This is a genomic window from uncultured Fibrobacter sp. (assembly GCF_946062555.1).
In the GTDB taxonomy this organism is placed as follows: Bacteria; Fibrobacterota; Fibrobacteria; order Fibrobacterales; family Fibrobacteraceae; genus Fibrobacter.
Window position 1 is genome coordinate 1 of record NZ_CAMGVQ010000010.1, and the last position, 56,836, is coordinate 56,836.

Annotated in this window: 51 protein-coding genes, 2 tRNA genes and 3 pseudogenes; 32 read left to right on the plus strand and 24 right to left on the minus strand. The window is 51.1% G+C overall.

What is annotated here, in order from left to right; all coding sequences use genetic code 11:
• From Q0P86_RS04315 to Q0P86_RS04345, 7 genes and pseudogenes are all read left to right on the plus strand, one after another.
• A pseudogene (locus Q0P86_RS04315) lies at positions 1–875 on the plus strand (hypothetical protein); the annotation flags it as partial.
• Entirely contained in the window at positions 868–1,995 is a 1,128-nt protein-coding gene (locus tag Q0P86_RS04320) for an FISUMP domain-containing protein (RefSeq protein WP_295037688.1), read from the plus strand. The pseudogene Q0P86_RS04315 and the gene Q0P86_RS04320, both read left to right, overlap by 8 nt.
• 17 nt (positions 1,996–2,012) lie before the next feature.
• Positions 2,013–3,512 carry a glycosyltransferase gene (locus Q0P86_RS04325; protein ID WP_295037690.1) on the plus strand — a complete coding sequence of 500 codons (1,500 nt, stop codon included), beginning with the start codon at positions 2,013–2,015 and terminating at the stop codon, positions 3,510–3,512.
• A 104-nt stretch (positions 3,513–3,616) separates the two neighbouring features.
• The gene (locus tag Q0P86_RS04330; RefSeq protein WP_295037692.1) at positions 3,617–3,865 is read left to right on the plus strand and encodes a hypothetical protein; all 249 of its coding nucleotides are present in this window, start codon (positions 3,617–3,619) and stop codon (positions 3,863–3,865) included.
• 118 nt (positions 3,866–3,983) lie between these two features.
• Positions 3,984–9,293, plus strand: a complete 5,310-nt coding sequence (gene uvrA, locus Q0P86_RS04335; RefSeq protein ID WP_295037694.1) for an excinuclease ABC subunit UvrA — start codon at positions 3,984–3,986, stop codon at positions 9,291–9,293.
• An 83-nt stretch (positions 9,294–9,376) separates the two neighbouring features.
• Positions 9,377–11,812: a formylglycine-generating enzyme family protein gene (locus tag Q0P86_RS04340; protein WP_295037696.1), complete on the plus strand. Its 2,436-nt coding sequence runs from the start codon at positions 9,377–9,379 to the stop codon at positions 11,810–11,812.
• Entirely contained in the window at positions 11,812–12,405 is a 594-nt protein-coding gene (locus Q0P86_RS04345; RefSeq protein WP_295037698.1) for a hypothetical protein, read from the plus strand. Before Q0P86_RS04340 ends, Q0P86_RS04345 begins: the two co-directional genes overlap by 1 nt.
• A 249-nt stretch (positions 12,406–12,654) precedes the next feature.
• Here Q0P86_RS04345 and ychF read toward each other — a convergent pair whose 3' ends face one another.
• The gene (gene ychF, locus Q0P86_RS04350; protein WP_072976638.1) at positions 12,655–13,752 is read right to left on the minus strand and encodes a redox-regulated ATPase YchF; all 1,098 of its coding nucleotides are present in this window, start codon (positions 13,750–13,752) and stop codon (positions 12,655–12,657) included.
• Between the two features lie 130 nt (positions 13,753–13,882).
• On the opposite strand from ychF, the gene Q0P86_RS04355 reads away from it, so the two are divergent.
• Genes Q0P86_RS04355 through Q0P86_RS04365 form a run of 3 tightly spaced genes read left to right on the plus strand, consistent with a single transcriptional unit; the run spans position 13,883 to position 17,569 of the window.
• Complete coding sequence (locus Q0P86_RS04355; protein WP_295037701.1) at positions 13,883–15,220, plus strand: MATE family efflux transporter; 1,338 nt, start codon at positions 13,883–13,885, stop codon at positions 15,218–15,220.
• A gap of 13 nt (positions 15,221–15,233) precedes the next feature.
• The gene (locus Q0P86_RS04360; RefSeq protein ID WP_295037703.1) at positions 15,234–16,430 is read left to right on the plus strand and encodes a hypothetical protein; all 1,197 of its coding nucleotides are present in this window, start codon (positions 15,234–15,236) and stop codon (positions 16,428–16,430) included.
• An 8-nt stretch (positions 16,431–16,438) separates the two neighbouring features.
• The gene (locus Q0P86_RS04365) at positions 16,439–17,569 is read left to right on the plus strand and encodes a hypothetical protein (RefSeq protein ID WP_139257639.1); all 1,131 of its coding nucleotides are present in this window, start codon (positions 16,439–16,441) and stop codon (positions 17,567–17,569) included.
• Positions 17,570–17,645: 76 nt separating this feature from the next.
• Here the strand turns inward: Q0P86_RS04365 and Q0P86_RS04370 are convergent, their stop codons facing one another.
• A complete protein-coding gene (locus Q0P86_RS04370; RefSeq protein WP_295037704.1) occupies positions 17,646–18,590 on the minus strand; it encodes a tyrosine-type recombinase/integrase in 945 nt (314 codons plus the stop codon).
• A gap of 59 nt (positions 18,591–18,649) precedes the next feature.
• On the opposite strand from Q0P86_RS04370, the gene Q0P86_RS04375 reads away from it, so the two are divergent.
• From Q0P86_RS04375 to Q0P86_RS04395, 5 genes are all read left to right on the plus strand, one after another.
• Positions 18,650–19,933 (plus strand): hypothetical protein, encoded by a 1,284-nt coding sequence (locus Q0P86_RS04375; RefSeq protein ID WP_291025387.1) that lies wholly within the window; start codon positions 18,650–18,652, stop codon positions 19,931–19,933.
• A 68-nt stretch (positions 19,934–20,001) separates the two neighbouring features.
• Positions 20,002–20,655: an STAS domain-containing protein gene (locus tag Q0P86_RS04380; RefSeq protein WP_295037707.1), complete on the plus strand. Its 654-nt coding sequence runs from the start codon at positions 20,002–20,004 to the stop codon at positions 20,653–20,655.
• 4 nt (positions 20,656–20,659) lie between these two features.
• Positions 20,660–21,580: a M23 family metallopeptidase gene (locus Q0P86_RS04385; RefSeq protein WP_290995103.1), complete on the plus strand. Its 921-nt coding sequence runs from the start codon at positions 20,660–20,662 to the stop codon at positions 21,578–21,580.
• Positions 21,581–21,593: 13 nt separating this feature from the next.
• Positions 21,594–22,715 carry a hypothetical protein gene (locus Q0P86_RS04390; protein ID WP_291025391.1) on the plus strand — a complete coding sequence of 374 codons (1,122 nt, stop codon included), beginning with the start codon at positions 21,594–21,596 and terminating at the stop codon, positions 22,713–22,715.
• Positions 22,712–23,431, plus strand: a complete 720-nt coding sequence (locus Q0P86_RS04395; protein ID WP_290995108.1) for an NUDIX domain-containing protein — start codon at positions 22,712–22,714, stop codon at positions 23,429–23,431. The genes Q0P86_RS04390 and Q0P86_RS04395 overlap by 4 nt, the downstream gene beginning before the upstream one ends.
• An 84-nt stretch (positions 23,432–23,515) precedes the next feature.
• Here Q0P86_RS04395 and Q0P86_RS04400 read toward each other — a convergent pair whose 3' ends face one another.
• Genes Q0P86_RS04400 through Q0P86_RS04410 form a run of 3 tightly spaced genes read right to left on the minus strand, consistent with a single transcriptional unit; the run spans position 23,516 to position 24,942 of the window.
• On the minus strand, positions 23,516–23,728 hold the full coding sequence (locus tag Q0P86_RS04400; RefSeq protein ID WP_072976664.1) for a hypothetical protein: 213 nt from the start codon (positions 23,726–23,728) through the stop codon (positions 23,516–23,518).
• Positions 23,729–23,744: 16 nt separating this feature from the next.
• The gene (locus tag Q0P86_RS04405; RefSeq protein ID WP_291025393.1) at positions 23,745–24,026 is read right to left on the minus strand and encodes a septum formation initiator family protein; all 282 of its coding nucleotides are present in this window, start codon (positions 24,024–24,026) and stop codon (positions 23,745–23,747) included.
• A 1-nt stretch (position 24,027) separates the two neighbouring features.
• Complete coding sequence (locus tag Q0P86_RS04410; protein ID WP_295037710.1) at positions 24,028–24,942, minus strand: DNA-processing protein DprA; 915 nt, start codon at positions 24,940–24,942, stop codon at positions 24,028–24,030.
• Between Q0P86_RS04410 and mazG the strand changes: the two genes are divergently transcribed.
• Complete coding sequence (gene mazG, locus Q0P86_RS04415) at positions 24,941–25,729, plus strand: nucleoside triphosphate pyrophosphohydrolase (RefSeq protein WP_295037712.1); 789 nt, start codon at positions 24,941–24,943, stop codon at positions 25,727–25,729. The two genes, Q0P86_RS04410 and mazG, sit on opposite strands and share 2 nt — an antisense overlap.
• A gap of 881 nt (positions 25,730–26,610) precedes the next feature.
• Here the strand turns inward: mazG and fusA are convergent.
• From fusA to Q0P86_RS04440, 5 genes are all read right to left on the minus strand, one after another.
• Positions 26,611–28,740 carry an elongation factor G gene (gene fusA, locus Q0P86_RS04420; protein WP_294113118.1) on the minus strand — a complete coding sequence of 710 codons (2,130 nt, stop codon included), beginning with the start codon at positions 28,738–28,740 and terminating at the stop codon, positions 26,611–26,613.
• 100 nt (positions 28,741–28,840) lie between these two features.
• Entirely contained in the window at positions 28,841–29,470 is a 630-nt protein-coding gene (locus Q0P86_RS04425) for an EcsC family protein (protein ID WP_290995118.1), read from the minus strand.
• 105 nt (positions 29,471–29,575) lie between these two features.
• Entirely contained in the window at positions 29,576–29,911 is a 336-nt protein-coding gene (locus Q0P86_RS04430; RefSeq protein WP_290995120.1) for a hypothetical protein, read from the minus strand.
• Positions 29,912–30,000: 89 nt separating this feature from the next.
• Entirely contained in the window at positions 30,001–30,762 is a 762-nt protein-coding gene (gene map, locus Q0P86_RS04435; protein ID WP_295037714.1) for a type I methionyl aminopeptidase, read from the minus strand.
• Between the two features lie 195 nt (positions 30,763–30,957).
• On the minus strand, positions 30,958–32,352 hold the full coding sequence (locus tag Q0P86_RS04440) for a DEAD/DEAH box helicase (protein ID WP_295037715.1): 1,395 nt from the start codon (positions 32,350–32,352) through the stop codon (positions 30,958–30,960).
• 196 nt (positions 32,353–32,548) lie between these two features.
• Here Q0P86_RS04440 and Q0P86_RS16870 point away from each other — a divergent pair, with 196 nt between their 5' ends.
• Together Q0P86_RS16870 and Q0P86_RS04445 are read left to right on the plus strand one after the other, a co-directional pair.
• Positions 32,549–32,719, plus strand: a complete 171-nt coding sequence (locus Q0P86_RS16870; RefSeq protein ID WP_366513347.1) for an integrase core domain-containing protein — start codon at positions 32,549–32,551, stop codon at positions 32,717–32,719.
• A gap of 110 nt (positions 32,720–32,829) precedes the next feature.
• Positions 32,830–33,399, plus strand: coding sequence for a 6-carboxytetrahydropterin synthase (locus Q0P86_RS04445; protein ID WP_100424788.1), 570 nt, complete (start codon positions 32,830–32,832; stop codon positions 33,397–33,399).
• Between the two features lie 385 nt (positions 33,400–33,784).
• Here Q0P86_RS04445 and Q0P86_RS16875 read toward each other — a convergent pair.
• The 6 genes and pseudogenes from Q0P86_RS16875 to purU all read right to left on the minus strand — a co-directional run.
• A pseudogene (locus tag Q0P86_RS16875) lies at positions 33,785–33,934 on the minus strand (tRNA-dihydrouridine synthase family protein); the annotation flags it as partial.
• Between the two features lie 15 nt (positions 33,935–33,949).
• Complete coding sequence (locus Q0P86_RS04455) at positions 33,950–35,245, minus strand: hypothetical protein (protein ID WP_294113134.1); 1,296 nt, start codon at positions 35,243–35,245, stop codon at positions 33,950–33,952.
• Complete coding sequence (locus Q0P86_RS04460) at positions 35,242–35,901, minus strand: hypothetical protein (RefSeq protein WP_294113135.1); 660 nt, start codon at positions 35,899–35,901, stop codon at positions 35,242–35,244. Before Q0P86_RS04460 ends, Q0P86_RS04455 begins: the two co-directional genes overlap by 4 nt.
• 39 nt (positions 35,902–35,940) lie before the next feature.
• On the minus strand, positions 35,941–36,615 hold the full coding sequence (gene pyrE / locus Q0P86_RS04465) for an orotate phosphoribosyltransferase (RefSeq protein ID WP_295037719.1): 675 nt from the start codon (positions 36,613–36,615) through the stop codon (positions 35,941–35,943).
• 2 nt (positions 36,616–36,617) lie between these two features.
• Complete coding sequence (locus Q0P86_RS04470) at positions 36,618–37,145, minus strand: hypothetical protein (RefSeq protein WP_295037721.1); 528 nt, start codon at positions 37,143–37,145, stop codon at positions 36,618–36,620.
• Positions 37,146–37,205: 60 nt separating this feature from the next.
• Positions 37,206–38,051, minus strand: a complete 846-nt coding sequence (purU, locus tag Q0P86_RS04475; protein WP_072976697.1) for a formyltetrahydrofolate deformylase — start codon at positions 38,049–38,051, stop codon at positions 37,206–37,208.
• A 101-nt stretch (positions 38,052–38,152) separates the two neighbouring features.
• On the opposite strand from purU, the gene Q0P86_RS04480 reads away from it, so the two are divergent.
• Positions 38,153–39,268, plus strand: a complete 1,116-nt coding sequence (locus Q0P86_RS04480) for a fibrobacter succinogenes major paralogous domain-containing protein (RefSeq protein WP_290995157.1) — start codon at positions 38,153–38,155, stop codon at positions 39,266–39,268.
• A gap of 117 nt (positions 39,269–39,385) precedes the next feature.
• Here the strand turns inward: Q0P86_RS04480 and Q0P86_RS04485 are convergent, their stop codons facing one another.
• The 3 genes from Q0P86_RS04485 to Q0P86_RS04495 are packed head-to-tail and all read right to left on the minus strand — an operon-like array spanning position 39,386 to position 44,066.
• Complete coding sequence (locus Q0P86_RS04485; protein WP_295037724.1) at positions 39,386–40,660, minus strand: pitrilysin family protein; 1,275 nt, start codon at positions 40,658–40,660, stop codon at positions 39,386–39,388.
• A gap of 15 nt (positions 40,661–40,675) precedes the next feature.
• The gene (locus tag Q0P86_RS04490) at positions 40,676–41,569 is read right to left on the minus strand and encodes a nuclease-related domain-containing protein (RefSeq protein ID WP_295037726.1); all 894 of its coding nucleotides are present in this window, start codon (positions 41,567–41,569) and stop codon (positions 40,676–40,678) included.
• A gap of 52 nt (positions 41,570–41,621) precedes the next feature.
• Entirely contained in the window at positions 41,622–44,066 is a 2,445-nt protein-coding gene (locus Q0P86_RS04495) for a DEAD/DEAH box helicase (protein ID WP_294113147.1), read from the minus strand.
• 267 nt (positions 44,067–44,333) lie between these two features.
• Here Q0P86_RS04495 and Q0P86_RS04500 point away from each other — a divergent pair.
• From Q0P86_RS04500 to tsaA, 4 genes are all read left to right on the plus strand, one after another.
• Positions 44,334–44,418 (plus strand) — tRNA-Ser (locus Q0P86_RS04500).
• A 292-nt stretch (positions 44,419–44,710) separates the two neighbouring features.
• Positions 44,711–45,079 carry a helix-turn-helix transcriptional regulator gene (locus Q0P86_RS04505; RefSeq protein WP_294113149.1) on the plus strand — a complete coding sequence of 123 codons (369 nt, stop codon included), beginning with the start codon at positions 44,711–44,713 and terminating at the stop codon, positions 45,077–45,079.
• Between the two features lies 1 nt (position 45,080).
• The gene (locus tag Q0P86_RS04510; protein ID WP_295037729.1) at positions 45,081–46,565 is read left to right on the plus strand and encodes an SO_0444 family Cu/Zn efflux transporter; all 1,485 of its coding nucleotides are present in this window, start codon (positions 45,081–45,083) and stop codon (positions 46,563–46,565) included.
• Between the two features lie 24 nt (positions 46,566–46,589).
• Positions 46,590–47,390 carry a tRNA (N6-threonylcarbamoyladenosine(37)-N6)-methyltransferase TrmO gene (tsaA, locus tag Q0P86_RS04515; RefSeq protein WP_290996724.1) on the plus strand — a complete coding sequence of 267 codons (801 nt, stop codon included), beginning with the start codon at positions 46,590–46,592 and terminating at the stop codon, positions 47,388–47,390.
• Here the strand turns inward: tsaA and Q0P86_RS04520 are convergent.
• Positions 47,360–47,986 (minus strand): NUDIX hydrolase, encoded by a 627-nt coding sequence (locus Q0P86_RS04520; protein WP_290996723.1) that lies wholly within the window; start codon positions 47,984–47,986, stop codon positions 47,360–47,362. The two genes, tsaA and Q0P86_RS04520, sit on opposite strands and share 31 nt — an antisense overlap.
• A 352-nt stretch (positions 47,987–48,338) precedes the next feature.
• On the opposite strand from Q0P86_RS04520, the gene Q0P86_RS04525 reads away from it, so the two are divergent.
• The gene (locus Q0P86_RS04525; RefSeq protein WP_295037731.1) at positions 48,339–49,175 is read left to right on the plus strand and encodes a GGDEF domain-containing protein; all 837 of its coding nucleotides are present in this window, start codon (positions 48,339–48,341) and stop codon (positions 49,173–49,175) included.
• Between the two features lie 58 nt (positions 49,176–49,233).
• Here the strand turns inward: Q0P86_RS04525 and Q0P86_RS04530 are convergent, their stop codons facing one another.
• The 3 genes from Q0P86_RS04530 to Q0P86_RS04540 all read right to left on the minus strand — a co-directional run bounded on the left by Q0P86_RS04530 (position 49,234) and on the right by Q0P86_RS04540 (position 52,047).
• A complete protein-coding gene (locus tag Q0P86_RS04530; RefSeq protein WP_295037733.1) occupies positions 49,234–50,430 on the minus strand; it encodes an MFS transporter in 1,197 nt (398 codons plus the stop codon).
• 49 nt (positions 50,431–50,479) lie between these two features.
• Positions 50,480–51,640 (minus strand): class I SAM-dependent RNA methyltransferase, encoded by a 1,161-nt coding sequence (locus tag Q0P86_RS04535; protein WP_295037735.1) that lies wholly within the window; start codon positions 51,638–51,640, stop codon positions 50,480–50,482.
• A gap of 77 nt (positions 51,641–51,717) precedes the next feature.
• Positions 51,718–52,047 (minus strand): hypothetical protein, encoded by a 330-nt coding sequence (locus tag Q0P86_RS04540; protein ID WP_295037737.1) that lies wholly within the window; start codon positions 52,045–52,047, stop codon positions 51,718–51,720.
• Positions 52,048–52,259: 212 nt separating this feature from the next.
• Between Q0P86_RS04540 and Q0P86_RS04545 the strand changes: the two genes are divergently transcribed.
• The 5 genes and pseudogenes from Q0P86_RS04545 to Q0P86_RS04565 all read left to right on the plus strand — a co-directional run.
• Entirely contained in the window at positions 52,260–52,703 is a 444-nt protein-coding gene (locus Q0P86_RS04545) for a hypothetical protein (protein WP_291025679.1), read from the plus strand.
• Positions 52,704–52,798: 95 nt separating this feature from the next.
• On the plus strand, positions 52,799–53,596 hold the full coding sequence (locus Q0P86_RS04550) for a hypothetical protein (RefSeq protein WP_295037739.1): 798 nt from the start codon (positions 52,799–52,801) through the stop codon (positions 53,594–53,596).
• Complete coding sequence (locus Q0P86_RS04555) at positions 53,568–53,921, plus strand: hypothetical protein (protein ID WP_291025676.1); 354 nt, start codon at positions 53,568–53,570, stop codon at positions 53,919–53,921. The genes Q0P86_RS04550 and Q0P86_RS04555 overlap by 29 nt, the downstream gene beginning before the upstream one ends.
• Positions 53,911–54,675, plus strand: a complete 765-nt coding sequence (locus tag Q0P86_RS04560) for an FISUMP domain-containing protein (protein ID WP_295037741.1) — start codon at positions 53,911–53,913, stop codon at positions 54,673–54,675. The genes Q0P86_RS04555 and Q0P86_RS04560 overlap by 11 nt, the downstream gene beginning before the upstream one ends.
• A gap of 189 nt (positions 54,676–54,864) precedes the next feature.
• A pseudogene (locus Q0P86_RS04565) lies at positions 54,865–55,011 on the plus strand (transposase); the annotation flags it as partial.
• A gap of 183 nt (positions 55,012–55,194) precedes the next feature.
• On the opposite strand, the gene Q0P86_RS04570 reads toward Q0P86_RS04565, so the two are convergent.
• Positions 55,195–55,266: transfer RNA gene (locus Q0P86_RS04570), tRNA-Gly, on the minus strand.
• 124 nt (positions 55,267–55,390) lie between these two features.
• Between Q0P86_RS04570 and infC the strand changes: the two genes are divergently transcribed.
• Genes infC through rplT form a run of 3 tightly spaced genes read left to right on the plus strand, consistent with a single transcriptional unit; the run spans position 55,391 to position 56,595 of the window.
• On the plus strand, positions 55,391–56,017 hold the full coding sequence (gene infC / locus Q0P86_RS04575; protein WP_249268781.1) for a translation initiation factor IF-3: 627 nt from the start codon (positions 55,391–55,393) through the stop codon (positions 56,015–56,017).
• A gap of 18 nt (positions 56,018–56,035) precedes the next feature.
• Positions 56,036–56,233, plus strand: a complete 198-nt coding sequence (gene rpmI, locus Q0P86_RS04580) for a 50S ribosomal protein L35 (protein ID WP_072800243.1) — start codon at positions 56,036–56,038, stop codon at positions 56,231–56,233.
• An 11-nt stretch (positions 56,234–56,244) separates the two neighbouring features.
• Positions 56,245–56,595 carry a 50S ribosomal protein L20 gene (gene rplT / locus Q0P86_RS04585; protein WP_295037743.1) on the plus strand — a complete coding sequence of 117 codons (351 nt, stop codon included), beginning with the start codon at positions 56,245–56,247 and terminating at the stop codon, positions 56,593–56,595.
• Positions 56,596–56,836: the final 241 nt, after the last annotated feature.

Below are 56,836 nucleotides of genomic sequence, written 5' to 3' on the forward strand. Positions count from 1 at the left end.
AAATCAAGACACAACAGGTCGAGAAAAAACACAAGAGTATTGAAAACGAAATTCTTCGCTCTGAACAGGCTTATGAAGTTTTGAGCGAAAAGTTTACGAATAACGAACTGTATGTTTGGCTTGAAAAGGAACTCGGAAAAGTATTCAAGCAATACGTAAAACTGTTGCTTGATGTAGCCAAAATGGCAGAAAGAGTATATCATTTTGAGATAGATGGCAAAATAACTCCTGTTTGCGACTTTATACAAAATGATTACTGGGATAATTTCCGTAAGGGCCTGCTCGCACCAGAACGAATATTGCTTGATTTAAGGCGGATGGAAAAGGCCTATCTTGAAAATGATGTGCATGAAATGGAAATAACTAGACCGATAAGTTTAAAAGAACTGCAGGAAAAGGCTGACGATTATGAAATTGATGACACACTCTATGTTAATCCTTTGAATAAAATCCGAGAGGATGGAGCTTGTAATTTCCAATTAACCGAAAAATTTTTTGAGAATGAATTCTCGAATTTGTCGTTCTTGCGTATAAAAGATGTTCAAATACATGTAAAATTAACCGAAAACGCGTCTTTGAATTATCTTAATGCGAAACTTACACTTACTGCTGCATCCATATATGGATATTCTGTTTTATCGTCAGGCTCTTTAAGCGCCTCAATGGTAGCTAGTTTAGTACATCAGGAGCCAAATAACTTCACAACGCCATTTAGTTCGGAAAAGTTAGGCGTCTTTGAGGGTTATGGCACGGTTTCAAAATGGACGCTAGTGCTAAATGGTCTAAAACAAGAAAAAGAAGCAGATGATTATCCTATAGATGATGTAATTGTTTATTTGACATATACGGCAAGAGAAGGGGGCGAAAATGCATAAAAGAATTAAGCCATTATTGCTTCTTCTTGGAATTCTTGTTGGCTGTTCTGAAAACGTCTCGTCACCGCAAGATTCTCAAGAATATAGCTCAGTTAACGACTCAACTCAAATATTTTTTTCTTCGAGTTCTATAAGGATCGAGGAATCATCTAGTTCCGAAAAAGCAATAGAATCCAGTAGTAGTGAAAAAAAAGATAATAAATCTTCAAGTTCTGCAAAGAGTGAGGAATCTTCAAGTTCGGAAAAACATGTAGAATCCAGCAGCAGCGAAAAGAATGAAAATAAATCTTCGAGTTCTGCAAAGAGTGAGGAATCTTCAAGTTCGGAAAAACATGTAGAATCCAGCAGCAGCGAAAAGAATGAAAATAAATCTTCGAGTTCTGCAAAGAGTGAGGTGTCATCAAGTTCGGAAAAACATGTAGAATCCAGCAGCAGCGAAAAGGTTGTAGAAAGTTCTTCAAGCGACAGCATCGCCGAATCGAGTGCTAGCGAGTATTATAAATTAAGTTGGGATTACCTGAATCCATCTATTCCCTATGACACGATTATTGATTCAAGAGATGGCCAGGTGTATAAAGTTGTAACTGTAGGTAGTTTAATTTGGATGGCAGAAAATTTGAATTATTATGATACAATTCAAATACCGGAATTAACTGCTCATTCGTGGTGTTTTAACAATGATGTGAATTATTGCGAACGGCGAGGAAGGCTTTATGATAATCCGGTTGCTTTGGATTATGACTCAACCCAAACAACAGTGTATAAACGATATCAAAACGAAGAAGGTGGTTATGACTCTTTAAGTGTTGTGGGAATTTGCCCGGGCGGATGGCGAATTCCTACGCGAACGGAGTGGCTGCAATTAAATTCATCTTGTTCTGTAAGGTCAGAACAATGGGGCGGGGATAATTCATGTGGTGTGTCTATAAATTCAACTGGATACAGGTATGCGTATAGAGATTCTACTGATTTCATTGCGGGTGCTGCTTTATATTGGACTTCATCATACAACTCGGCGAGTAGACCTTTTATGATTAGGTTTGAAAGAAATAAATTGGGCGAGTATGACATAATTTGGCGATCTAGCGGTTTGTCAATTCGTTGTGTCAAGGATAAATAACTTTTTAGAGGTGCTATATGGCAGACAAGAAAAAAATCCTCTTCTGGCCCGATGTCTATAAAGAACAGGGTCACTGGCTTCCGACTCTTGCATGGGCGGATTTTTTGAATTCGATGAGTAATTCAAAAAATGAAAAATTGTATGACATAAGTTATATGGGAATAGCCGATTGTGAAGAGATTGTTCGTAAATTTCAAGCGACATTCGCTGTTAGTGAAGATAATAGGACCTTTTTTTATAAAACTATTTTTGCGAAGACCTATCCGTATGGCTATACCAATGAAATTCAGACTACTCCGAGTAATAGGTGGAAACCAGACCATATCTGGAATCTCGCTTTTGCGGGTTTCAATAATGATGAACTGAAAAAATTCGATCTCTCAGACAAAACATTAATTGATTCTAAAGATATAAGAGATTTTTTCAATTCGAAAAAGCCGGATATGGTTGTGTCGGGGTATTTTACAGCACTGGAAACTTTGATTCTTTATTATCACGGGAAAAAATCAAATTATTTTAAATCTTTAAAGAATTTCGTTTTTTCAACAACCTATCTAAGGCATCCGAAAGAAGATCTTGCCACGCATGCTTTGCAAAACTTAATGGCTTTTACCGAAGAAGAACAAAATAAGCTAATCAATATTGTTCTGAACCACGAGAAAAATCCTGATTTGTGGAATACTTTTTGTAAATGTTCTCTCGATGATTTTGTAGCTCCATTAAAGACGATGTTTGAATTTATTCCCTGTGCAAAAAAGTTTGATTATACAAATTATTCTAAATATCATGGAAACTTAGTTCAATATGGAGAACCTTGTATTACGAGGGAGCTGGATACTATAGATGATGGCTCTAAAATACCATGGTCATATATACTTGAAAAACCGAAATTGATCTATGTTACTGCAGGCTCGCAGGTCCTTGATTATGGTGATAGTGCTTTATCTTTGTTCTTGTCTATGATAAGTGCTATGCAATCTTCTGATATGAAAGATTATCATTTGATACTGTGCGTTGGTTCCACTCTTATTCAAAAACATTGGGATGAATATGACAATGTAACTGTATGCGGGTGGGCTCCACAAAGACGTATTCTTAAAGCCATTGCCGCAAAGGAGGATCGGTCTAGTTGCGCTGTTATTCACGGTGGTCTAGCAACGATTAAAGAATGTATTTACTATGAGGTGCCCTTTCTCGTGTTGCCTTTAGGCAAAGATCAGATGGATAATGCCTTAAGACTTGAAGATTGCGGAATAAAAAATAGGTTTCATATAGAATATATTAAACCCAAATGTCTCCGTTATTTTATTAATCAGGTTTTGCAGGATTATCAGTCCTTGCAGAATTTGAAGAAGATGAGCAGTGAATTCCGGCTGGCGGAAAAGGCGCATTTAAGTGCGAGAAAAATAGCTCATTTGGTTGAAAATGATAATCTCAATAATTTCAATGAACATGACTCTGCTGCTAAAAATTGGTGCTCTACATATAATGCAGAGTATAATGCTTTAGATGTTTAAAAAATCCGCTTGCAGCGGTATTTTTAAACAAATTAATTATTGCCGGTCGCATTTTTCATACTTAGTTAAATCAATAGAGCTAAAACTTGACAGAAAGCGCAAAAGTGTCTAAGTTTTCAAAGAAAGAGTTCGAGGCTTATCGGAATATGTACCACAAGATCTGGGATCACAATGCCCTGAGAAAGGGTTTCTTCAAGGAATTCGCGGAAGACATCAATGCGAAGATTGAAGATCGTACTCGTGAAATTGCGAAAAATCTGATAAAGCTCGGTGATTCTGACGAGAAAGTTGTCGCGGCCACGGGACTTTCTTTGGAAGACGTCGTTGTTCTTCGTAGCCAACTCGAAATGTAAAGATGATGCCCGCAGTTATGACTGCTGATGAAATCCTGCAGTTCAAGATTTAACATTTTCTACACAAATGTTCACTAAAAATTAGACGGCAGGGCCGTCTTTTTCTATATTGCGCGGCATGACAAAGTCTATCGAAATCCGCGATGCGCACGAGCACAATTTACGCCATGTGAACCTTTCCATTCCCCGCGATTCCATCGTGGTGGTGACCGGCGTTTCCGGTTCGGGCAAGTCGAGTCTTGCCTTCGATACGGTGTTCCAGGAGGGCCAGAGGCGCTTCGTGGAGTCGCTTTCGGCGTATGCGCGCCAGTTTATCGGCCGCATGAAACATCCTGAGGTGGAGAGCGTGCGCGGCATTTCGCCGACGATTTCGATTGACCAGAAGACGGTGAACCGTAACCCGCGTTCCACAGTGGGTACGGTGGTGGAAATCTTGGACCATTACCGCTTGCTTTTTGCGCGCTTGGGCGTGCCGCACTGCCCCGATTGCGGGCGCGTGATCCAGGCGCAGACGGTGGACCAGATTGTCGATAATTTGTATGTGAGTGACGAAGGCAAGCAGATTACGGTGATGGCGCCGATTGTGCAGGAGCGCAAGGGCGAATACCGCAAGGAACTGGCCGAACTCAAGGAAAACGGATTTGTGCGTGCCCGCGTGGACGGCACGATTTATCGCCTGGAAGATGTCCCAGCGCTCGTGCGTTACGAGAAGCACACGATTGAAGCGGTGATTGACCGCCTGACGCTGGAACGCAAGAACATGAGCCGCCTGCGCGAGGCGCTGGAAGGCGCGCTGAAACTGACCGACGGAAAACTGGTGAGTTTCTTGCTGGCTGCGGGCGGTTCTGCAGGTGCGGGGGATGCGTCGCAGTCTGGAAATGCGGCGGCCAAGGAAGAATATCGCTTGCAGGGAACGCTGCTCGCTTGTCCCAAGTGCGGCATCTCTATTCCGGAACTGGAACCGCGGTTCTTCAGCTTTAACGACCCGAAGGGACGCTGCCCCGCCTGTAAGGGCATGGGCGAAAGCTACAAGTTCGACCTGGACTTGATTATCCCGGACAAGACGAAGTCTATTAAAGAAGGCTGCATCGCGACCATCAAGAAAGATGACGGTACGCTGATTTTCAGCGACTTCGGCCGCCGCAACTTGAGGAACATCGCGAACGAGATGCATTTTTCGCTGGATACGCCGTGGAACAAGCTCAAGAAGGCTCAACAGGATGCCGTCTTGTACGGCACGCCCAGCGGGAGTGAACGGGGAATCATGCCCATCATGGAAGAACTGTGGGATATGTGGCATATTTACCACTTCCGCAAGTACATGCAGATTGGCGTTTGCCCTGAATGCCACGGCACGCGCATCAACCGTACGGCGAATGCGGTCACGTTCCATGGCGTGAACCTGACCGAGATGACGGAATGGTCCGTCGAGAAGTCGGTGGAATTTTTCAATAAGATTGACTTGTCCGAAAAGGAAAAGCGAATCGGCAAGGAAATTCTGAAAGAGATTCGCGGGCGACTTTCGTTCCTCAATGCGGTGGGGCTGGGTTACCTGGCCATCAACCGCAAGGCTTCTACTTTGAGTGGCGGCGAGGCTCAACGCATACGCTTGGCAAGCGCCGTGGGCGCCGGCCTGCAGGGCGTGCTTTACGTGCTTGACGAGCCGAGCATCGGGCTTCACCCCCGCGATAACGATAAACTGCTCGGGATGCTGGAACATTTGCGCGCGCAGGGCAACTCTCTGATTATCGTGGAACACGACGAAGACACCATGCGCCATGCGGACTGCGTGATTGACGTGGGGCCGGGTGCCGGTGTGGAAGGCGGTCGCGTAATTGCGGCAGGAACCGTCGAAGAACTCGAGAAGAACAAGGCGTCGCTGACGGGCGCGTACTTGAGCGGTCGCAAGGCCATTGAAATTCCCGAAAAGCGCAAGAAGATTGACAAGAATACGCCGAAACTCAAGATTTGCGGTGCCGCCGAGAATAACCTCAAGAACATCGATGTGGAAATCCCGCTGGATGGTGCGTTGACGGTGGTGACGGGCGTTTCTGGCTCCGGCAAGAGTACGCTGATTAACCAGATTCTGCGCCGCGAATTGGCCCGCGTGTTCTACAATTCCGAAGAACCGGTGGGCAAGTTCGACCATTTGGAAGGCCTCGAGAATATCGACAAGGTGATTGAAATCGACCAGACGCCCATTGGCCGCACGCCGCGAAGCAACCCGGCGACGTACACGAAGATTTGGGACGACGTGCGCGACCTTTTCGCCAGCATGGAAGAAAGCAAGATTCGCGGTTACAGTAAGAGCCGCTTCAGCTTTAACGTGAAGGGCGGCCGCTGCGATGCCTGCGAAGGTGCGGGCGTGAAAATCGTGGACATGCATATTCTTCCGAGTGTGCAGGTGACTTGCGATGTGTGCGGCGGCAAGCGCTTTAACGATGCAACCCGCGAAGTGTATTTCAAGGGCAAGAACGTCTCCGAAATTCTCGACATGAGCATCGCCGATGCGGCGGAATTTTTCAAGGATATCCCGAAGATTGCAGAACCGCTGAATTTGCTTGTGGAAGTGGGCCTCGGCTACCTCACTCTGGGCCAGCCTTCGACAACGCTGAGCGGGGGAGAGGCGCAGCGCATTAAAATTGCTTCTGAACTGCGTCGCCCGGGTACAGGCAAGACGCTTTACCTGCTCGACGAACCGACGACGGGCTTGCACTTTGAAGATATCCGCAAGCTCATGGATTGCCTGAACCGCTTGCGCAGTCTCGGCAACAGCGTCGTGATTATCGAACACAACCTGGATGTGATCAAGTGCGCCGACTGGATTATTGATTTGGGCCCGGATGCGGGTATTCACGGCGGGCGAGTGATTGCGACAGGAACGCCGGAACAGATTGCGAAATGCAAGAAATCCGAAACGGGCAAGTACCTCGCGCCGGTGCTTGCGAAAAAGCACGGCGAAAATCAGCATTTTGACCGCACGCTCAAGGGCGGCGAAGACTTGTCGCTGGATATCGAGGTGCATGGCGCCCGCAAGCATAACCTCAAGAACATCGACGTGACGATTCCGCGGCACAAGCTTACGGTGGTCACAGGCGTTTCGGGCTCTGGCAAGTCGAGCCTCGCTTTCCATACGCTGTTTAGCGAAGGCCAGCGCCGCTTTGTTGAAACTTTAAGTACTTATGCCCGCCGATTCCTCGGTCGCCCCGATCACGGAAGCATTGATTCTATTTCGGGCCTCGCGCCGGCGATCGCCATCGACCAGAAGAGTGCGAGCAAGAGTCCGCGCAGTACGGTGGCGACCCTCACCGAAATTTATGACTACTTCCGCATTTTCTGGGCGAGGGTCGGCACCCCGCATTGCTTGAAATGCGGGAAGCCCGTGTCTTCGTACAGCGTGGGCGACCTGATGCAATACGCCTTCGACCGCGACTTGAACAAAAAAGTCACGGTGCTTGCCCCGTTCGAAATCAAGGATGTGCTCAAACTTTCGAAAATCCTTACCGAGAAGGGTTACCGCAAGGTTTACCTCGGCGATAAGCTGGTGGAACTGCCGCTGCCGAAAATTCCGACCCGCGAAAAGCAACTGTTCGCCGTCGTTGATACGGTGGTGGTCAAGGAAGAAAACCGCGCCCGCCTGGTAGAAGCCTTTGAACGCGGCTACCGCGACGGTAACGGAATTCTCTACGTGGAAGACGAGAAGGGCGGTCGCTTGGCCTGCTCCGAAAAGCCGGGCTGCCCCGATTGCGGCTGGTACATGGATTCGGCGCTGAACCCGAAACACTTCAGTTTCAACACGCACTGGGGCGCCTGCGAAACCTGCCTTGGCCTCGGTCACTTTAAGGACGGCGAAGTCTGCCCCGATTGCCACGGCGAACGTTTGAAACCGGAATATCTGGCGGTCCGCATCGGCGACAAGAACATCATGGATGTGAACCACATGAGCATCGCCCAGGCGCTCGATTGGTTCAGCAACGAAAACTTTAAGCGAGATAATTTCGGGAAAGACAAGAATCCCGACGGCAAGATGACGGTCGCCGAACCTCTGCTCCGCGAAATTGTGGGCCGCTTGAACTTCCTCAAGGGTGTAGGCCTCGGTTACATCGGTCTTGATCGTGCGGGCGACACGCTTTCAGGCGGTGAATCCCAGCGTATTCGCCTGGCGAGCCAGATCGGTAGTGGTCTCGAAGGCGTGCTCTATGTGCTTGACGAACCCACGGTGGGCTTGCACGAAAGCGATACCGCCATGCTCCTCAATACGCTTTACCGCCTGCGCGACCTCGGCAATACGCTCGTCGTGGTGGAACACGACATGAAGATGATGCAGGCGGCAGACCATATTATCGATATGGGCCCTGCGGCGGGTGAGTTCGGCGGTGAAGTCGTCGCCGAAGGTTCTCCGGAACAGCTTTCTAAGCCTTATGCCCTGCAACAGTTCCCGCGCAGCGAAACGGTCAAGTATTTGACGCACACCATCCCGATGGCGAACGAGATTGCGGCAAAGCCCATTACCGATTCCACGGAATTCTACGAATTCGAAAAACTGAATCATAACAATCTTAAGAATTTGTCTGTAAAGTTCCCGAAGGGAGCCATTAGCGTGGTCTGCGGTGTGTCTGGCTCGGGTAAGAGTTCCATGGTCATGGACGAAATCTACCCGCGCCTCAAGAAGAAATTCCAGGCCCGCGGTCGCAAAAAACAGAGCGGCGAAGTGTTGCTGGTGGACCAGAGCCCGATTTCGGGGACTCCTCGCAGCACGCCCGCCAGTTTTACGGGCGTGTTTGACGACATCCGTAAGCTGTTCGCCAAACTGCCGCAAGCCAAGTTGAAGGGCTTCGACTACGGGCGCTTCAGTTACAACTTGGCCCGCGGCCGCTGCGAGGCCTGCGAAGGCCGCGGCGCTATCTCGGTGGAAATGCACTTCCTTTCGGACGTGTGGGAAGTCTGCGATGTCTGCGGCGGCAAGCGCTACAATCAGGAGACTCTTACCGTCACATTCAAGGGCAAGAACATCGCCGACGTGCTCGACATGCGCGTCGCCGAAGCCTGCGAATTTTTCAAGGACCAGCCGAAAATCCTCCCGAAGCTGGAATGTCTGCGCGATGTGGGCCTCCCGTACGTAAAACTTGGCCAGTCCGTGACTACCCTCAGCGGGGGCGAATCCCAGCGCCTCAAACTTGCTGCGGAACTTGCCCGCAAGCCCGCCCAGGAAATGGTCTACTTGCTTGACGAACCGACCACGGGACTCCACCTCAGGGATATCCAAATCCTCTGGAATATGCTCCGCAAGCTGTCTGCCCGTGGCGATACCGTGATTGTCATCGAACACCATCCGGACATTATCCGGCTTTCGGATTGGAAGGTGGAATTAGGCCCGGTTGGGGGCTCCGAAGGCGGTTATTTGCTCAAAATGGGGGCGAATGATTGAGTCTTTTTAGCAAAAATGTTATCTTTATGTGAGAAAAATGGAACATTTTGTGTGTTCTGGTGGATTTGAATATAGGAGTTGATATGTCCTTAAAACGATTGCTTCCGTTCTTGCTGTTGCTCCCGATTCTTGCGCTGGCTGACAGCGACAAGAACTTTAGGGTCGCCCCGGTGATGTTCAAGGAAGGCGTTTCCCTTCAGCCGATTGCCAATATGGCGATTATCAAGGAAGGCAATATGATCCTCTCGGAACCACCCATGGTTCCGCTTAAGCCGAGTATCATGTTCCTGCGTCATAAGAAGGGCCCGAAGGAATACCTCTGGTTCTCCGGTCCGGTCAATGTTGAAAACTTCGAAAAACTCCATGCGTTCAGTATGGCGGATAACTACCTGAAACCAGCCGAAGTAATGCTGATGCGTTTCTATGCGACGCAGAATTCTAGAGCGTTCCAGGACGAAGCCGATATCTATTTCGACAAGGACTATATCTATTCTCCGCGTGTTCCCAAGCTCTTTTTCAAGAAGAACGGCCAGTGGCAGGTGCTGCAGGAAACGAGTCGCCCCGGTATCTTGACGATTGAATCTCCGGTTCCCAATTTGCAGGTGACATCCATTTCTGCCCGTATGAAGAATGTCCCGCCGCGCATTTACCCTCTGTCCCGTGGAATGTACGCCTTCATTTTCGAGGCTCCTAATTACCTTCCGTATGTCGATGCCGTTTCCGTAGAGGATTCCGAAGTCAAACTCCAACCGCAAATGGTGGTTGCCGATACGGTTTCCAAGGTGAAGGTGACGACTTCGGTGACCATGGAGGCTGTTGCCAACGCGAAAACCCTGGAAGAAACTGAATCCCTGTTCGATATCCTTTCCAAGGAAATCCAGAGCTCGATTCCCAAGGTTGATACCAATGATTTCGGAAAAAACTATCCGTCGCTGCGTAAGCCCCTTTCTTTGGGTGTTGCTGCGGATGACAGCGTCTATATCAAGTATCGCAACCGCTACAACAATAAGCGCGAAGAATCCCTGTTGATGTGGCGCATGAACAAGATGGGTTCCGCAAGCATCGTAAACAGGGCCCTGCGCCATAAGCTGGATAGCTTGCAGAGTCTTCCGTTGCAAGTTTCGCTGGTCCCGACAAAGATTGAACCTGTTTATGAAGACGAGACTTGCCCCGAGGAGCCGGCTCCGGCTCCCGTTGATTCTGCTGTTAAAGCTGATTCTGTGAAGGCCGATACTACGGCTCAGACTGATTCTACTGCCCATGCGGCGGATTCCGCTGTGGTGACAGACTCTTCTGCGACGAAGAATGCAACGGCTGCGGCGGATTCTGCTGCGGCAGATTCCTCCAAGCAGGCTCCCGCACCGGCTGCGGCTGAACCTGCTCCTGCCAAGGTTTGCAAGCTCAAGGCCGTCCGTCTGGTATTCGGCAAGCAGGGTGAACGCTTTGATGTGTCCTGGAGCGGTAATGCCAAGGAATACACGGCGGATTCTCTCTACGCGCTCCTTTCTTCGGGTGTTGCCGTGCGCGCGTTCATTAGCCTCGAGAATAACAAACCGGTGTGGCTTTATAACGGCGCCGACTTGGTCGGCCGTCACCATTACCGTTATGTGAAACTTGAACTCTCCATAAACAATGCGAAGGTTCCCTGCCGCGGTGCCTTTGAATTGCCGGGTTACATCTTTGATCATCAGGAAGTCCAGGAATGGCTGAACCGTCCAGTCGAAGAAATACCGCACCTGCTCACTGAAACTCCTGAAAAGGTCAAGCAGCAGGAAGACGACGGTCTTGTTCTTGACATGGCTTTGCGTGTCCCTCGCGTGATTCGCGACAAGATGCACGGCAATGTCGCCCTAATCGATTCCGGTTCGTTCCGTTACAAGGGTAAGGTCGTGGCGATGTCCGGCTTTGGTATTCAGACGACCGAAGTGACGCAACAGTACTTCAAGGATGTGATGTCTCATCTCGATTCGACGAAACAGGTGAAGGACCGCTCCACTTTCAAGGGCGCCCGTATTCCGGTGCACAACATTACATGGAGCGATGCCCGAGCGTTCTGCAAGGCTATTGGTGGCGACCTGCCGACCGAGGCCCAGTGGGAATTTGCCGGCCGTGCCGATAACAACGAAGGCGCCTTGTGGAACCTGGACGAAGATCCGAACCCGGGACTTTATGCCATTTACAAGGCAAATTCCTATAGCTTGGGCAAGAAAAATCCTGCGTATGGTCCGCAGCCGGTCAGCAGCAAGAAGTCCAACGCCTGGGGTATTTTCGATATGTCGGGTAACGTGGCCGAATGGACTCAGGATTCCTACTTCATGTTCTCTGTCTGGGTAGAATCCTCTAACCCGACGGGTTCCTTCTTCGGTTCGTCCAAGGTCTATAAGGGCGGCTCCTGGAAAGACAAGGAAGAAGACTTGAACCTGACCGAAAGCGACGATGAAGATCCACGCTACTGGTCCGACAGGCTTGGTTTCCGTTGCGCCTTCCCGCGTAACATCTTTGAGGGACAGCAGAAGTAATGACTGATATTGCTAAAAACGATATACCTACAGGCATACGCGAAAAGAGGCTTTTCAAGAAGTTGACGGCAATTCCCTATTTGCTGGTCCTTTTGGCTCTGTTGATGCCGTTAGCCAATGTTTCTTGTAACGATGAAAAGGTCGTTGCCGAGCCGAACCTGTATGAACTTGTTTCTGGTTTGAATCTGGAAACATCCTTGAAGGAACCTGCGCTGGGCATTCTCCATAAAATGCAGTCCGGCAATCCGGCAGCTCTGGAAAAATTCAAGGAAGCTATGCCCCATTTCCCGAAAATGGAACCTGTCTCGGCGCTTTATGCAGTGTTGATCGGTACTGTAATCGCGGCGGTCTTCGCCCTGTTTACGCCGCTCGGATCAATCGCCATGGGGATGATTACGATGGTCGCAATGTGGTTTTTCCTGGCTCAGCTAGGACAAGTTAATGCGAGCATGGGAATTCCGCTCTTGAAGGTGGAACCCGGCCCCGGAATCCATGCGGCGTCGTTCATGATTCTGATTGGAACGGCGATGAACCTCGCAAGTATCATCCGCCCGATTGTCGAAGAAATCAAGGCCCGTCGTAAAAAAGACTAGGGAAGGCTCCGCCCTCCCTAAGCCCCTCCCTGCACTTAATAATCCGCTCTGCCTTGGTGAAAACTCTAGAGTGAAAGCAGATTATTTTCGTGAGCGCCTAATAGAGACTAGGGAAGGCTCCGCCCTCCCTAAGACCCTCCCTGCACTTAATAATCCGCTCTGCCTTGGTGAAAACTCTAGAGTGAAAGCGGATTATTTTCGTGAGCGCCTATGGCGCATTTTGTCGCAACTAGATGCGACTTTCTCTATTTACACGTTGAACAGGAAGTACATGATGTCGCCATCCTGTACCACGTAGTCCTTGCCTTCGGTGCGGACGAGGCCTGCTTCCTTGGCGGCGTTCCAGCTGCCGTGCTTCAGGAAGTCTTCGTAGCTTAATGTTTCGGCGCGAATGAAGCCGCGTTCGAAGTCGGTGTGAATCACGCCTGCGCACTGCGGGGCCTTGTAGCCTGCATGGAACGTCCAGGCGCGGCATTCCTTTTCACCGGCGGTAAAGAAGGTGCGGAGTCCGAGGATTTCGTAGCCCTTGCGCACCACGGCGTCGAGGCCCGATTCCTTCATGCCGAGTTCCTTCAAAAATTCGGCCTTTTCGTCGGGTTCCATGGCAGAAAGTTCTTCTTCGATCTTGCCGCTGATCATGATGACTTCGTGACCGTTTGCGGCTGCGTATTCCTTCAGCTTTTCGACGTAGGCGTTACCGGTCAGGATATCGTCTTCCTTGACGTTTGCACAGTAGAAGAGCGGCTTTGCAGTCAGCAGGGCCAAATCCTTCACGATGAGTTCCATTTCTTCGCTGTCGTGCATCACGGTGCGGGCTGCCTTACCTTCCTGGAAGGCGTCGCGGAGCTTTTCGCAAGCGGCGAGGCGGGCCTTGGCTTCGGCACCACCCATGCGGGCGGCCTTGGCTTCGGTAGCGAGGCGTTTTTCGACAGAGTCGAGGTCCTTCAAAATCAGTTCGGTTTCGATGATTTCCACGTCGCGGACCGGGTCAACGGAACCGTGCACGTGCACGATGTTTTCGTCGTCGAAGCAGCGGATGACTTCCATGATGGCTTCGCATTCACGGATGTGAGTCAGAAACTGGTTGCCGAGGCCTTCGCCCTGGGCGGCACCCTTTACAAGACCTGCAATGTCTACAAATTCTGTAACGGCGGGAACGATGGATTTCGGATTGTAGACCTTGACCAGCTCGTCGAGGCGGCTGTCAGGCACGCTCACCATGCCCACGTTCGGTTCAATGGTGCAGAAGGGGTAGTTGGCCGCTTCGGCGCCGGCGTTGGTGATGGCGTTAAAGATGGTGGACTTGCCCACGTTGGGGAGGCCTACGATACCGCATTTAAAACCCATGATAATCTCCGTTTGATGGCGACCCGGAAAAATGTGGGCCGCTCTAATTTTTTTGCGTAGTAAAGGTAGAAAAATGCCCTTGTGGGCGGCTGCGTGAAAATCTAAATTTACGCCCGATTTTAAGGTGAGTATGGCAAAGACCAATGTAGATATGTTGAATGGCCCCCTGGGGAGAAAGATCCTGTGGTTTGCCATTCCGATTGCCTTGAGCAGCATTTTCCAGCAGCTGTTCAACTTGACGGATGTTGCCGTAGTGGGGCAGTTCGCTGGCGACAAGGCGCTGGCGGCGGTCGGTGCGAACACTTTCGTCATCAATTTGCTCATCAACCTGTTCGTGGGAATTTCGGTCGGGGCGAATGTGGTGGTTGCCAATTCCATCGGTGAACGCAGTTACCGCTCCGTGACCCGCAGTGTACACACTTCGGTGATGGTATCGTTCTTTAGCGGAATTTTCCTTTCGTTCGTGGGAGTCTTATTCGCGCATCCCATTCTTTCGGCCATCTCGACTCCGGCAGACATTCTGGACGACGCCGTGCTTTACCTGCAAATCTACTTTGTGGGAATGCCTTTTGCCATGGTCTATAACTTTATCGCGGCGATCCTGCGCGGAAAGGGCGATACCAAGCGTCCGCTCTATGTGCTCATGGTGGCAGGTGCTGTGAATGTGGTGCTGAACCTGGTTCTGGTGGCGGGTTTTGGGCTGGGCGTGTCGGGCGTGGCGATTGCGACGGTCATTGCCAATGCTATCAGTGGCGTTACTTTGTTCTACCTCCTGCTGCATGAGGTGGGCCCCTTCAAATTGGAGCTCTGGAAGTTGCGCGTGACGCCCTTCTTCTTGAGCCGCATTCTGCGCGTAGGGATTCCGACAGGGCTTCGCGGCGTCGTATTCTCGTTTAGCAATGTGTGCCTGCAGTCGGCTATCAATAGCCTCGGTTCTGCAACGGTGGCGGCTTCGTCGATTGCCCTCAATTACGAATTCGTGGTGTACTATTGGCTGAGTTCTTTTTCGCAGGCGTGCGTGACATTCGTGGGGCAGAATTACGGTGCCAAGAATTTGGAACGTTGCCGCCGTACGGTCCGCTGGTCGCTTTTGCTGGGGTGTTGCTCTACAGTTGTCTTGAACGCGCTTTGCTGCATTTTCGCCTATCCGATGCTTTCGGTGTTTACGTCGAATACCGAAATTATTGAAATAGCCTCCATCCGCATGTATGTGGTGGTGGGACTCTTGTTCATTAATGTTTTCCTGGATGTGTTTTCCGGGGCGCTTTCGGGAATGGGCAAGTCCCTGGCGCCTGCGCTTACCTGCATGGCGGGGGTGTGCGGAATCCGAATCCTCTGGGTGATTTTCGTGTTCCCCAGGTACAAATCCTTTGCCTCGTTGATGGTGGTTTACCCGATAAGCTGGGTTCTTACGATTTCTGTGATTATGGGAATCTACTTCTACCACATAAAACGGGTTAAGTTTTAGTATATTTCGGTTGATGCGATATTTAAGCCTTACAGCCTTATCTTTAATGTTCGCCCTTTCGGCATGCGTTTACGAACCGGAACAGTTCGTGGAATCTGAAAAAGGGGAAAATTCGAATTCCAACAATTCGGTGACCGATATGGGGACGCTTTATGCGGTGAACGACGGAAAGCAAATTTGCAATCCCTCGGTCTCTCAAGATCCTAAAAACTACCCGGCTTCGATGCTGTGGTTGAATTTTGGCGGTACGCTCAAGGTTAAGGCTCCGGATTCCGTTTACACGACGTCGAAGGTGGTGCAGCATGATCGCCTTTCGGTGTCCGATACGTCGGGCAAGGTGCTCTGGTACCTGATGCGCGATACCGAGGCGGGCGATTGCCAGTTCCAAGATCCTGAATGGAGTACGCATCCGAATTATATCGTTGCTCTCCGCGCCTTCAATTCCAAGGGAGAAAGTGGCTGTAAGGAAAGCGATATGGATTACGGCATGTTTGCAGTCCGTATGTCCGACAAGAAAAAGTTCTTTTTCTACAACAAGGAAATGAGCGAGTTTGCGACGCCTCACCTGTGGGTAGAAACTGGTGCCGAACCCGATACGGCTGCCGCGGATAGCACGGTGGAAGATTTCTTCGGTACGAATCAGGTGCGCCTGGTTTATGTGAACAAGAAAGATGAAATTGTATTTGTGGATTATGCGAACGGCGGAACCAAGGGGGCAAAGACGCTCAAGAAGCCGTCGGGAGTCGATGGCTGGATGATGGACAGCCCCATGATTTCGCCTGATGGAAATTATGTGGTCTACAACATGATCAATTCTTCGATGACGGGGTGGAAATCCTTTATTCAGGAATTGTCCGGAAATTCGAAGCCTATTGAAATTGAAAAGTCTCCGGGTATGATTTCGGAACCGGTTCAACCGCGCTGGTTTACCTATGCGGAACGCCTGTTCGTGATGTGGACGGAATTCCCGCAGGGATCGCAGTTTGTGAACAAGAATGACCTGTCCGAAGTTTCGGTGCAAGATGGGAGTGCTGGTCGTACGGTGATGCGCGAAGTCTCGGTTGCGACGGGTGCTCCTGCCGACCTTGCTTTTGCCTGGGCCGGGGATATGATTGAAATTGCCCCGATTCCGATGATTGGCGGACGTTCTCCTGATGGCCGCTTTGTGGCGACCGGTACAAACTTGGGCTTTTTGCTTGAACTCCCGTGAGGTGAATCGTGAAGAAGAGTTTATTTAGCGGGATTTTGTCGGGAGCTGCCGTGGCGGCTCTTTCGGGCGTTGCTTTTTATGCTGGTTTGAATTCGCCTGTCGAAGTGGCGACTCCGTGGGAGTCTATTGGCGGTTGCGGTGCCGGTGGTTCGGGTGGCGGCTCGGGAGATGGTATCAAGTGGATTGGTCAGGGTGTTTCGGGTGGATACCTTGAAACCGAAGTCTTTACCAAGTACAGCGTCGGGCAAAATTTTTCGGGTGTGACATTTACTCCGCATTTTTCGATTAAGCCGACATGGTCCACCAAGCTAGGCGTGTCCATTCCGTGGATGAGCCACAGTGGCGAAGTGCAGTACCGCAGCAACCAGATTCCGACCGACCGTACGACGGGCGGTATGGGCGATATCAGCTTTGACTTCAGCAAGACAATCGGTAGCGGTGGTGCCGCATCTCTTTCGGCGAGTCTCACCATTCCTACGGGGCAGTACGACATCAAGCGCGGTACTGATGCCGCCGAAGAAATTTTGCCGAGTAGTTTCCAAAAGGGCTCGGGCCTGTATTCGCTCACTCTCGGCTGGGATTACAGCCGAGATACCGACCAGGGAATTTGGCTTTACGGTCTTAGCTACACGCATCCGTTTGCCATGCACCTGATTTCGGGTGAAAACGAATTCAACGATTCCTACTGGAAGGATATGGACCATAAGGGCGATCGCTTCGAGTACCGCTTCAAGCCGTATGGCGAAAACGACCTTGGCGCCTACACTCCTCCTTCTGTCGGTGGTTCTATCGCTTATGGTTACCGTGGCCGTCCGGGAATCGTGCAGAGCTTCGGCGTGAATTTCTCGATTCCGCTCGGAGTCGCCTGGATCAACTCCGAAAAGGTCGGTACCTACGATCCGCGTCCGGATCCTGATCATCAGGCGTGGTCTGTGGCTTTCGCTTATGGCATCGAGTTCTCGAATGCGGATTTCCCGGTGTTCCTCGCCGTTTCGCTGCCGCTGCACGACAAGGCCAATGCGGCTGACCCGAGCGACGAATACGATGAAAGCCCCATGCGTAAGTGGGACGCTCCCGACTGGAGTGACTTTGGCCAGCAGTGGACCATCGCCGTCGGCATCAAGGGAAGCTTCTTCTAATTCGGTTTTCGGAATTCAGAATTATTTTTCAACTCAGAACTTTGATTTAACTCCGAACACTGAATTCTGAACTCGTCTAAGCTCTTGGGTGCGTCTTCTTGAAGGCGGCGCGCAGGCGTTCTGCATTTACATGAGTATAAACTTGAGTGGTGGAGATATTCGAATGACCGAGCATCTCCTTGACGCTCATAATTTCGGCGCCGTTCTCGAGCAGGTGCGTGGCGAAGCTGTGTCGCAGCACGTGCGGGCTTGCCTTGCCTTCCCAGCCGATTTCGCGAAGCAGGTGCTGGATGTCGTTCCGGAGTGTGCGCAGGCCGAAAGGCTTTCCGTCTTCGCTTAAGAAAACGTAGCCGGTGGCGGTGGGAACGTGTCCCACCGCAAGTTGCATTTGTTTGTAATTTGCGATGCGACTTACGAAACTTTCCGTAAGCGGTACGATGCGTTCCTTGTTGCCCTTGCCGAGTACACGGACCAGGAATTCCTTTTCGTTGATGCGGTCCCAGGTGAGCATCTGGCATTCCGAAATACGCAGGCCTGAACCGTAGATGAGTTCGAGCAGGATGCGGGCGCGCACCTGGGGAAGCGTTGCGTTTTCGGGCAATTCGGGAAATTTTTCTTCGGCGAGGTCCTTTTGCCCGAGCACGTTCACGAGGCGTTTGGGGCGCTTGGGCATCGGCACGCTTTCGGCAGGATTCTTCTCGGTGATTTTACTCTTGACCAGGTACTTGCCGAAACTTTTTAAGGCGGCCAGGTGCTCGCAGATGCTTGTCGGGGCAAGCTTCTGTTTCATCTTCAGGTCCCAAACGAAGGCCTTGACGTTCATATCCGAAAATGCGGAGAGTTCCGGAGCGTTCTCGAACGGTGGAAACGATTCCTGCGGGGAGTCCTGTACGGGGGTTGCGCCCAGATGCTCCAGAAATTTCGTCAGCGACTTGCGGTAAGTGTCCACCGTGCGCGGCGAAAAACGCCGCCTGTCCGCGATGTACTGCAAAAAATGTCCGATGTGTTCCGAAAGGTTCATCTAAAACATGTTCCTGGTGGTCTTCACCCTAAAAATAATTCTATTTTGAGAATCAAAGTATGGCGTTTGCAAAAAAATATGTGGGTATTGCTCTGGTTGCCGTGTCGAGTGCATGGGCTGCCGACCGTGTCGTGGGAGCAAATGCGACTCTCGATATCGAACCGGGGGCGCGCTCGGCGGCGCTCGGTTCTGCGACCATGGCGGTAGACGGTGACTACCTGGGGCTGATGTCGAACCCCTACCAGCTTGCAAACGTGAACTATGCCTGGGCCTCCTTTTCTCATACGGAATATTACGAGGACACCAAGTACGATTTCGCATCGGCGGTCGTTCCGCTGGGCGAGGGGCAGGGCCTCGGTATCTCGTTCTCCCGTTTCGGTGCAGACGATATTCCCTATATCAAGGAAGGAGAACCGCTTCCCGAAGGCTCTAACTATAACACGCTTTCGATTGCCGACTGGGTTTTCTCGCTGACTTTTGGCCGACGCATTACGGATAGGCTCGAACTGGGTATCGGCTTCCACGGGCTCTATCGCGAAATGGACCAGACCGGTTGGGGCTTCCGTGGCGATGCGGGACTGCGCTACCGCCTTGTCGATGAACTATTCGTATCGACCCTCTTGAAGGGGTGGACTTCTTCGGCGGCGTCCTGGGAATCGGGCGAGTTCGAGTATTCCTCTCCTGAACTTTATCTGGCCGCAAGTTACGGTCTCCCGATACCGTACCTGTACGGCAAATTGAACCTGTACTGGCAGGGAGCGGAACTCTTGCATCGCGAAGCCCGCGACATGGATTACGAAACGGACGAGTCCCGTGGCAAGCGCGTCTGGGAAAATCCCCTGGACTGGCTCTCGGGTGGCCGCGGCGGTATCGAGTTCGCCTTTGACTTCGGCCTTAGCCTGCGTGCGGGCCTTTCAAGCTTTACCACCTTCCAGAGCGTGACTGCGGGTGCGGGTCTAACCATTGCGAAGTTCGTGAAGGTTGACTACGCATTTGAATCGCATCCCGTGCTTTCGCCGGTGCACCGCGTGAGCGTGAGCATCAGCCCGTATCTGTTTTCTCATTCGCCTAGGCCGGGGACGACCGAGGCGACCGTCCGTACGACCAAGGTGCTTACCGAGGAATCCGAAGAGACGGATGCCTACGAAGAAATGGAACGCGTACCGGATGAACCTGTGGAAAAATCCGTCCAGGAAATGCCTGCCGAATCCGCTCCGAAAGTCACTGCGACTGAATCGTCTACGCCCGAAAAGGAACCTGTGCAGGCAGCCCCCGCTGCTACCCAGACCTCGGTTCCTGCCCCTGCACCGATTATCGAGACAGATGACGAGGTGCTTGAATAAATGGGAGTTTTTTTGACTTTTTTCGTGGTCAATCGCACAACTTGCATTTTTTAGGTTATATTTAAGGTATGTCGCAATTAAAGAACTATCGCGAAGTTGGTGTTTTCGATTTGATTTCAGCCCCCTTGAATCCTATCGGGGCTTTTGATGCTGAACAGTTTAAGAAAGACGTTCGCGCGCTCCTTGCCGAAAAGAAGGACGAACAGTTCTTGGCCGTTGACTTGACCGGACTTGACTTTGTCTATAGCGATGCCTACAACGCTTTTATCCAGTTTCAACAGGAAATGGAAGATCGTGGGGGTATGTTCGCTGTCCTGACCAATAATAAGACCATTGTCGATGGACTCCGCAAGGCGGGGCTCGACAAGAACATCAAGGTTTTCGCCCTGGAAGCGGACATGATGTCGTTCTCGCTGCATGCCCAGTCGCCCGAGGGCGAATCTGCTACGGAATCTGCTGGCGAACCCGCCGCGGTTGCCTCGCAGAATGTCAGCGCTGTTTCCGAGCCCGCTCCCTCGCCGCATCTGGATCGTCGCACCACGGGTCAGCATCGTCGCTTTACCAAGAGCTTCAACGCCATTGCGAAAGAGGAACCGGGCTCCAAGAAAAAAGGCCTGGATGTCCCGTTCGACGATGAACCGTCTTCGGCAAAGACCGTGATTATCGTGGTCCTGCTGTTGCTCGCGGCTGTGGGCGGAACGCTCGCGTTCTTCTACATCTAGTCCGATGTCGTTCGAAGTCCAAGAATACAAGGGAAAGAGAAAAAACTACAATCCCCAACATAAGTTTCCGCTGATCCGGCTATTGTTGCTGGCGTTGGCGGCTTTCTTTGCTTATTGGTCCGGTCTGACATCCAAGATTGCCGATGCGCTCCCGTTGCCGGGAAACTCCGATGAGGTCCCGATTGAAACTTGGGAATCCCGTTGCCAGTTGTACGGGGGAACTCCGTTTGAGTTGCCGCGTGGGTTGGCCCAGTGTTCGTGGATTTTGGATGATTCCGTTCCGGTGGTACGCCTGCCCAATCCTTTTTTGCGCTACGTGGCGTCGCTCCGCAAGGGCGAAAAATCCAAGTTGCACTGGGTCGCCCCTGTCGAAGATTTCAAGGACGCGATTCTCGTGGTGCACGAGGATTCTGCGAGAGCCGTTTACCTGCGTTACATGAACGAGGATTCGACCCGTTTCTGGATTTCCAAGAATACCGGCTGCAAGTTCCCGGGCGTGTGCCCGCAGCTTCCGCTGGAATGGTCCGCCCTCCCGATTAGCGAAGGTTTCGACTTCGAGGGGCAGGAATCCCTCCTGGCCATGGACGTGTTTTACGGAATAGGCGAGGCCCCGATTTATCCGGTGCTTCCGGGCCGAGTTATCGAGATTGGGCGCGATTCCCTGGGTTTCTTTGTCGAACTGGATCATGGCTACAATGTCGCGAGCAAGACTTCCGGAATGGGGGCTATCGGTGATTCCCTGTCTGTCGGTGATTCTGTCGGCATCGGTTCTGTGCTGGGACGGCTTTTGCCTAGGGACAGTGCCATGTTTTTCTTGACGGTCCGTCAGAACGGTCAGTTTGTTCGCTGGACCGATTTTTACGCTTTGACTCACCCTGTATTGCCAGACTCGCTTTCTTCTTTTGAAAAGTCGATCGGTTTTTAATACTTTTGGTCTTATGAAGTTTTGCCTTAAGTCTCTATCCGGTCTCTTGACGATACTTGCCTGCATGGCCTTGTTCCTTGCGGGTTGCGAAAAGGATAGCGATGGCCCAATGGAAGTGTCCGTCGATCATTTCAGCTACCGTGGCGAGGGTTTTTTCAAGGCGGCTAAACTAGATTCGGGCAGGACAATCCATCTGTCGAAGGATACCCTGTTCCTGAACATGGGGCAGATGTGGACCTTTTCTAACTGCGCTCTGGAATCGATCGACCTGCAACTCCATAAGGAAGATTCCGTCCTTTGGATTTCACCGGTGCTAAAAATCCACGCTACCTCTGAAGATTGCCCCGCGCCTTATTACCGCCCCGATACGGTTCTCAAGTTGTTGCTTTCAAATTCGCAGATGGATGGTGTCGGGCTCATCAAGGTGAAAAACGATACGGATTCCCTTCTGGATTCAATCCTGCTTCGTCGTGGGAGCTTTACGAAGGATACTTTCGATATCTACCTAGATTCCTCCTTTGCGGATGTGCACGCCTATCCGCTCCGTACCAAGGAGAAGAAGAATGGCAAGACCGTTCCGACCGTTATGCGTGTGCTGGATTCACTGACGCCGCGCGTGTTCTACTGGCGTACGATGAAGTCCATTTGTACCTATCGCGTCGATAACTGCGTCAACACGGTTGCCGATACGATTTATCCGAGCCGCTGGAATGTTAATGATACGAATCTGGTTCCCGTGCATTACGCCTGTGCCGATTCCGATTCCGTTTACTGCATCAATTCCAAGTGGGAAAACGATTCTACCGAATTGGGAAGTGTTCAGGAACGCCCCGATACGATTTGGCATTACAGCACTTACTATATGGAAAACATCCCTGAATGTGGAAGCTACGATTCGATTGCGGTCAGCAATTACGGCATTGGCAACCGGGTGCGTTTTATCCGTAAGCTATTGACTCCCGATGGCGATGAAACCTTCTGTGGTCCGTCATCGCAGAAAAATTGGATGGTGTATAATTTGTCTGGAACAGTGATGGTCGTGGATTCGGATTCGCTAAAAGTACTTGATAGCTTGTCTGCAACTTGGAAAAAGGCGACCGTCGCTCCGGATACGTTGATTCAGAAAGAAAAATGATCGAATATACCTATTCTCCCGAAATTGCCGAGGCGGACCGCCCGGTTATCCTGGAATCCCGCATTTACAAGGATTGGCTCGAAGCCTCCCAGAAAAAATTTGTCGTCAATAAGGTGCATTTTGCATCGGTGGACTTTTTGCGTAAGGGCCGTCAGCCGCTGTTTATCAAGCTAGCCGCCACGGCGACTCTCCCCGACGGTCGCCCGGTGCACGGGATTGTCCTGGTGCGCGGTAATGCGGTCGGTGTTCTGGTGGTACTCCGTTGCGAAGGCAAAAAGTACTTGCTGCTCGTGCGCCAGCCGCGCTTTGCCATCGGCGAACAGGCTTCCCTAGAGATTCCCGCAGGAATCCTCGACTGGACGGGGGACTACCGCAAGGTGGCGCTTTCTGAACTGGAAGAAGAAGCTCAGATCAAGGCGGAAGATTCCGAACTGATTGACCTGATGGATTTTTGGTACAGGGGAAAGAGCGACGGATTTGCGGCGAGTTGCGGCCTGTTGGACGAACGCATTCGTTTGTATGCCATCGAACGTGACGTGACTCCCGAACAGCTGAAAGCCATGGATGGCCGCGACCAGGAATACACCGAAGAAATCGAATGGATCAAGACTGTGGTGATGCCTTACGAAGAGGCCGCCCACGAATTTGTCGATGGAAAGAACTTGATCGCGCTCTTCTTGTACGAACGCTGGCTACGAGAAAATTCGGAATCATGATTTCAGATTTCAGAATTTGAATAATCGCGGCGGAGCCGCCAGAAGAAAATAATTCCGAACTCCGAATTCTGAAATCCGAATGAACTACCAGTTGCCTAGGTTATTGATGGTCAGGCCTAGGAAAAATATTGTCAGGTAACCATACCAAAGGCCCGTGAGCACGTAGTTCAGCTTGCGCTTGTAGGCCTTGGGTTCATTCTTGTTCTTTTCTCGGATTACAAGAATGTTCTTGCGCAGAAAATAAGCGCAACCTGCAAGACCAATCAACGAAGCGAGAATCAAAAGAACGTAAGCCATGCGCGAAATATAGCAATTACGGAACGAGCTGGAAAACTTTCTCGCCCTTGCGGCTCATACCGTAGCGAGTACGAAGGAGGCTTTCCTTGTAGAGCGAATCGTTTTTGAGACGTTCGATTTCGATATTGCAAGAATCGATGGCATGCTTCAGCGAGTCGATTCTGGCCTGGTAGAGCTCGATGTCCTGGGCGACCTTGTTCTGTTGGTTGATGCTGTTTTTACCGAACAGCAACTGAGACGCCACCACCGCGATGGCGATGACGACTGCGAGCAAGGTTAACCAGAATCGTTTGTTCAAGTCAGGGTGTCCCGTTAAAGTAGAAATGAAAATTGTCGGGGGTGCTTGCCAATCCGGCAAGTTCCAGCTCCGTTAATATAGCTAATATATTGACTGGCTTGAGGTTACATTCCCGCTGAAGGTCGGAAAAAGTCTTGCGGAATCCGTTGAACTGCTTGAAAAGACGGAGCGCGTCGGGTGAAAGGGTGCATCCGGTGGCGGCAACCTGCGCAAGGCTAGGAGCTGTTCCTTGAGAACCGTTCGTTTTGACTTGCGGAAGCCCGGCAACCAGACGCAGACTTTCGGGGATGAAGACGGGGATTGCCTTTCCCTGGTCTAAGTAGAAATTCGGGCCGCTGGCGACTTCGCTGTCAAAATCTCCGGGGACGGCGAGCAGAGGCTTGTTCTCTTGCAGGCAGTTGTCAGCGGTAATCAGGGCTCCGCCCTTGAGTTTACTTTGTACTAAAACCGTTCCCTGAGAGAGTCCGCTGATGATACGGTTTCGTGCAGGGAAGTTACCCTTGTAGGCGGGGAAGTCTTTTTCGTATTCAGTAAGAATGCAGCCTCCTTTGTCGATGATCTGCCTAGCGAGTGTGGCGCGGTCTCCGGGAATGGGGACGTCGAGCCCCTGTGCAATCACGGCGATGGTCGGAATCTCGTATTCAATGGCAGCCTCGTGGCAGTAGCTGTCGATGCCCTGGGCGAGTCCCGAGACGACGACGGCGTTCGTTCCGATGAGCGACTTGACGAGCCTGCGGCAGAGTTCCTTGGCGGAGCTGCTCGGACGGCGTGTGCCGACCATGGCGATTCCGACGGCTTCCTTTTCGGGGAGTGTTCCGATGCCGTACAGGCATTTCGGCATGAACTTGGATTGGGAAAGGGAGAGGGGAAAATCCTCGGGCGCAAGTTCCATATACTTTCTATCTTTGTGGGTCATGAAATACTCCTTTCAAGACTTGTTGAATATCATGTCCACCCTCCGTTCGCCCGAAGGGTGCCCTTGGGACCGTCAGCAGACGCACCAGTCCCTGTTGCCGTATCTTGTCGAAGAATCCCACGAATACATTGACGCCGCGCAGGCGGACGACAAGGTCCACATGGCGGAGGAACTGGGCGATGTCCTGTTCCAAGTGGTATTCCATTCCCAGGTCGCAAAGGAAAATGGGGATTTCTCAATCGACGACGTGGTGCAGGGAATCTGCGAAAAGATGATCCGACGCCATCCTCACGTTTTTGGGGACGCGAAAGTCGATGATTCGAAAGGCGTTGTTCGCCAGTGGGAACGCATCAAGGCGCAGGAAAAGAATAATCTACCAATGGCGGGCAAGTCTGCTATGGACAAAGTAAGCAAGAGCTTGCCGACGCTCGCACGTGCCCAGGAACTTCAGCGCCGTGCAGCCAAAGTGAGCTTTGACTGGACCGAGGCTGAACCTGTCTTTGACAAGGCTGTAGAAGAATTTAGTGAATTTCGCACCGAAATGCAAGCGGCCTCTCCAGAAAATCGCAATATTGAGCGTATGGAAGATGAATTTGGCGACATCATGTTCAGCCTGGTGAATGTGGCGCGCCACTGCGGCTTCAATGCGGCCCTTGCGCTGGAACGCGCAAACTCCAAGTTTGAACGCCGTTTCCGTGTTGTCGAGCAGATGGCCCGCGATCAGGGCAAGGAAATGAAGGACATTGGCCTCGAGGGCCTGCAAGAATTGTGGAAGATTGCTAAGTGATTATTCCGGTGCGGCGGAGCCGCCAGTCCGGAAAAATGGGAGCCACCATTCCAGACCTAGAGAGCCACCTATTTATAGTTCTTTTGTTTGGTCAAATTCAGCGTGTTGTTGTCGCGCGGGATTTCATAAGCCTGTTCGCGCGAGCCGCCTGCCTACAAGCAGCTTAGAGGCACACGCAATGCTGTGAACAGCAGTTTCTGGTTTTATCCAGCCATAAGCAGCCCCCATTAAGAGGGCCGGCTCTCTTTCTTCGGAACCCTGGCTCTCTGACACCGGACTCGTGGCTCAACATACTCCGGAATAATCAGCTAAGAGTAGATAGAGCTTAGACTGTTGTTTTTTCAAGTTCTACCATCTGCCAATTAAGTTCTAATTTGGAGCATTCCACTTTGGAATAAGACTTTTACGAAATTTTTTTCCGCAAGTAAATTTTTTGCGGTATATTAGGTAATGTGCTTCCAGTCCATTCTGGTTTAGCGAAGGGATGCTGGAGCAAATCACGGGGTAGAATAGACCGGAAGCACGCTTGTTTTCTTCTAATTCCACTCGTCCCGCAGGGTAAAACCTGCGGGATTTTTTTTTGTGGATCCCGTCGCGATTTTCAATCGCTCCAGGATGACTAGCAAAAAAAGAACCCGATGCGATGCACCGAGTTCTTTAAACTTCTAAGAAGTTGCGTGCGAGCGGTCTTCCGTGAGCAAAAAGCGACCGGTATTAACCGGTCGCGATTGCGAGAGAAACGGCTGTAGAGTAAATAACTACTTAAATCTAGCCGTTTCGGTCGTCTGTGAACGACGAAGCCCCGGTTATTAAACCGGGGCGGTCGTGAGAGGTTTGACTGAAGAGTAAGAAACTACTTAAGTCTAGTCAAACCGGTCTGTTTAGGCTCTAGCCTTGGCCTTGTCGCCGTACTTCTTGATGAGTTCTTCCTGGATGTTCTTCGGAACCGGGAGGTACTTGCAGAATTCCATGGTGAATTCAGCCTTACCCTGGGTCATAGAACGCAGGTCAGTAGCGTAGCCGAACATTTCGGACAGCGGGACTTCGGCGGTGATGGTGGTCATGCCCAGTTCTTCGTTCGTACCGGTGATGGTACCACGACGCTGGGAAACGTTACCCACGACAGAACCCTGGAATTCGGTCGGAGTCTGGATTTCGACCTTCATGATCGGTTCGAGAATCTGAGCGCCAGCCTTTTCGAAAGCTTCGCGGAAGGCCATACGGGCTGCAACCTGGAACGCCATATCAGAAGAGTCAACCGGGTGGTATGCACCATCCTGGACTTCCATTTCGATACCCACAACCGGGAAGCCGATCAAGGAACCAGCTTCCATGCAGCTCTGGAAACCCTTGTCGCAAGACGGGATGTATTCCTTCGGAATACGGCCACCCACGACGGAGTTCACGAAGTTGTAAACCTTTTCCTGGTCGCCTTCGACAGCCATCGGACGCATTTCGCCGACAACCTTAGCGTACTGACCAGAACCACCGGTCTGCTTCTTGTGAGTGTAGTCGAACTTGGAAGCGCGAGTGATGGTTTCGCGGTAAGCCACCTGCGGAGCACCGGTCGTCACGTCGCACTTGTATTCGCGGCGCATACGTTCGATGTAAACGTCGAGGTGAAGTTCGCCCATACCCTTGATGATGGTCTGGCCGGATTCTTTGTCGACTTCCACCTGGAACGTCGGGTCTTCCTTGGTGAAGCGGTTCAGAGCCTTGGACATGTTGTCCAGGTCGTCGCGGTTCTTGGCTTCGATCACGAGTTCGATCACCGGATTCGGCACGTGCATAGAAGTCATGTTGTAGTGGTTCTTGCCATCGGTAAAGGTCGTACCGGAGGCGCAGTCGATACCGAACAGGGCAACAATGTCGCCTGCACCGGCTTCGGTGATATCCACCATTTCGTCAGCGTGCATACGCACGAGACGGCCCACGGACACCTTCTTGCCGGTGGCCATGTTGGTAATCATGTCGCCCTTCTTGAGGGTACCCTGGTAAATACGGATGTAGGTGAGCTGGCCATAGCGGTCGTTCACGAGCTTGAATGCGTAGCAGACGAGCGGCTGGTTGTCTTCGGACTTCAGCACGACTTCGGCTTCGTTGTTGTCGAGGTCGAGGGCCTTGTTTTCAACTTCGGTCGGGTTCGGGAGGTAGTCGATAACGCCGTCGAGGAGCTTCTGGACACCAACGTTCTTGTGAGCGGAACCCATGAACACCGGGGTCACTTCGAGGCTGATGGTAGCCTTGCGGATGGTGGCCTTGATGAGGTTCTTGTCGATTTCGTCGACGCCATACTGGCCTTCCATAGCCTTTTCCATGATTTCGTCGCTGTAGTCTGCGCAGCAGTCGATCAGCTTTTCACGGTATTCGTTAGCCTGGTCAACGAGTTCGGCCGGGATTTCCTTTTCGATCATGTCGTCGCCGTTAGCGCCTTCGAAGTAGTAGGCCTTCATTTCGACGAGGTCGACCACGCCCTTCAGTTGGTCTTCGAGACCGATAGGAATCTGCATGACGCAGGGCTTGTGGTTGAGCTTTTCCTTGAGCATGACAGCCACGCGGAGCGGGTTTGCACCGGAGCGGTCGCACTTGTTCACGAACACGACGCGCGGCACATGGTAGCGCTTCATCTGGCGGTCAACGGTAATAGACTGGGACTGAACACCTTCCACGCCGGTGAGCACGAGGATAGCACCGTCGAGCACGCGGAGAGAACGTTCCACTTCGATCGTGAAGTCCACGTGCCCCGGGGTATCGATGATGTTGATGGAGTCGGCTTCGCCGGTCTTGGTGTGGGTCCAGTTTGCAAACGTGGCTGCAGACTGAATCGTGATGCCGCGTTCGCGTTCAAGTTCCATGGAGTCCATCGTGGCACCGACGCCGTCTTTACCACGAACTTCGTGGATAGCGTGGATACGCTTTGTGAAGTAGAGGATACGTTCGGTAAGGGTGGTCTTACCGGAGTCGATGTGGGCAGAAATACCAATATTTCTGTGCTTTTCAATGTTTTTCATATTTTATTCCACAAATGGAGTTGATGTTTGTTTGAGTTGCGCCCAAAGATAGAAAAAAAAAGCCCCCTTTCAAGGGCTTAATTTTGGAGAGGAGGGCGTTTTAGGCTTGAATTTCGGCGTCTTCGACTACCGGTTCCTCGGGGTTGTCCGCCAGGGCCTTGAAATAGGCGGCGGCCGTTTTCCCGACTTCGTAGGTGTCGTAGAAGGAGTACGCCCCGTTCCCGATTGCCCCGATGGCCGGGATGGCGCGGAGGGCGATCTTGCCGAGGAGCTTTTTCGAAATCTTCAGACCTATCTTTTTGAGCAGTACTTCAAGGGCGGCAAGCGAGAGCTTCTGGACCACGATGCGGCTTCCGGTACGGACGGCAATGTCGCGAACCAGCTGCGCTGCACTGTGGCGGAAAAGGCACCAGACCATGGCTTCTCGGCTGAGTTGGGCGAACTTGCCGTAGGTAGCGGCGATATCGGATACGAGCTGCGCCTGGATGCGCCAGATGGCGGCAATGTCGGGAATGGAGGTCAGAACGCCCGTGACGCCCGCCGGAACCGAAAGGGTGGCACTGACCATGGAGGCCTTGACTGCCGCTTGACGGATCAGTTTGTTAATCTTGTCATCCGACTTCTCGGTGGGGGAGTACAGGGACTCCGGAATGTCCGTTATCAGCTCGAACAGCAGCGAACTCAGTTTTTCCTTGATTTTTTCCATCTTTTCGTCGGTGCAATCGCTCATAAGAAACTCCTTACGAGACTAATATATAATATTAGACGAGAGACTAGAGACGAGGGACGAAAGAAAATGCTGAAAAAGTTGTCAGAACTTAGAAAAACGGAATTCCTAGAATATAATTTTTGCGAGGCCGCCGGCGAGTCCGGGGAGGGTGTAGCGGAAGGTCTTGCCTTCGAGCCAGTACGAAAGCGCCTGGTCTATCCATTCGCGTTCGCTGGTAATCTTGCGGATGACGATGTCGGTACCTTTGTCGGTGTCGTCGAAGTAATAGTATCCGCGGAACTTGATCGGGAAAATTTCACCGTGCAGAAGTACGCTTACGTCGGCGGTGCCGTTGTCCGAATCAATAGAGATGGACTGGACATCGCCGAAGCGCTTGACCAGTTCGTGATTCTTGACGAAGGCTTCGACCGCCTTGTTGCGTAAGTTACCTAACAGCGACATAATCAATTATGAGTTCGGATTTCAGAATTCAGAGTTAATATTAAGTTAAAATTTAACTCCGAAATCCGAATTCCGAAGTCCGAATTATATTAGCGAGGGAGCGTTAAAATTTCAATTCCGTTCTTCGTGCGGGCCACGGTGTGTTCCCACTGGGCGCTCAAAGAGCCGTCGCGGGTCACTGCGGTCCAGCCGTCGCTGAGTGTCTTGGTGCCCGGGCGACCCACGTTAATCATGGGTTCCACGGTAAACACGTTGCCGACTTCGATGAACTGCTTGAGCACGTTGTTGCGGAAGTGGTACAGGGTCGGTTCTTCGTGGAAACCGCGACCGATACCGTGACCGCAGTAGTCTTCGACCACGCTGAATCCGTGTTCGTCGGCGATGTCCTGGATGGCGTTACCGATGTCATAGTAGCGAGCACCCTGTTCGCCAGCGGCGCGGATACCTTCTTCCATGCAGAACTTGGCCGTGTCCACCAGTTCCTGGGCGAGGTTACTGACGCGGCCGACGCAGAACATGGCGGATGTGTCGCCATGGTAACCCGAAAGAATCGTCGTGATGTCAATGTTCACGATATCGCCGTCTTTCAGGATGGTATTTGCGCTCGGGATGCCGTGGCACACGACTTCGTTGATGCTGATGCAGGCGTAGCGCGGGTAACCGTGGTAGCCCATGCAAGCGGAAATACCCTTGTGTTTGCGGGTATAGTCGCCGATGAATTCGTCGATTTCGAGTGTGGAGATGCCGGGTTTGCACATTTCGCCCGCGCGGATCAGCGTTTCGGCGGCAAGGGCGCCGGCATCGCGAATCAGTTCGATTTCTTTTGCAGATTTAATTTTAATCTTAGCCATTTGAGGTTTTGAGCTCGCGCTTCGCGCTTTGAGGTTAATTCTTAGTGGTTCGTGATTGGTGGTTTGTGGTTAGGGATTAAATTAAAAATGAATAATTAAGAATTAAAAATCGTATTACCATTTTTAATCTTTCACTTTTAATTTTTCGTTTTATTATCCTGTTTACGGCCTGACGGCCTAACCACTGTCTACTGTTTACTTTTTCCACTCGTAGCGGTCAACAAGGTAGGCGAGCAGCATCTGGTCTTCTTCGGTGCCGTTAGCGAGTTCTTTCACCAGCGGAATCACGCGGCTGATACGTTCGCGGGCTTTCTGACCACCGAAGTGGTTCTTTTCCTGTTCGAGCTTGGCGCGGACGCGTTCGCTTACTTTCTTCGCAATTTCTTCGTTTGTCGGTACTTCCATCTTGATGAAGTTGATGCCGAAGTCGGCGGCAGTCTGCTTCATGTCGATTTCTTCGACCGGTGTAATCAGCGAAATGCAAAGACCGCTGCGGCCCGCACGGGCGGTACGTCCGCTACGGTGCACATACACTTCGTGGTCGTCGGGGTGGTCGTACACAATCACATGCGTCACGTGGTCCACGTCAATGCCGCGGGCCGCCACGTCGGTGCAGATGAGAATGCGGAGCTTCTTGTCGCGGAAGGCGTTCAAGGTCTTTTCGCGCATGCTCTGGGCGACATCGCCACTCAGGGCACCCACGTTGAATCCGTAGCCCGAAAGCACCTGTTCCAGGTAGCTCACGTCGCTCTTCTTGTTGCAGAAAATCATGCAACTTTCGGGGTTGTAGTATTCCAGCACCTTGATGGTCATGGAATCCTTGTCCATCACGTCGCAGGGGTACCAGCGGTGTTCCAGGTTGTTCGCGATGACCTTGTCGTAGCTGAGCGAAAGGAACTCGGCGCTCGGACGCTGGAATTCGCGGGCGAGGCTCTTCACCGTCTGCGGAATCGTGGCGCTGAACATGGTGCAGGCTATCTGCTTGGGCAGGTAGCGGCGAATCTTCTGCATGTCGGGGTAGAAACCCATCGAGAGCATTTCGTCGGCTTCGTCCAGAATCAGGTCGCGGATATCGAGGAAGTCCACATTGCCGCGCTGCACATGGTCCATCAGTCGGCCTGGAGTTGCGACAATGATGTGCACGCCGTTCTTGAGAGCCTTCAGCTGCGGTTCGTAACTCACGCCACCGAAAATCGCGACGGAGCGGATGCCTGTTCCGGCAGAAAGTTTCTCAATTTCGTCTTGAACCTGCAAGCAGAGTTCGCGAGTCGGCACCAGAATGAGGGCCTGCGGGAAAATATGGTCGCGTACAATCACCTGCAAAAGCGGGAGCACGTAGGCGCCGGTCTTTCCCGAACCGGTCTTGGACTGCACCAGCATATCGCGGGCGGCCAGCATGTAAGGAATCGTCTTGCGCTGCACCGGCATCAAGTCGGTCCAGCCGTGCTGTGCGAGAACAGCCTTCTGCTCTTCGGGCAGCATGTCAAAAGTGTAGTCGGGGAGCTTGTGCTCGGGCTCAATAATCTTAACGGGAGTCAGGAACGGATTGACTTTATCTTCTTTCTTTTCTTCTTTAACTTCTTCGCTCATAGTGCGAGCAAATTTAGCAAATAGACGAGAGGCGAAAGACGAGAGACGAAAGAAATGCTCCCTAAAATGTCATTCTCGCCTAAGCTATCCGAGTCAGACTATCTCCGATACCTCCATCACCCCTACTGCGGGGGACACCCCCGCAACGCCCCCGGTTGCTGTGATAATGAAAAATCCCGCTTTCGCGGGATGATGTGTGTTAGGTTTCTTTAACGGCTATTTATTAAGGAATGTTGTTGGGGGTGATGCCATTAAGGCGTGCTACCGGGGTATCAAGGCGTTCATCGACAGATATAACGACCGTCGCAGGCACTCATCCCTTGACAACCACACCCCTCGGAGGTATATTTTAACCATGTGGTCCTGAAACCGGCCGCATAAGGAAAAAAGTTCAATTAAGAAACCGGTTTTTCTGTCGGAAAAAAAAAGACTACTTTATATAACCATCAGCGTTCGCCATGCGAACAAGGAGTAAATATGAGAAGTTATACAACATTCAGCCTGCAGTACGCCCACCGTTTTTACGGTTTCAAGGGAGAGGCCCAGTACCTTCACGGCCACACGGGAGTCCTGACCATCGAAGTGGAGGATTCCATCGACGCGGGGGTGAACATGGTGTTCCCCTGCAACGAAATCCAGAAGACGGCCTGGGATATTCTGCGGAATTTCGACCACGCCCTTATTTTGCGAGAAGACGATCCGCTGCTCCCCGCGATTCTGGACGTTTACGAAAAGCAGGGCATCAAAAACGGCCACCCGCAAAACAAGATGAAGGGGCCTGCATTCAAGACGGATCTTGCTACGGCTTACCCGGATTGCCGCCTGGTAGTGACGAAGGAGACCATGACGGTGGAAGGCATGATCAAGATTGTCTATGACCTTCTGAAAACGAAGCTGAACATCGCAAAGATCACCTTCACCAGCGGAGTGAATGCCGCTTCCCAGGAATTCCCTGTTGCAGGCACGGTCAAGCGCTGCCCTCTCTGCGGAATTGCCCTGAACGAAAACGGCGTTTGTCCCAAGTGCGGATACAAGGAAAAGGCGTAAATTACGTTTTGCTACTTATCGCAACTAAGGCGGTCGGAAATTTTTTGACGGTAAAAGCGCGGTTCCTTAGTTGAACAACCATTTGGCTGTGTGCCCCCAAATGGTTGCTGACCGGTAAAATAGCATAAAACCGCCATTATTTGGTCATCTAATATATAAACTGCTGGTACTAACCGGCAGTTTTCGTATATGGATGCGTTTGAACGATATTTAGAGGACTTGGGGTAGGCGGAATTCCCATCTATCGGCTCTAGTCGAGGCTGTGTCCAATGAATTCATGAACGCTGTTCGCGATAATTTGCGGCACGACTTTATAATCTGCGCCAGTTGCATCTGCGTTTCCGACGCTGTTCGCGTTTGCAATCCCGTCAATGTCCGGGCTTTCCAAATCCCGCAGGTCCTTTTCGCGAGGCTGGCCGTTTTCTATCCGCAAAAACGGAGCGTAATAAGCGTCGACTCCGCCAAAAATTTTGGCATGGGCCTTGCGGTAGGGGGCTGTCGTATAACCTTGTAGCGGAGCGAATAGGATTTTAATCTTTAAATCTCCGAGTTACTTGAACGGAGTCCAATGGTATTCCAAACCGACACTGATGAACCAGTCGACAGTGGAGGCGCCGATGGTCGTGGGCTCGGCGGCGGCATCGGGCGAGGGCTCGGTGTAGATGTCCTTGCCGCGGCTCGAAATGCCGGTGCGAACGCTTAAGCCGTAGTGCTGCAGGAATACGCTTTGAAAGCCGAATCCGAGAAGTGCGCCCTTGTAAGGGTCTTCGGTCTTGAAACGGGTCTCGTATTCCTTGGAGGGCTTTTTCTTGGAACTCTTGAGTTCGATGTCTTCGGAGTAGAAACTATACTGGAATCCGAGGAAGGCGAACAAATGGAGGTCCATCCACTTGAAGGGCGAATAGCTCCTGGAAAACATGACGTTCAGGCCGATTTCGTGCTGGGTGAAATCCCAGTGATCAAGTTCCTCGTATACGGAGTCGCGTTCGTCGATCTTGACTTCGTGATTGGAATAGCGGTAGAAAATTTCACCACCGATAAAACCGAACCAGATTCCGCCTGCGTACAAAGTAAATAACGGAGTGGAATCGTCCATAAAGTTCCAAAGGCTTACGGAGTCGCGGGTGGCGCGGTAGTTTCCGACGCGGCTCTTGATATGGCTCCGGTACCAACTGTCGGGGGTGAATGGAATTTGCGCCTGGGCGTACCCTGCCGAAATTCCGACCCACGATCTGAAAGTTGGGGATTCCTTGTAGAGCTCATCGGGCTCGGTTTCCATCTTGAGGCGCTCTTCCTTGGTCAGACGACGCTTGGTATGACGGTCGAACAGGACGCTGGCGATTTCGTCGCCGAGGGCGATTTTGTCGGCTTTTTTAGTAACGGTGCCCGCCGCCTTGGGCTCGCTGGAGGTCTCGTCGAAAATAGCGACTAGAAGGTTGTTCCCTTTGTCGGCGATGTAGAGGACGATCTTGTCTTCGAGAGTCTGGAACTTTGCCATCATGGCCGGGTGGCGGGCCTTGAGGTAGTGGGCGTCCAGCCCCGGCTCCATGTTGTTTGAAAGCCAGGTGGCGTATCGCGAGGCGACCGTATCGCGTTCCCATTCACCGAATAGTCTGCACTTGGGTTCGCCGATTCCCGTGTTATTGCGCCGCAGCGATAGGCAGAATTCCTTGGGATCGATTGGCGGTTCCTTGTCGGGCGTCCAGATGAGAATATCTGCATTTTGCCACAAGATCCAGTGGGAATCAAAGTAGATGTCCTTGGCTTGGACACCGCTCGCAAGTAGCGCATGTGCCGCCAGCACGAACATAAAAGTAATCAGGGCGAGCTGAGGAAAACGTCTCATTTACCCACCCCCTGGTACAGGTTCTTGCGAATCTGTTGGACGGCCTGCCGCATCAGCTGCTCCAGGTCAATCAGTCCGAACTGGATGACCGGATGCTGGATTTCATCGACGGCGCTGAAGAGGGGACGCTGCTTGATGTTGTCCCAGAGCGTGTAAGAGATGACGGCGCTAATGTTTTTGACTTCGCGTTTTTCCTCGGATTCATTGTGGATGAGGGCGTAGTCGAAAAAGTTCTCACGCTCGAGGTCGGTGCCGATGATGACTTCGTGGATCAGGAGGATCTGTTCGGGAATGGTGCCGTCGGGGGCCTTGACGACAACGCCTTGCTCCGGGAGTTTTCCCTTCATGAAAATGCGGTCGTCGAGTTTCTGGCTTTCCTCGGGGGCGCTGTCGAGAACGGAATCCGGTAATACGGTCAGTTTTGCGTAGCTGCCGTGAAATTCTTTTTCCATTGCCTTGGCGCAGAATTCGGTCGCCTTGATCTGCGTACTGTCGCCGAAGTCGAGGCGGTTCGCGAACCACTTGGTCCGCGTGAGTACGAACGCCTTCTGGAGTCCTGTCACCGTCAGTTCCCCGTAGGGGGCCTTGTTATAGGCGGGGTGACTTTTTGACCATTGGTAAGAACCGGCGCATCCCGAAAAGAGAAGCGCCGCCATTATGAACAATGTCCAGAGGCGTTGCCGCATGAGTCCTGTTTACTTCGCTCCCCACTTTTCGCGGTAGGCGTACACCTTTTCGAGGATTCCTTCGGGGGCGTTGATTTTCTTACGGTTCTCTTCGCTTTCCAGGAAGGCGATGATGTCGTTGATGTTCACGATGGAATGCGCCTCGATGCCGTATTCGTCTTGCACGGTTTGGAGTGCGGACTTGCCGTTTTCGAGTTTTTCCTTGCGGTCAACGGAAATGAGGAGGCCGATGACATTTGCGTTTTCAATCTTCGAAAGCGCCTGCATCGTCTCGTTCACGCTGGTTCCCGCGGTAATCACGTCTTCGATAATCACGACGTTCGTCTTCTCGGTGTACTTGTAGCCGACGAGCATGCCGCCTTCGCCGTGGTCCTTCGCTTCTTTGCGGTTGTAGGTGAAGGTCAGGTTCTGGGCGTACACGTCGCTTAATTTCATGGCGGTGGCAGCGCACAGCGGAATGCCCTTGTAGGCCGGACCGTAGAGGTTTTGAGCCTTGCCGTCAAAATGCATCATGAAAGCGCTTGCGTAGTATTCGGCGAGTTTCGAAAGTGTGGCCCCAGTGCGGAACTCTCCGGTGTTGATGAAATACGGGGTCTCGCGACCGCTCTTGGTCACGAAGTTGCCGAACTTGAGGGCGCCGGCTTCGACGAGGAAATGGACAAATTGATCTTTGATGTTGTTCATTGTTATGCACCCGCTCCGCAGAGCATGCTGAAGATTCTAGAGAATACGTTCGTTTCTTCGGTCAACACTTCGATGACCGTCAGAAGAATAAACACGAGGACGCAGAGCCCGATGTAGAAGTAGAAGGACTTCTTGAAACCCTTGATTTTCAACTTGAAAATCACCCAGGCGATAATGCTGAAGATGGCGCTGAATGTCCAGGCGGCGATAGCTCCGAGTGAAATGCCCGGAATGAGGCTGATCGCGAAGGTGAGAGCGATGCCCGGCATAAAATAGAACGCGATGCAGAGAACGCAGAGGAGCGCAAATCCCACGTAGTGGGCGAAACCTCTTTCCTGCTGCACGATAACCTGCGGTTGCAGGGCGGGTTCTGCGGCGGGAATGGGCTCCGGTGCCGGTTCGGTGGAGGTCTGTTCGACGGGGGCCGTAGGCTGGATCTCGTCCTGGGGGGCGGATTCCATCGCCGGGGCGCTTGTCGGAGTTTCAACCTGCGGCTCGGCGCTGTTCTGGTTGTTCAATTCTTCGGACATATTGTTGTCTCCTACAGTTCAAAAATTTTTTATTCCTAATTCCGAAATTTGAATTCAGAATTACAAAATAAACGTTCTGCCGGCGTACACGAATACGCGGTGTTCCAGCCAAAGCTTGAGGGCTGCCGACAGGGTGCGCTTTTCGATGTCCTTGCCGAGTTCCACGAGTTCGTCGATGCTTGCGGTTTCGGGCACGCGCTGGATGTCCTGGCAAATGATCGGTCCCTGGTCAAGGTCTTCGGTGGCGAAGTGGGCTGTTGCGCCGATAATCTTCACACCCTTGTGCCATGCCTGGTGGTAGGGCTTTGCTCCCTTGAATGCGGGCAGGAATCCGTGGTGGATGTTGATAATGCGGTACTTGAATTCTTCGGTGAACGATTCGCTCAGGATCTGCATGTAGCGGGCGAGAACGACCGTGTCGGTCTTGGTTTCGGCAATGATTTCGCGGAAACGGTTCTCGGGAATGCTCTTGTCCGGGTTGGACGGCACGTAGTAGAACGGCACGCCGAAAGTCCCGCCTACGGGGCCGAGGTCGGGGTGGTTCCCCACAATGCAGCTGAACTCGCAGGGGAGGTCTCCGTCGCGTCGCTTCAGGAGCAGGTCGTAAAGGCAATGGTCCGTCTTCGAGACGAAAATGGCGACGCGTTCGATTTTCGTGGTGTCGAAAAGTTTCCAGTTCAGGTGGAGGTGACCTTCCAGGGTTTCCAGATGTTTACGGACTTCTTCGATGTTTTCGGAATCCGCCTCAAAAACGGCTCGGAGGAAGAAAGTCTCGATATCCTTTGCCGTATGCTGCTGAAGGTCAACAATGTTTGCGCCCGCCTTGGCGAGCACCTGTGTAGTTCCGGCAATAAGGCCCTTCTGGTCGGGGCAATGAATCTGCAAAATGTAACGGGTAATAGCCATAGCCCAAAATTATAAAATCGTGGGGATAAAGTCTTTGTTCTCTTTCCGAAAATCTAAAATATTCTAACTTTAAAACCGAAAATTTTAAGCGAGAAGGAAAAATGAAACACGTATTCTCTCTAAAGCCCCTGTTTGCCTTGGTCTGTGGTATGGTTGCGGTCCAAACGCTTGCCGCTCCCCAAAAGACCTGGGATGCCATTTACAATGCCGAAGGCGAAGGCGATTACGCCGCCGCCAAGATTGAAGGCAACATTCGTTTCGGTAAGTATACGCACTATAAGGAAGTTCAGCCGGTATCCTTCAAGGTGAAAGACAGTTTGTTCGTGTTCTCGGTTGCGGGTAACATGACTGTTCCTGCCGCCAAGATCGAGAAGGAACATTTCTACGAAAAGTGTAATGAAACCATGGAAGCTTGGGTTTCCTACTTCAACAAGCCTCGTGATTTCGGTGGAGAAGAACTGATTATCAATATTGCGGGTGTCGACCTTGCCTGTGGCGATGAACTCTTCGCCGTGGGTGACTTGCGCATCAAGTTTGCGAATGCCAAGGCTCAGGAATCTTGGGTGAACACCTTGGAAGGCCGCGAAAAGTACAAGCGTGAAAAGGTGGTGGAATACCGCAAGGCCGAACAGGAACACCGTGCATCTCTCCGCGATGTGTCGGGGATGGTCAAGGACCCTCGCGACGGTCAGGTCTACCGCACGATCAAGGTGGAAGGTCGCGAATGGTTTGCCCAGAATGTGAACTATAATGTGGAAGGCCACTCCTGGTGCTACGACGACAAGGATTCTTACTGCGCCCGCGGCGGTCGACTCTACGATCTGGAGGGCGCCCGCAAGGCCTGCCCCGAAGGCTGGCACCTGCCGCGTGACCGCGAATGGATGGATTTGCTCGTTGGCCTGACCCACTGCTACGATGGCGTGGACAAGTGCGAAAAGTTTGCCAACAAGATGAAAGCTACCACCGGTTGGCAGGGCGGTGGCGGTACCGATGAATACGGCTTCTCCGTTTTCTCTTCGGGTTACCGCAAGATGGTGGGCAAGTCCATTGTCCGCTACGAAGATATGGGTGAATATGCCGGTTTCTGGTCTGCACAGAATGGCCGCAACGAAACGATCTGGATTTGGGCCATGGGCCGTATGAGTGACCAGATGGTGCGCCAGCTCGTGCCGAGCAAGACCAATGCCTATTCTGTCCGTTGCATCAACGGAAACTAATAGACGGTAGACCGTAAGCAGTCGGTCGCGAATAGGTTTGCGTCATCCTCGAAAAACAAGAATGTCATCCCCGAACGATTAAACTGTCATCCCCGACTTGGTCGGGGATCTCTTTTTTTAATTGAAGAAGTTGGTGTCCAGTTCCGTCTTCTTTCTACCGGCGGGCTCGATGACGGCGGCGGAGAATTTGGCGGCGCTGAACAGTTTGTTGGTGGTTTCGACCACTTCTTCTTCGGGCATGGCGTTGATGAGTTTTTCGGAATGCTCCATAGAGTAGAATTCGCCCAAGTGCAGCACTTGCTCGGCCATACGCACGACGCGCTTTTCGGGACTGTCGGCTCCCAAGTACATTGCTCCCAAAATGTTTGTCTTGGTGCGTTCGTATTCGCCTTTGTTGAATCCGCGTTTCAAGAAATTGTGGACTTCGGCGAGGGAAAGGTCGAGGGCCGTTTTCAACTGGTGCGGCTCCGTTGCAAGGGATATGCCCCAGTCGGTACAGTCGAGGTAAACGTCGGCGGTCGAATACACGGAGTAGGCAAGCCCTTTGTCTTCGCGGATTTTCTGGAACAGGCGGCTGGCCATCCCTGCTCCCATTGCTACGTTAAAGAGCGAAAGGGCGCAGCGGGCGCGTTCGTCCATCAGGCTACGGTCAAAACTTAAGCCCCAGAAAAGGTTCGATTGCGCAATGTCTTGCTTCTGTACGACTTTGACACTGTTGCTTGCCTTGTAAATGTCGGTTGGTGTAGTGCCGTTCACTTTCTTTTGTGCGAATATTTCTGCACAAAGTTCTACCAGTTCTTCGTGGTTCACTTTGCCCGAGGCGCAAATCAAAAGCGGAATCTCGCTAATTACCTGCTCCTTGTACTTGAGCATCTGTTTGTGGGTGAGCGCCTTGACCTGCTTGATGTTACCGGTAATGGAATGTGCGATGCCGCAGCCTTTGAAGTGGATGGCGTTAAAGACGTCGCCCACGATTTCTTCGGGAATGTCGTCATAGCTGTGGATTTCTTCGATAATCACGCGGCGTTCTTTTTCCATTTCCTTCTTGTCCATGCGCGGGTGCATGAGCATGTCGGCAATCACGTCGATAGCGAGCGGTAAATGGCTGCGTTCAATTTGTGCGTAGAATCCCGTTTCCTGGCGGGTGGTATAGGCTTCCAAATTTCCGCCCTTGTCTTCGATAGCGCGGGCGATTTCAAGTGCGCTACGATTTTCGGTTCCCTTGAATACCAGGTGCTCGTAAAAGTGACTCAGGCCAAATTCGTCTTTCGTTTCGTGTCGCGATCCGCGCGGCATCCAGACTCCAACCGCAACCGAATAAGCGTGCGGCATGTAATCCGTTAAAATCGTGATTCCGTTATCGAGAATTGTTTTCTTTACAATCTGTTTCATAGCTTATTCTTTACTCTAGTCTCTCGTCTGTAGGACCGCAGGTCCGTTCTCTCGTCTTTTTGCGTATTCCCTGTGCTTTGCCTTCACTTCTTCGCTCACGTTCATGCAGCCTTGCAGTTTATAATAAAAGTCTTCAAGTTGTTGCATGCTATAAATGGTCTTGCGGCCCATTATGCGCTTGAGTAGAGCGTCTTGCAATTCGCTGCAGTGGACGATGCTCCAGAAATCGTTGTCTTTGGGAACTTTTCGCAGGGTGCACCGGTCGCTGAAAACAACGAACGAAATAAAGTGCGCCTGCTCGTGACGAATCTTGAGGAAATGTTCCAATGCCAAGATGTGTCCGATATTTTGACGAATCGGGTTGTGGAATGTATGCTCGGTGCTTGCGTTCAGGTGTTGGTTCCACCGCTCGCTTTCGAGGTCGCCTGCGATTTCTCCCGAAAGGTTCTTGCTTTCAAGAACGTAGATTCCTGACTGGTGCAAAAGCAGCGCGTCGATTTCGGTGTAGCCCGCGCGTGCGGGAATGTACAGATTTCGCATCAGCACATACCTGCGCTTGTCGGTGTCGCAAACGCGTGCGGTGAGCGCCATCATGGCCGCTTCGCCAAAGATTCCGCGTGGATCGTTTGCGATGCGCTCATCGTTGAATTTCGGATTCGGCTTGAAAAAGTTCTCGCTGCGGGTGGGCGCATGCGTAATGCCGTAGCCGCCCAGTTCAAAGGGCTTGTCGAAACCAGGTGCGCCACGGTCGCTGAAATTCCGTCGGCGTTCCTGCTCAAAATCGCGGAATGTTTTGCGACGGCCGTCTCCATGGTACATTTTCGGATTCTTCTTCGGCGATTTGCCCTTAAGCTTAAAAAAGACAAGGGCGAGCAACAGAATGATGCCGATGAGAGTCGAAAAAGTCATGCCGCAAGTATAGAAAAAAAGAGGCTCGCCGGAGCGAACCTCTTGCGTTTACTTAAACTCTTCCGAAACGACGCGTCTTGCGGAAGGGCTTGTCGCCAAAGCTGCGCTCGTCGTGGTCCTTGCGGAACGGGCGGTCTTCGAACTTGCCCGGCTTACGGTCCGCAAACATCTTTTCGCGGCGGGCCTTACGGTTTTCGAAAGGCTTGTCGTCACCGAACTTTTTGCCGTGGCGGTCGCCAAAATCCTTGCGGCCTTCGCCGCGGTGGAAACTGCGGCGGTCTTCGCGGCTCGCGCGCGGGCGGGTTCCCGGAGCGGGGCCGGTAGGCGGTTCGTCGGTCATTAGGCGGAATCTGGATTCGTTTCCGCGAATCGTCATGTCGGCGAGAATGTCGAGGACTTCTTGCGGCATGGTTTCGGGGAGTTCTACAGTGCTGAACTTGTCGAACAGCTTGATGCGCCCGATGTTGGAACTGCTGATGTTGCCTTCGCCGGCGATGGCGCCTACGATGTCTCGCGGTGTCACGTGATCGCGGCGGCCGACTCCCAGGTAATAGCGCAAGTAGCCTTCTTCGACGCCGTTCGCGCCTTCGTTGCGTTCCTTGCGGAGGCGGCTCTTTTCTTCGCGGTCAAGGCCAAAGTTGTCGTGGCTGCGGTCGCGGCGTTCACGCGGAGCGTCAAGCGGCTTGAGTTCCGGGAAGAGCGGCTGCTTTTTCTGCCAAATCTTAATGACGGCGGCAGCGATGTCGATGGCGGTTAATTCAGTCACTTCGGCAGGCTCAGTGACCTTGTTGTTGTCGGTCGGAGAGCTTGTCGAACCGTCGGCGACCATGCTTTCCACGAGTTCCCTGAATTTGTCGAGTTCGCCAGTGGTAATGACGCTCTTGATTTTATCCTTGAAGGCGGCGACGCGTTTCGCGCTGATGACTTCTGCCGTCGGCAATTCCATCGTTTCGATCGGCTGGCGGGTTGCCTTTTCGATAATCTTGAGCATCTTCTTTTCGCGCGGGGTGATAAAGAGGATGGCGTTTCCGCTGCGGCCTGCGCGGCCCGTACGGCCGATGCGGTGTACATAAGATTCGGTGTCGAAGGGAATGTCGTAGTTCACCACGTGCGTAATGCGGTCCACGTCGATTCCGCGGGCGGCCACGTCGGTGGCGACGACAATGTCGAGCTTGCCCATCTTCAGACGGTTGATGGTGCGTTCGCGCATGGACTGGGCGAGGTCGCCGTTCAGCGGAGCCACATTGAAACCGCGGCTTTCGAGCTTTTCGGCGACTTCGGTGGTGTTCTGCTTGGTGCGCACGAAAATCAGTACACCGTCAAAATCTTCGCCTTCGAGCACGCGGGCGAGCGCCTCGATCTTATGTTCGTTCTTTACAAGTAAGTAGCGCTGGCGGATGTTTTCCACCGTCGTCGTCTTGCCTTCGATGCAGGCTTCTTCGTATTCGCCCAAGTGCTGTTCAATAATCTTCTTGACTTCTTTAGGCATGGTGGCGCTAAAGAGGGCGCGCTGGGCGCTTGCCGGGATTTCCTTGAGGATGGTTTCCACATCTTCCATGAATCCCATGTCGAGCATTTCGTCGGCTTCGTCGAGGACGATCGCTTTCACGCCCGAAAGCACGATGGAGCCGCGCTTGATGTGGTCAATCAGGCGGCCCGGGGTGGCGACCACGATGTTCGCCTGGCGCTTGAGGGCTCGCAACTGCACGGCGATGTCCTGACCGCCGTAAACCGGAACCACATGCACCTTCGGCATCTTGGCGGCGTACTGCTGAATCGCTTCGGCCACCTGGATGGCGAGCTCGCGTGTCGGCGTGAGCACGAGCATCGAGGTTTCGTGACCGTTAAATTCAAGCCTCGAAAGGAGCGGAAGCGAAAATGCGGCGGTCTTGCCGGTACCGGTCTGGGCGGTGCCGAGCAAGTTTGCTCCCTGCAACAGGGCGGGAATCGCCTTCGCCTGAATGGGGGAGGGCGTCTCGTAGTTCAATGCCTTGATGGCTTCAAGAACTTCGTCTGCAAGTCCGAGGTCTTCGAAGGTCACCAAAGCTTCGTCGGCGGGTTCCGCATCTTCGGTCAGTTCATTGTCAGAATCGACTTCTTCTGCTGTTTTTTCTTCGTTTTCTACGATGCTGTCATTCTCGACCCCGAATTCAGTTCGGGGGAGGGAATCCATTGTAGCTTCTGAATCCTCGGCGCCGTCCTTCTTGGATTCGGCATAGTCTTCGTCGCTGTCTTCTTCGGGCTGTTCGACTTCACCTTCTTCAATTTCGACCTTCGTGCCGACTTCGATGGCGGATTTCTTGCCCTTCTTGAGCACGTCGCCATCTTCGTCCACGACAACGCCGTTCGGGTTCACTTCGAGGAATGCGGCTTCATCCGCTTCGTCTTCGTCGGCTCCGCCAGCAATGGCGTTCAAGAACGCGTCTGCTTCGCGGGCAATCTTGGATTTGGGGTCAATAGATTCTTCGGGAATACGTTCTTCAGTATTCTTCGTCATAATGCACCTTCAGGACCCGTAAACTTCATCTGCGGCCCATGCCGCACTATCGAATGGTTCTGGCGCCGGCTGTCCGGCTGAACCTTGAAAAGCCCCGAAGCGCACTCGCGCTTATAAACCTGAAGTTTTTTGGATCCATTTTGTTGGATTTGGCGCCAAATGTAGAAATAAGCCCCTCTATTTCAAAGGGTTGGAAGATTTTATTAAGATTTGAACCCTGTTATATATAGACAATTTTGAAATTATTTGCTAAATTGTGCAAACCTCGGAGAGATGCCAGAGTGGTCGAATGGGCCGGTCTCGAAATCCGGAGTCTGTCACAGGACCGAGGGTTCGAATCCCTCTCTCTCCTTGAAACAAAAAGCGGAGCCGTAAGGCCCCGTTTTTTGTTTCACTGAAAATAGGATGAGAACCCTCGGAGAAGGTTCGATTAACTGCGCGAGAGCGAAGCGAACTCAGTGCAGTTAAGGATTACGGCCAAAGGCCGTAACCCGAAGGGCGACGAAGGAAACGAAGTGACTGAGTCGTCCCATCCCTCTCTCCTTGAGAGGGGAATGTCAAGCGAAATGAAATGAGCTTGCTGTCCCATCCCTCTCTCTAAACATACCTTGACAAAACCAACTGTTATTTCTATATATGAAAATATGAATAGTTGTTCATATATCAAAAATAAGGCTTTTGCTCATCAAAACCATGAAAAGGCCCTCCCGGCGCAGGATATCCCCCTAGATACCCTTTTTGAACTTTCTGAGTTTTTCAAGTTCTTTGGTGACACGACTCGCATCCGCATTATCCATCTGATGCTTTCGGGCGAAATCTCTGTAAATGATATCGCTGAAAAACTGAATCTGGAACAGTCGGTGGTCAGTCATCAGTTGCGTATTTTGCGTACGGCGAACCTGGTAAAGCCTCGCCGCGAAGGTCGCAAGATGTTCTATTCGCTCGACGACGAACATATCGGTCTTATTTTCAATACAGGTCTCACGCATATTCTGCACAAGAAGGGTAAGTAAAATGTCCGCGCTTGTTGAAATTCTTGAAAAGTTTGTCTGGCAATTTGTCACGCTGTTTTCGGAGATGGCTCCGTTCCTGCTGCTCGGCTTTTTGCTGGCGGGCATTCTGCACGTGTGGGTGCCGAATCATTTTTATGTTCCCAAAATTTCGAAACCGAACTTTAAGTCGGTGCTTTGGTCGGCTTTGTTTGGCATCCCGCTCCCGATTTGCAGCTGCGGTGTGATTCCGACGTCGATTGCGCTCCGTAAAGAGGGTGCAAGCAAGGGCGCGAGTGTGAGCTTCTTGATTTCGACGCCTGCGACGGGCGTGGATTCCATTTTGGCGACGTATTCTCTGCTGGGTGGACCATTTGCGATTTTGCGCCCGGTAGCTGCTTTCATGACGGCGATGCTTGGTGGATTGTTTACGAATGTAGTTACAAAAAATGAACCGGAAACAGGCGTTGCCGTTGTGGGCGAAACGCACGAACATCATGAACATCACCATGAACACGAACATTGTGATTGCGAAGGCGATCATTGCTCATGCAGTCAAGAGGGCCACGATGAACATTCGAAAAAATCCTTTGCCCAAAAGGTTCGGGAAACTCTCGAATACGGCTTCGTGAACATGATTGGCGATGTGAGCAAGTGGCTCATCATTGGACTTCTGCTGGGGGCGCTGATTGCAGCCTTTGTTCCGGACGATTTCTTCTTGTTCCTGCACGAATACCCGCTGCTTTGCATGGTGGTTGTGTTGGTGCTTGCGATGCCGATGTACACCTGCGCGACGGGTTCCATTCCGCTTGCGCTTGCCTTGGTAGAAAAGGGAATTACGCCGGGGGCCGCTCTCGTACTCTTGATGGCAGGCCCTGCAACGAGTATTGCGAGCATGCTCGTGGTAGGAAAGGCTTTTGGTAAGCGTGCTTTGGCCGCATACCTGACCTCCATTGCACTTGGAGCATTGTTCTTCGGGTTCATCATCGATACGTTCTTTATGGATACATTCCTTGCGTCTATGCTTCCTCACGCTTCAGCCGAATGTCACGGCCATGGAGCTTTAGGTGTATTTGATTATATCTGTGCCGTGCTGTTTGCCGTGCTGATTATTTATGCCAAGTTTGCACACAAGGGCTGCGACGGACATTGTGGCTGCGGTTGCGAAAATCACGATTGCTGCTGCGAATGCAGCGACGGTCACGAGCATTGTGAATGCGGCGAGCATGACGAACATCATCACCATGAAGGCGAATGTCATTGCAACGGACATCACCATGAACACGAGGAACCTGTAGTAGTGACGTATCGTGTTCTCGGCATGAGTTGTAGCCACTGTAAGGCTTGCGTCGAAAAGGCGACCTTACGCTTGGACGGAGTTCTTTCCGCAGAAGCGGATGTCGCTAATAAGGAACTCCGCGTGCAATGGCACGGAGACGATGACGTTGATGAAACCGCCCTTAAGAATGCGGTTGAAGAGGCTGGCTTCGAATTTGGCGGAAAAAAGTAGGTGCTATAAACCTATATTTGTCCTATGCAAATTTCCCCGATAGGCAAATTTTACGGTGACGCCGTATACAAATACGATGCTCCTCGACAAGGGCGACTGTTTGCGGGGCATCCTGGCCGTATCGAACTTGCTGCGGGGCAGAATTTCGAAATGGCGTTGCGGGATCTGGAAGGTTTTGAGCGCATCTGGGTGATTTTTCAGTTCCATGAAAACGAGGGCTGGCGTCCGACGACACGCCCGCCCGTTCCTCCCAAGGGAAAAGACCGTGTTGGAACCTTTGCGAGTCGCAGCCCTTACCGTCCGAATCCGATTGGGCTTAGCTGTGTGCGCCTGCTGAAGGTGGAAGGCCTTACGTTATTTGTAGACGAGGCGGACTTGCTTAACGGGACCCCGGTGCTTGATATCAAGCCGTACATCCCGATGGCAGACGCTTTCCCCGATGCCAAAGCGGGCTGGGTCGAAGAACAGGTGGGCGACCTATGGACGGTCGAAATGTCCGATGATTTTTCGGCGCAGCATCGCTGGATTGTAGAACATAGCGATTTCGATCTCGAAAGTTTTGCGCAGGTGCAGCTTTCCCGCGGAAATTTCTCGAAGGATGTGTTCGACAGTTCCCGTCGCCGCTTGACCGTCGACACTTCCGCACATACAGGCGTGCTTGCGTATCGCACTTTCCGTATCCATTTTAGCTACGACGAACCGGCCCGCTGCGTTCTCCTGCAACGCATTGGCAGCGGCTATTCAGCCGAAGATTTAAAGCTCGGTGCCGAAGACAAGTACGGCGACAAGGATCTTCATCGCGCATTTAATTTAAACTTCAAGTAGCCAGCCATCTGGAGCGGGTGATTGAACGAACCGTCTGCCATTTTGGCCTGCAGGGCTTCGTCACTCAGCAGTAGGCTTTCAATTTCTTCGGTGCTGTCGAAATGCGTGCAGCCGTTCTTGACGACATTGTCTATGAAAACGACATGGAATCTGCCGCGGTGCCTGTCCGGATTCACGGGAAAAGAGCCGAGGTAACTGATTGTGTCATTCTGAGCGGAACGAAGTGGAGCCGAAGAATCTAGACCCGTTCGACTTCGCATCTTCGATGCTTCGCTCAGGGTGACACATTGTTTCTCAATGCCATATCCGCTTTCTTCTTGCAATTCCCGCAGAGCGGCCTGTTCCGGAGTTTCGCCCTTGTCAATAATCCCGGCGGGGAATTCTAGGGCGATTTTGCCTGTTCCGTGGCGGTATTGTTCCGTCATGACCCATTCGCCTTTGGAGGTCCGGGCCAAGATCAATACCCAGTCGGGTTGCCATAAAGTGTAAAAGTCGTCAATTACCTTTCCGTTCGGCAATTCGCATTTTTCTTTGGCGACTTTTAGCCATGGGGCGTCTACCAGGTATTCCGTATCCAAGAGTTTCCAGGGTTTCATGCTCTGTAATTTAGAAATTTTTGACTTTTGAATGAAATTTTGTATATTTCTTGGTATGAGCGAGTTAGGATTTTATGCGGAAGTGTGTGTGGGGTGCGCATGTGTCCTGTTGATTCTTTTGTATAGCATCAAAAGACTTCCGACGCCGCAGCTGAAGTTTGGGCTGTTTTCTAAACTCGTTTTTTGGCATATCATCTATTTTTTCAGCGACGCACTTTGGGCTTTGGTCAATGATGGTGTCATTGCTAAAAATTTCATATCGGTTTTGGCGGCAAATTATTCGAATGCCGTTATCATATCAATCCTTTTTTACAGTTGTTTTGTTTTTGCCGAAATTAGTTCTCGGCCAGAAATGACTCGCGTTCAAATTCAAAGTCTTCAGACGAAATTGAGAATTCCGATTGTTATTGAAGCGGTTTTCTTGCTGGTGTCGTTTGTGGCAGTTCCCAAATTCTGGTTGAAAGAAAATCTTGAACCGAATGATCTTTATTACGTTGTTTTGCTGTTCCTTCCTTTTGTGTACATCATGACTCCGACGTTTCGTTGTTTTAGCCGCGTGCTTAAACCACAAAATCGGAAAAATTTGAAGACTTATCTGGTTGTAGCAAGCTATGTTCCGTGCAGTATTGTTGCTGCGTCCTTGCAGGTGTTCTACTCCCTGAATACACCGATATTCTGTTTTGGCTGCACTCTGATTATTTTGTTCGTCTATTTGAATTTGCAGAGCCAACTCATTTCGACGGATTCGCTGACATCCCTTAATAACCGTAACCAGTTGGAGGTTTTTCTGCAGCAGCAAAGCGAACAGAAATCTTATTATGTGGTGATGGTTGATATTGACCACTTTAAGCAAATCAACGACACTTACGGACATATCGAAGGAGATAATGCACTTGTCCTCGTTTCCTCGGCGCTCAAGAAAGCGTGTGATCGCCTGGGAAAGTCGGTGTTTCTCTGCCGTTACGGAGGCGATGAATTCCTGCTGGTGGTTCCGACAGATATGCCTGGATACGCGGTCCGCGAAATTCAGGAATGCCTGCGCGAAGAACTTTCTACCCGTCAGGGACCGCAGTACTATGCAATAGAAGTGAGCATCGGGTATGCCGGTTGGGATGGCCGTGTATCCAGTTTTAAGGATAGCGTTGTTAACGCGGACCAGATGATGTATGTCGAAAAGTGTTCCGCCTAAGCAAACTTTTTGCTAGGATTTGTCAAGGTTCGCTTTATCTTGCGTAGCGAAAGCTCGCTTAACCTTCCAATTTGTTCTTCAGGTAATGCCTTGATGTCCAGGTGAAATACAGGACGTCTGCGATGACGAGTGCTATTCCACAGGCGAGGAATACAGGTTGGTGCATTCCGAAGTGCCCGGCCATTGAGCCGCCTATCAAAATGCCGGTACCGATACCGATGTCCCAACCGCTCAGGTAGGTGCTGTTGGCCGTGCCGCGCTGGTCGTGTCGGGCTAGGTTCACGCACATGGTCTGGTAGCCCGGGAAAATCAGGCCGAGGCTTGTCCCGATCAGGAAAGCGGATATAAAGAAGGTGATGGGCGAGTGGCTGAAGGCGAGGATAAAGTAGGCAATCACGTTCAACGTCATACCGGTGCCCACCAGGTGAATCAAGTAACCGCGGTCGATCAAGCGTCCCGTCATAACGCGGTTCAGAATCAAGCCCGCTGCAATCAAGGCGTAGAACCAGCCGGTGCCGCCAATGCCGAGTTCCTTGGCATAAAGGGCGATGTAGTTGGTAACCGGACCGTAGGCGAATCCTACGAAAATGAAGTTGGCGAACTGCGGAATGGCGCGAGTGAGGAAGAACCGGTCAAGCGAAAGCGGTGCATGCGATTTTTTCTCTTTGCGCGGCACATTCAACGTCTGCACAAGAATCAGGCCGATAACGCACAAAATAATCGAAATCGCAAAGACGATGGTGTCGCCGAACGCCTCGTACAGGAACATGCCGGTCATGGGGCCTGTCGCGAACGCCAGGTTCACGCTGATGCCGAAGTAGCCGATGCCTTCACCGCGGCGGCTTGCGGGCAAGGCGTCGATGGCGACCGTGTTGCTCGCCGTGCTCGAAATTCCGAAGAACAAACCATGCGCAAATCGCACCGCGGCAAGAATCGGCAATATGCCGACCGTCTTGTAGCCTAAGAAACATACGGTAAATCCGAAGAAAGTCCAGAAGTACAAGGGCTTGCGGGAGAGAGTATCTACGAGGAATCCGGCGAAGGGCCTGCAGGCAAGCGCGCCGATTGTATAAAGCGAAATAATGAATCCGGCGGTCGCATTGTCGGTCGCGAATTTTTCGATAATGTAGAGCGGTAAAATCGGCAGCAGCTGGTAAAAGCTGAAGAACAGCAGAAAGTTCGCGGCGGCGACCGTCACGAAATTCCGCGTCCACAGCGCGGGTTTACTTGAGGAGACTTTTTCAGAATATATCATCTTTCGTCTCTCGTCTTTCGTCTGTAGGGTCGAAGGCCCGTTCTAAAATCTATTTCCTCTCCAGCATGACGATGGTTTCCAGGTGCGGGGTGCCGGGGAACAGGTCGAGCGGCTGCACCTCGCGCACGCGGTAGCCGTAGCGTTCCCATTCCTTGAGCGAGGCGGGAATTTCGTCGGTGCCGCAGAACACGTGGCATACGCGGATTGGCTTTCTCATCGCGAGTGCGTGAATCACGCCGGGTTCGCAGCCCTTGCGCGGCGGGTCCAGCAGGATTTTTTCCGGTTCGCCGGGAATAGGACGGGGCAGGCGCATCTGGACGAACATTTCGTCGATTTTACCGGCGATAAAACGGTAGGATTTTTTGAGGTGCTTGGCCGAAGCCTTTGCGCAATCAATCGACGGACCTTCCCATTCCACGCCCAGTACGGACTTGGCGGCTTCTCCCAGGGCAAAGCTGAACAGGCCGTAACCGCAGTACAGGTCCAGGAAATGGTCTTCCTTGCTTAAGCTCAGGAGGCGGCTTGCGGCCTTGATCAAGTTGTGAATCTGGCTTTCGTTAATCTGGCTGAATCCCGTGACGGGATACTTCAGACGGAAGTGTCCCAGGTCCAGGGACATTTCGCGGGGGCCGTAAAGCTGCTTGAAGTTCAGGCCTTCGGTGGGGCGCTTCGATTCCAGGTAGTAATCGGATTCCGTGGTGTCCACATAGGCGTGAGCTGCAGTTACGTTCAGCTCGGATTTTTGAAGAACTTCGGAAATCTGTTTCAGCTTACGTACGATAGTGGCGTCAATCTTCTTGATATTGAAAATCACCACACGGTAGCGGTAGGTGCCGCGAATGATAATCCAGTTCAAGGCGTAAGCCAACGGCTTGTAGGCCGGAGTAATCAGCTTTTCGAACAGCAGGTTGTAAATCTTGTTGTGTTCTTCCGGTTCCAGCATGGAATCCTGGCGGTCGAACTGCAGGTTGCCCGGCTGCATGAACACGCGACGCTTGCTGGTGGTGCGGTATTCACGGGGCATGGGACTTGCGATGACTTTCTGCGGGTTCCCGGCAAGGCGGTTCACTTCCCAGAATTCCTTGATGGCCTGGTTCTTGATTTTCAGTTCGTCCTTGTAGTCGAACATGGCGAGCGATTCGCCGTGGGCGGAGTCGGCTTCTCGGGTGTAGCCCGGAACCTGGAGTGCAATGGCTTGTTCAAAGAACATGGGAACCTCTATTTTTCAATTCCAAATTTAGAAATAAATCACTTGATGGGAATAGCAATTCTTTGCCGATTTTACTTCTACAGGAAAAACCTTAAAATTTGTCTTGCTGTATCGCCCATATAACACTTGACCGAAGATTCGTTCTTGCTGAGAGCGAATCCGACATTTGGGTCGTTGCATTTGTAGCACAGGTTGCAAATCATTGAGTCATCAAGCCAGAATAAAGGCTCGTCATACTTGGAGAATGTTGCTGCGTTGGAATCGTCAATTTCGTAAAGTACGATTTTCTTTTCGTGCGAAGAGAGACTGCCGGGAATGTTTTCAAATACTGCAGAAACCTTAGAACTGTAGCGCTTGGTGGTTTTCTTGATGTCGTCCCGATAAAGGTCTAGAAAATTTTTTTCCACGCCACAAAGCGGTCATAAGCTTTTCTCTGAATTTCCATAAACTTTCCCCTGTTTCTGTAATGCGCAGAGTATTCTAATTTTGATATTTTCCCTTGATGCGTATGCTTGTGAACCAGATGCGAAAATGGTGACCCGTCCTGAAAAAAACTTCAAAATTGGCGCTTTTAAAAAAAAAACTTGACAATGTACTTTTTTTTTACATTTGAGAGCGTATGCTGAAAAAAGAACTTATTAGTCTCGCCTTAAAGTGGCAAGAAAAATTTGGTGTTCCTCCACAGATAATTACTGCTATATCAGAATACGATGCTGCCATGATGGTTGGAATGAGCGAAACGGCGTATTCCGACTATATGCAAACTTTGACCGCGGTAAACAAGGGCTTTGATTTTGAATTTAAAAGAGTCCATTACCAAGTAAAATCGAATCATCCGAGCGGCAAACCGGGAAGTCGAGTCACAATGGTTTCTAAGGTTAAGAATTATGATTGGGATAAGCTGATTTGGATTCTCTATGATGAAAAATACAATATGCAAGAAGCCTGGATTTGGGATAAGAAGGATTATAAAGTGGCTTTTGAAAATAAGAACCGACTTTCTCCTAACGATATGAGAAAAGGAATGTGTCTGTACCCAAAGAAAAATAAAGGAAAGAGATAATTAAGTTGTATGTAGGAATTTGTGCCTTGCTAAAGCAAATGTTTTTTATTGTGTTTCTATTGGGTTTCTTGAGCGTATATGCTCAAGAGGATGATTTGATTGTTCTCGAAGATGACGATCGGAGCGAGACTGATATCGAAAAACTGCTGGATGCCGATCAGAATGAAAAAAATGTTGAAGTGAACGACAATAATGACCGGGTTGTAAAAGATCTATTTGTCGAATCAGAAGTTTATGATACCGTAAAAGTAAAGAACATGTCTCCGTTTTCAGAGACGAATATGCATTGGGGAGGGAGTGTTCACTTGGGGGGCGCTTCGCTAAATGGACTCTATGGTCCCAAGGGGGAGGTGGGTTTTGCCTTTAGCTATTTCTTTTATAAGAAAATGGCTATTCAGTGCGGGCTTGATTTTTATGCGTTGGTATTGCGTGATTTCAAAAATACGGACAAAGTTATATATTCAAAATTCAGCTTATATGACGAAGAATGGGAAAAAGGAATTTCAAAAACAGAGGTTTCCGATTACACAGTTATATTTATGGGATTTTCTTTGCCATTAGCATTACGTATTGGAAACCCTTTGTGGGGCGAATTGGGCATTTTATTTGATTACGTATATAGAGAGACATTTTTCACGTTACAAGAAGAAATTGCAACGGATGTTTATGGAGATCCGTTTAAGCCAGAATGGGTTCTTTATCCGAAATTACTTGTTGGTTTGGGAATCAATAAGCCCATGGACAATTGGTTCTTGGATATGGGACTACAATTTACGTTATGTTTGAAAAAAGTTGAAACGGATTTTGAACAATCTATTTCCCCATTATTATCCATAGAATTTATTTTTAACATCTGGAGAAAAAATGAAAAAGGTAATCCTGTTGTTGATTAGTGTATTTCTGTTGGCAGCTTGCACTACAACGCATCCAAATACTCCTGCTGTGGGTGAGCCTATCCCAGTGGTGTCGCTCAAAATCAAGCAGATGAAGTCTTTATCATATAGTTACAAGTCGGCTAAAGTTGGCTGTAGTGAAATAGAATTTTTGAAAAAATTTGTAGGAAAAAAGGTAAAGACCGATAATGGCACCCTTAATGTTGATAACATAATGGATATTCATATGGATGTATCCTCTTCGCAACAATGGTTTTTGGGAATCAAGGCTGATGAAGAGTTTGAATGTTCCTTCTGGGGATTGGCTGTGGAGTATGAACATTAGACCCGCTATGTTAAAGTGCTTTTGGCTAGCTGTATTCTTTGTATTTTTTGCGTGTGGTGAGCATCCATTAGAATATGTGGATATATCTGGAAGTCGGGAAGAGAAAAAGGCCGCAGATGAAGCAAAAAAGGCTGCAGATGAAGCCGCGCAAAAAACAGAAAAAGAGGCTAAGGAGTCTGCAATAAAAACTGCAGAAGAAACTGCTCGGGCGAGTCTTACCACATTCGTAGATTCTCGGGATGGCCAGGTGTATAAGCAGGTGTCAATAGGCTCTCAGACTTGGATGGCGCAAAATTTGAACTATCTCGCAGAGAGTAGTTTCTGCTACGATAATAATCCTGCCTATTGCACCGAGTATGGTCGTCTTTATACTTGGAGCGCTGCAATGGAGGCATGTCCTAGTGGTTGGCATCTGCCCTCTAGAGATGAATGGGAAACTTTATTCTCTGTAGTTGCATTGAGTGGTTCTAAAGCCGTGCTTTTGTATACGGATTTCTTGAATGATGGACGTTGTCTCGATGATGCTGGGAATGTTTTTGGGGATGGCTCTTGTCCTGATTCTTATGCGTTCTCGGTATTGCCTGCAGGTTTTTTAACCTACGATTTTTTCTATGGCGCGGGTTCTTGTAGCGCTTTCTGGACGGCGACCGAAAGATCTCCAGCATCAGCTGACTTGATTACTTTTGGTCTCGGTTGTGCTTATCATAGCCATAAATCCAATGCTGCTAACTCCGTTCGTTGCCTTAAGAATTAGTTTCATTTGTTGTTAATCCGAATCGCCAGCCCACTCTTGGGCTGGCTTTTTGTATACAGAAAACCACCCGCTAGGCGGGTGGTTCCAGAGAGCCTACGGCTTTACACCCCTGAGGAAAGCAGAAATCCTTTGATTAAATTTGCCAAGCGGTCTGACCACCTGCATAACAAATAACCAAAGGATTTTGCAATGCAAAATAGAAATAATCATACGTTGGCACACACCACCTGGAACTGTAAGTATCACATCGTGTTCGCACCTAAATTCAGGAGAAAAGTTTTTTACGGAGAAAAACGGCTTGAAATAGGAGCGATACTCCGCAAGCTTTGCGGGTGGGTCCCTTTTTTTTCTTAGTATAAAAAATCCGTAGAACTAAAGTCCTAGCTAGGTCTTGTAATACTTTTCGCCAAAAGTCAAAAAGAGTTGAGTTTTGCGGTAAAGTCCGTGCAAAAACGCGTGGAGTCCCAAAGCAGTAGAGTGGAAAGTGAAGTAAAAAGACCCCTCAAAGAGGGGTCTAAGAGCGGCGGACCGGGATCGAACCGGCAACCATTAGCTTGGAAGGCTAAGGCTCTACCATTGAGCTACCGCCGCGAGCAAGTCCAATTATACAAAATTTTGCCCATTTTCAAAGGGGTTCGTTAAAAAGTTCTTGCATTTTTTTGTAAAAAAACTATATTTACCGCCACAATAACCATTTACCTAGAGGTAGCTTAACTTGGCGTTACAAAATCCCCGCGACCGCCGCATGCCGAACAGACAGAGCGACGGAACCCGCATTAACGAAGACATTCGCATTTCCCCGATCCGTCTTGTGAAAGACGATGGCGAGGCCGTCATCATGGATACCAAACAGGCTCTCCAGATGGCCAAGGACGCCGGACTGGACCTGGTGGAAGTGTCTCCCAATGCTAAGCCGCCTGTATGCCGTATCATCAACTACGGCAAGTACAAGTTTGAACAGATCAAGAAGGCCAAGGCCGCAAAGGCCAAGCAGCACGTGGTGAAGCTTAAGGAAATCAAGATGCACCCGAAGACTGCCGAGAACGACTACCAGTACAGGATCAAGCAGGCAGCCGAGTTCTTGCAGGATGGCATGAAGGTCAAGCTTATTATGCAGTTCCGTGGGCGCGAAATGGCGCACATGGACTACGGCAAACGCCTGATGGAGCGCGCTAAAGAAGACTTGCTCCAGTACGGCGACCTGGAAATGGATTCGCGAGTTGAAGGCAATACAATGCTCTCGATTTACGGTCCGAAACGCGGTGCAGGTACTGCCAAAAAGCAGCCCCAGGCACCAAAGCCCGTAACCGAGCCCATGGCAGCAGGTGAGGCTTCAACTTAATAACCTAAAGAGGTAAAAATGCCTAAGATGAAAACACACAGCGGTGCTAAGAAGCGCTTCCGCCTGACTGGCTCCGGCCACGTCAAGTTCAAGCGTGCTGGCATGCGCCACATTCTTGCCAAGATGTCCACGAAGCGTAAGCGTAACCTGCGTAAGGGCGCTCTCGTTAAGAAAGTCGATGTTTACCATGTCAAGCGTCTGCTTGTCGTTGCATAAGGAGTGTAAGAATGCCACGCGCTAAAACCAGAGTTCCTTCCCGCGAACGCCGCAAAAAAATCCTCAAGGCCGCCAAGGGTTTCTATGGCCGTCGCAAGAGCAACCTTCGCCTTGCCATTGACGCCGTAGCCCACGCCGGTCAGTATGCCTACGCTCACCGCCGCGACAAGAAGGGTGACTTCCGCTCTCTGTGGATTGTCCGCCTCAATGCCGCTGTCCGTGAACATGGCATCAGCTACAGCCAGTTCATTTACAAGCTTTCCAAGGCCAACATCCAGATGAACCGCAAGGTTCTCGCCGATATGGCCGTCGCCGATCCGGAAGCATTCGCCAAGGTCGTCGAAGTCGTGAAGGCTGCTTAATTGAACTGAAGCCTAGCTTCATCTTCACGCGAGAAAAAGCACCCTGCTTCTGCAGGGTGTTTTTCGTTATAAGGCATCGGCAAAGGCCATGGTGAGCATTCACGACTTGTATTGACAAGCCGTGAATGCGAGAGTGAGGCGGAGTCGTAGTGCCTAGCAACAATAGAGCCGAACGGTCGTCATATTGCCGTCGCCGATCCGGAAGCATTCGCCAAGGTCGTCGAAGTCGTGAAGGCTGCTT

Bases quoted from the DNA above. Each gene is read 5' to 3' on its own strand.
- Q0P86_RS04320 (WP_295037688.1), top strand. From the start codon at position 868: ATGCATAAAAGAATTAAGCCATTATTGCTTCTTCTTGGAATTCTTGTT.
- Q0P86_RS04325 (WP_295037690.1), top strand. From the start codon at position 2,013: ATGGCAGACAAGAAAAAAATCCTCTTCTGGCCCGATGTCTATAAAGAA.
- uvrA (WP_295037694.1), top strand. From the start codon at position 3,984: ATGACAAAGTCTATCGAAATCCGCGATGCGCACGAGCACAATTTACGC.
- Q0P86_RS04340 (WP_295037696.1), top strand. From the start codon at position 9,377: ATGTCCTTAAAACGATTGCTTCCGTTCTTGCTGTTGCTCCCGATTCTT.
- Q0P86_RS04345 (WP_295037698.1), top strand. From the start codon at position 11,812: ATGACTGATATTGCTAAAAACGATATACCTACAGGCATACGCGAAAAG.
- ychF (WP_072976638.1), bottom strand. From the start codon at position 13,752: ATGGGTTTTAAATGCGGTATCGTAGGCCTCCCCAACGTGGGCAAGTCC.
- Q0P86_RS04355 (WP_295037701.1), top strand. From the start codon at position 13,883: ATGGCAAAGACCAATGTAGATATGTTGAATGGCCCCCTGGGGAGAAAG.
- Q0P86_RS04360 (WP_295037703.1), top strand. From the start codon at position 15,234: ATGCGATATTTAAGCCTTACAGCCTTATCTTTAATGTTCGCCCTTTCG.
- Q0P86_RS04370 (WP_295037704.1), bottom strand. From the start codon at position 18,590: ATGAACCTTTCGGAACACATCGGACATTTTTTGCAGTACATCGCGGAC.
- Q0P86_RS04375 (WP_291025387.1), top strand. From the start codon at position 18,650: ATGGCGTTTGCAAAAAAATATGTGGGTATTGCTCTGGTTGCCGTGTCG.
- Q0P86_RS04380 (WP_295037707.1), top strand. From the start codon at position 20,002: ATGTCGCAATTAAAGAACTATCGCGAAGTTGGTGTTTTCGATTTGATT.
- Q0P86_RS04385 (WP_290995103.1), top strand. From the start codon at position 20,660: ATGTCGTTCGAAGTCCAAGAATACAAGGGAAAGAGAAAAAACTACAAT.
- Q0P86_RS04390 (WP_291025391.1), top strand. From the start codon at position 21,594: ATGAAGTTTTGCCTTAAGTCTCTATCCGGTCTCTTGACGATACTTGCC.
- Q0P86_RS04395 (WP_290995108.1), top strand. From the start codon at position 22,712: ATGATCGAATATACCTATTCTCCCGAAATTGCCGAGGCGGACCGCCCG.
- Q0P86_RS04400 (WP_072976664.1), bottom strand. From the start codon at position 23,728: ATGGCTTACGTTCTTTTGATTCTCGCTTCGTTGATTGGTCTTGCAGGT.
- mazG (WP_295037712.1), top strand. From the start codon at position 24,941: ATGAAATACTCCTTTCAAGACTTGTTGAATATCATGTCCACCCTCCGT.
- Q0P86_RS04410 (WP_295037710.1), bottom strand. From the start codon at position 24,942: ATGACCCACAAAGATAGAAAGTATATGGAACTTGCGCCCGAGGATTTT.
- fusA (WP_294113118.1), bottom strand. From the start codon at position 28,740: ATGAAAAACATTGAAAAGCACAGAAATATTGGTATTTCTGCCCACATC.
- Q0P86_RS04425 (WP_290995118.1), bottom strand. From the start codon at position 29,470: ATGAGCGATTGCACCGACGAAAAGATGGAAAAAATCAAGGAAAAACTG.
- Q0P86_RS04430 (WP_290995120.1), bottom strand. From the start codon at position 29,911: ATGTCGCTGTTAGGTAACTTACGCAACAAGGCGGTCGAAGCCTTCGTC.
- map (WP_295037714.1), bottom strand. From the start codon at position 30,762: ATGGCTAAGATTAAAATTAAATCTGCAAAAGAAATCGAACTGATTCGC.
- Q0P86_RS04440 (WP_295037715.1), bottom strand. From the start codon at position 32,352: ATGAGCGAAGAAGTTAAAGAAGAAAAGAAAGAAGATAAAGTCAATCCG.
- Q0P86_RS04445 (WP_100424788.1), top strand. From the start codon at position 32,830: ATGAGAAGTTATACAACATTCAGCCTGCAGTACGCCCACCGTTTTTAC.
- Q0P86_RS04455 (WP_294113134.1), bottom strand. From the start codon at position 35,245: ATGAGACGTTTTCCTCAGCTCGCCCTGATTACTTTTATGTTCGTGCTG.
- Q0P86_RS04460 (WP_294113135.1), bottom strand. From the start codon at position 35,901: ATGGCGGCGCTTCTCTTTTCGGGATGCGCCGGTTCTTACCAATGGTCA.
- pyrE (WP_295037719.1), bottom strand. From the start codon at position 36,615: ATGAACAACATCAAAGATCAATTTGTCCATTTCCTCGTCGAAGCCGGC.
- Q0P86_RS04470 (WP_295037721.1), bottom strand. From the start codon at position 37,145: ATGTCCGAAGAATTGAACAACCAGAACAGCGCCGAGCCGCAGGTTGAA.
- purU (WP_072976697.1), bottom strand. From the start codon at position 38,051: ATGGCTATTACCCGTTACATTTTGCAGATTCATTGCCCCGACCAGAAG.
- Q0P86_RS04480 (WP_290995157.1), top strand. From the start codon at position 38,153: ATGAAACACGTATTCTCTCTAAAGCCCCTGTTTGCCTTGGTCTGTGGT.
- Q0P86_RS04485 (WP_295037724.1), bottom strand. From the start codon at position 40,660: ATGAAACAGATTGTAAAGAAAACAATTCTCGATAACGGAATCACGATT.
- Q0P86_RS04490 (WP_295037726.1), bottom strand. From the start codon at position 41,569: ATGACTTTTTCGACTCTCATCGGCATCATTCTGTTGCTCGCCCTTGTC.
- Q0P86_RS04495 (WP_294113147.1), bottom strand. From the start codon at position 44,066: ATGACGAAGAATACTGAAGAACGTATTCCCGAAGAATCTATTGACCCC.
- Q0P86_RS04505 (WP_294113149.1), top strand. From the start codon at position 44,711: ATGAATAGTTGTTCATATATCAAAAATAAGGCTTTTGCTCATCAAAAC.
- Q0P86_RS04510 (WP_295037729.1), top strand. From the start codon at position 45,081: ATGTCCGCGCTTGTTGAAATTCTTGAAAAGTTTGTCTGGCAATTTGTC.
- tsaA (WP_290996724.1), top strand. From the start codon at position 46,590: ATGCAAATTTCCCCGATAGGCAAATTTTACGGTGACGCCGTATACAAA.
- Q0P86_RS04520 (WP_290996723.1), bottom strand. From the start codon at position 47,986: ATGAAACCCTGGAAACTCTTGGATACGGAATACCTGGTAGACGCCCCA.
- Q0P86_RS04525 (WP_295037731.1), top strand. From the start codon at position 48,339: ATGACTCGCGTTCAAATTCAAAGTCTTCAGACGAAATTGAGAATTCCG.
- Q0P86_RS04530 (WP_295037733.1), bottom strand. From the start codon at position 50,430: ATGATATATTCTGAAAAAGTCTCCTCAAGTAAACCCGCGCTGTGGACG.
- Q0P86_RS04535 (WP_295037735.1), bottom strand. From the start codon at position 51,640: ATGTTCTTTGAACAAGCCATTGCACTCCAGGTTCCGGGCTACACCCGA.
- Q0P86_RS04545 (WP_291025679.1), top strand. From the start codon at position 52,260: ATGCTGAAAAAAGAACTTATTAGTCTCGCCTTAAAGTGGCAAGAAAAA.
- Q0P86_RS04555 (WP_291025676.1), top strand. From the start codon at position 53,568: ATGAAAAAGGTAATCCTGTTGTTGATTAGTGTATTTCTGTTGGCAGCT.
- Q0P86_RS04560 (WP_295037741.1), top strand. From the start codon at position 53,911: ATGAACATTAGACCCGCTATGTTAAAGTGCTTTTGGCTAGCTGTATTC.
- rpmI (WP_072800243.1), top strand. From the start codon at position 56,036: ATGCCTAAGATGAAAACACACAGCGGTGCTAAGAAGCGCTTCCGCCTG.
- rplT (WP_295037743.1), top strand. From the start codon at position 56,245: ATGCCACGCGCTAAAACCAGAGTTCCTTCCCGCGAACGCCGCAAAAAA.